This window comes from Nostoc sp. LPT (assembly GCF_017115165.1).
Lineage (GTDB): Bacteria > Cyanobacteriota > Cyanobacteriia > Cyanobacteriales > Nostocaceae > Nostoc.
The window spans coordinates 1-57,671 of sequence record NZ_JABXKF010000044.1; the positions used below are offsets into that span (position 1 = coordinate 1).

Annotated in this window: 45 protein-coding genes and 3 pseudogenes; 20 read left to right on the top strand and 28 right to left on the bottom strand. The window is 42.5% G+C overall.

All coding sequences use genetic code 11. From position 1 onward, the window contains the following. Nucleotides 1–74: 74 nt before the first annotated feature. Nucleotides 75–1,373 (bottom strand): annotated as a pseudogene (locus tag HWQ58_RS09615) (chloride channel protein). Nucleotides 1,374–1,832: 459 nt separating this feature from the next. Continuing rightward, nucleotides 1,833–4,286, bottom strand: coding sequence for an ATP-dependent Clp protease ATP-binding subunit (locus HWQ58_RS09620; RefSeq protein WP_292861132.1), 2,454 nt, complete (start codon nucleotides 4,284–4,286; stop codon nucleotides 1,833–1,835). 306 nt (nucleotides 4,287–4,592) lie between these two features. On the opposite strand from HWQ58_RS09620, the gene HWQ58_RS09625 reads away from it, so the two are divergent. Beyond that, nucleotides 4,593–4,889 (top strand): DUF3288 family protein, encoded by a 297-nt coding sequence (locus HWQ58_RS09625; RefSeq protein WP_292860909.1) that lies wholly within the window; start codon nucleotides 4,593–4,595, stop codon nucleotides 4,887–4,889. 500 nt (nucleotides 4,890–5,389) lie between these two features. Here the strand turns inward: HWQ58_RS09625 and HWQ58_RS09630 are convergent, their stop codons facing one another. Next, nucleotides 5,390–6,247, bottom strand: a complete 858-nt coding sequence (locus HWQ58_RS09630) for a neutral zinc metallopeptidase (protein WP_292860912.1) — start codon at nucleotides 6,245–6,247, stop codon at nucleotides 5,390–5,392. Between the two features lie 731 nt (nucleotides 6,248–6,978). On the opposite strand from HWQ58_RS09630, the gene HWQ58_RS09635 reads away from it, so the two are divergent. Beyond that, nucleotides 6,979–7,941, top strand: a complete 963-nt coding sequence (locus HWQ58_RS09635) for a hypothetical protein (RefSeq protein WP_292860915.1) — start codon at nucleotides 6,979–6,981, stop codon at nucleotides 7,939–7,941. Nucleotides 7,942–8,666: 725 nt separating this feature from the next. On the opposite strand, the gene HWQ58_RS09640 is transcribed toward HWQ58_RS09635, so the two are convergent. Next, entirely contained in the window at nucleotides 8,667–10,181 is a 1,515-nt protein-coding gene (locus HWQ58_RS09640; protein WP_292860918.1) for an MlaD family protein, read from the bottom strand. A 94-nt stretch (nucleotides 10,182–10,275) separates the two neighbouring features. Next, nucleotides 10,276–11,058 carry an ABC transporter ATP-binding protein gene (locus HWQ58_RS09645; protein WP_292860921.1) on the bottom strand — a complete coding sequence of 261 codons (783 nt, stop codon included), beginning with the start codon at nucleotides 11,056–11,058 and terminating at the stop codon, nucleotides 10,276–10,278. A gap of 664 nt (nucleotides 11,059–11,722) precedes the next feature. Between HWQ58_RS09645 and HWQ58_RS09650 the strand changes: the two genes are divergently transcribed. Continuing rightward, on the top strand, nucleotides 11,723–12,760 hold the full coding sequence (locus HWQ58_RS09650) for a low specificity L-threonine aldolase (RefSeq protein ID WP_292860924.1): 1,038 nt from the start codon (nucleotides 11,723–11,725) through the stop codon (nucleotides 12,758–12,760). An 897-nt stretch (nucleotides 12,761–13,657) separates the two neighbouring features. Continuing rightward, a complete protein-coding gene (locus HWQ58_RS09655; protein WP_292860927.1) occupies nucleotides 13,658–15,883 on the top strand; it encodes an ATP-binding protein in 2,226 nt (741 codons plus the stop codon). A gap of 348 nt (nucleotides 15,884–16,231) precedes the next feature. Here HWQ58_RS09655 and HWQ58_RS09660 read toward each other — a convergent pair whose 3' ends face one another. The 7 genes and pseudogenes from HWQ58_RS09660 to HWQ58_RS09690 all read right to left on the bottom strand — a co-directional run bounded on the left by HWQ58_RS09660 (nucleotide 16,232) and on the right by HWQ58_RS09690 (nucleotide 20,470). Further along, on the bottom strand, nucleotides 16,232–17,023 hold the full coding sequence (locus HWQ58_RS09660; RefSeq protein WP_292860931.1) for a ferritin-like domain-containing protein: 792 nt from the start codon (nucleotides 17,021–17,023) through the stop codon (nucleotides 16,232–16,234). Nucleotides 17,024–17,042: 19 nt separating this feature from the next. Further along, nucleotides 17,043–17,765, bottom strand: coding sequence for a ferritin-like domain-containing protein (locus tag HWQ58_RS09665; protein ID WP_292860934.1), 723 nt, complete (start codon nucleotides 17,763–17,765; stop codon nucleotides 17,043–17,045). A gap of 155 nt (nucleotides 17,766–17,920) precedes the next feature. Beyond that, nucleotides 17,921–18,622, bottom strand: a complete 702-nt coding sequence (locus HWQ58_RS09670; RefSeq protein WP_292860937.1) for a hypothetical protein — start codon at nucleotides 18,620–18,622, stop codon at nucleotides 17,921–17,923. 367 nt (nucleotides 18,623–18,989) lie between these two features. Further along, nucleotides 18,990–19,211, bottom strand: coding sequence for a hypothetical protein (locus tag HWQ58_RS09675; RefSeq protein WP_292860939.1), 222 nt, complete (start codon nucleotides 19,209–19,211; stop codon nucleotides 18,990–18,992). Between the two features lie 298 nt (nucleotides 19,212–19,509). Then, nucleotides 19,510–19,629, bottom strand: a pseudogene (locus HWQ58_RS09680) (bS21 family ribosomal protein); the annotation flags it as partial. Nucleotides 19,630–19,741: 112 nt separating this feature from the next. Further along, a complete protein-coding gene (locus HWQ58_RS09685; RefSeq protein WP_292860942.1) occupies nucleotides 19,742–20,158 on the bottom strand; it encodes a thermonuclease family protein in 417 nt (138 codons plus the stop codon). Between the two features lie 66 nt (nucleotides 20,159–20,224). Continuing rightward, nucleotides 20,225–20,470 (bottom strand): hypothetical protein, encoded by a 246-nt coding sequence (locus HWQ58_RS09690; RefSeq protein WP_366837665.1) that lies wholly within the window; start codon nucleotides 20,468–20,470, stop codon nucleotides 20,225–20,227. Between the two features lie 303 nt (nucleotides 20,471–20,773). Between HWQ58_RS09690 and HWQ58_RS09695 the strand changes: the two genes are divergently transcribed. Continuing rightward, nucleotides 20,774–23,197: a DHH family phosphoesterase gene (locus HWQ58_RS09695; RefSeq protein ID WP_292860945.1), complete on the top strand. Its 2,424-nt coding sequence runs from the start codon at nucleotides 20,774–20,776 to the stop codon at nucleotides 23,195–23,197. Nucleotides 23,198–23,352: 155 nt separating this feature from the next. Here the strand turns inward: HWQ58_RS09695 and HWQ58_RS09700 are convergent, their stop codons facing one another. Then, entirely contained in the window at nucleotides 23,353–24,699 is a 1,347-nt protein-coding gene (locus tag HWQ58_RS09700; protein ID WP_292860948.1) for an NAD(P)/FAD-dependent oxidoreductase, read from the bottom strand. Between the two features lie 352 nt (nucleotides 24,700–25,051). Further along, nucleotides 25,052–25,963 (bottom strand): LysR family transcriptional regulator, encoded by a 912-nt coding sequence (locus tag HWQ58_RS09705; protein ID WP_292860951.1) that lies wholly within the window; start codon nucleotides 25,961–25,963, stop codon nucleotides 25,052–25,054. Nucleotides 25,964–26,194: 231 nt separating this feature from the next. Here HWQ58_RS09705 and HWQ58_RS09710 point away from each other — a divergent pair, with 231 nt between their 5' ends. The 6 genes from HWQ58_RS09710 (at nucleotide 26,195) to HWQ58_RS09735 (ending at nucleotide 32,866) form a co-directional block, all read left to right on the top strand. Next, nucleotides 26,195–26,683 (top strand): nuclear transport factor 2 family protein, encoded by a 489-nt coding sequence (locus tag HWQ58_RS09710; protein WP_292860954.1) that lies wholly within the window; start codon nucleotides 26,195–26,197, stop codon nucleotides 26,681–26,683. Nucleotides 26,684–26,939: 256 nt separating this feature from the next. Then, a complete protein-coding gene (locus HWQ58_RS09715) occupies nucleotides 26,940–28,253 on the top strand; it encodes a hypothetical protein (RefSeq protein WP_292860956.1) in 1,314 nt (437 codons plus the stop codon). An 18-nt stretch (nucleotides 28,254–28,271) separates the two neighbouring features. Beyond that, nucleotides 28,272–29,315, top strand: a complete 1,044-nt coding sequence (locus HWQ58_RS09720; RefSeq protein ID WP_292860959.1) for an alpha/beta hydrolase — start codon at nucleotides 28,272–28,274, stop codon at nucleotides 29,313–29,315. Nucleotides 29,316–29,463: 148 nt separating this feature from the next. Then, nucleotides 29,464–30,972, top strand: coding sequence for an aldehyde dehydrogenase family protein (locus HWQ58_RS09725; protein ID WP_292860962.1), 1,509 nt, complete (start codon nucleotides 29,464–29,466; stop codon nucleotides 30,970–30,972). 274 nt (nucleotides 30,973–31,246) lie between these two features. Further along, nucleotides 31,247–32,293, top strand: a complete 1,047-nt coding sequence (locus HWQ58_RS09730; RefSeq protein WP_292860964.1) for an alpha/beta hydrolase — start codon at nucleotides 31,247–31,249, stop codon at nucleotides 32,291–32,293. Nucleotides 32,294–32,398: 105 nt separating this feature from the next. Then, nucleotides 32,399–32,866, top strand: coding sequence for a nuclear transport factor 2 family protein (locus HWQ58_RS09735; RefSeq protein ID WP_292860966.1), 468 nt, complete (start codon nucleotides 32,399–32,401; stop codon nucleotides 32,864–32,866). Between the two features lie 60 nt (nucleotides 32,867–32,926). Here HWQ58_RS09735 and HWQ58_RS09740 read toward each other — a convergent pair whose 3' ends face one another. From HWQ58_RS09740 to HWQ58_RS09770, 7 genes are all read right to left on the bottom strand, one after another. Next, entirely contained in the window at nucleotides 32,927–33,715 is a 789-nt protein-coding gene (locus HWQ58_RS09740) for an SDR family oxidoreductase (protein WP_292860968.1), read from the bottom strand. 19 nt (nucleotides 33,716–33,734) lie between these two features. Further along, the gene (locus tag HWQ58_RS09745) at nucleotides 33,735–34,556 is read right to left on the bottom strand and encodes an NADPH-dependent oxidoreductase (protein ID WP_292860970.1); all 822 of its coding nucleotides are present in this window, start codon (nucleotides 34,554–34,556) and stop codon (nucleotides 33,735–33,737) included. Between the two features lie 113 nt (nucleotides 34,557–34,669). Further along, nucleotides 34,670–35,788 (bottom strand): sulfonate ABC transporter substrate-binding protein, encoded by a 1,119-nt coding sequence (locus tag HWQ58_RS09750; RefSeq protein WP_292860972.1) that lies wholly within the window; start codon nucleotides 35,786–35,788, stop codon nucleotides 34,670–34,672. A 152-nt stretch (nucleotides 35,789–35,940) separates the two neighbouring features. Next, nucleotides 35,941–36,702 (bottom strand): class II aldolase/adducin family protein, encoded by a 762-nt coding sequence (locus HWQ58_RS09755; protein ID WP_292860974.1) that lies wholly within the window; start codon nucleotides 36,700–36,702, stop codon nucleotides 35,941–35,943. Further along, the gene (locus tag HWQ58_RS09760) at nucleotides 36,686–37,357 is read right to left on the bottom strand and encodes a cysteine dioxygenase family protein (RefSeq protein WP_292860976.1); all 672 of its coding nucleotides are present in this window, start codon (nucleotides 37,355–37,357) and stop codon (nucleotides 36,686–36,688) included. The genes HWQ58_RS09755 and HWQ58_RS09760 overlap by 17 nt, the downstream gene beginning before the upstream one ends. A gap of 75 nt (nucleotides 37,358–37,432) precedes the next feature. Next, nucleotides 37,433–37,639 carry an RRXRR domain-containing protein gene (locus HWQ58_RS09765; RefSeq protein ID WP_069068524.1) on the bottom strand — a complete coding sequence of 69 codons (207 nt, stop codon included), beginning with the start codon at nucleotides 37,637–37,639 and terminating at the stop codon, nucleotides 37,433–37,435. A gap of 538 nt (nucleotides 37,640–38,177) precedes the next feature. Then, on the bottom strand, nucleotides 38,178–39,872 hold the full coding sequence (locus HWQ58_RS09770; protein ID WP_292860978.1) for an RluA family pseudouridine synthase: 1,695 nt from the start codon (nucleotides 39,870–39,872) through the stop codon (nucleotides 38,178–38,180). A 305-nt stretch (nucleotides 39,873–40,177) separates the two neighbouring features. Here HWQ58_RS09770 and HWQ58_RS09775 point away from each other — a divergent pair, with 305 nt between their 5' ends. Continuing rightward, complete coding sequence (locus HWQ58_RS09775; protein ID WP_292860980.1) at nucleotides 40,178–40,870, top strand: hypothetical protein; 693 nt, start codon at nucleotides 40,178–40,180, stop codon at nucleotides 40,868–40,870. Nucleotides 40,871–41,073: 203 nt separating this feature from the next. Here the strand turns inward: HWQ58_RS09775 and HWQ58_RS09780 are convergent, their stop codons facing one another. Beyond that, the gene (locus tag HWQ58_RS09780) at nucleotides 41,074–42,363 is read right to left on the bottom strand and encodes a hypothetical protein (RefSeq protein ID WP_292860982.1); all 1,290 of its coding nucleotides are present in this window, start codon (nucleotides 42,361–42,363) and stop codon (nucleotides 41,074–41,076) included. 199 nt (nucleotides 42,364–42,562) lie between these two features. Between HWQ58_RS09780 and HWQ58_RS09785 the strand changes: the two genes are divergently transcribed. Continuing rightward, nucleotides 42,563–43,588, top strand: coding sequence for an AAA family ATPase (locus HWQ58_RS09785; RefSeq protein ID WP_292860984.1), 1,026 nt, complete (start codon nucleotides 42,563–42,565; stop codon nucleotides 43,586–43,588). Nucleotides 43,589–43,683: 95 nt separating this feature from the next. Continuing rightward, nucleotides 43,684–44,250, top strand: a complete 567-nt coding sequence (gene pnuC, locus HWQ58_RS09790) for a nicotinamide riboside transporter PnuC (RefSeq protein ID WP_292861135.1) — start codon at nucleotides 43,684–43,686, stop codon at nucleotides 44,248–44,250. A gap of 928 nt (nucleotides 44,251–45,178) precedes the next feature. On the opposite strand, the gene fdhD is transcribed toward pnuC, so the two are convergent. Further along, complete coding sequence (fdhD, locus tag HWQ58_RS09795) at nucleotides 45,179–46,018, bottom strand: formate dehydrogenase accessory sulfurtransferase FdhD (protein WP_292860987.1); 840 nt, start codon at nucleotides 46,016–46,018, stop codon at nucleotides 45,179–45,181. A 143-nt stretch (nucleotides 46,019–46,161) separates the two neighbouring features. On the opposite strand from fdhD, the gene HWQ58_RS09800 reads away from it, so the two are divergent. Further along, nucleotides 46,162–47,343, top strand: a complete 1,182-nt coding sequence (locus HWQ58_RS09800) for a serine hydrolase domain-containing protein (RefSeq protein WP_292860990.1) — start codon at nucleotides 46,162–46,164, stop codon at nucleotides 47,341–47,343. A gap of 183 nt (nucleotides 47,344–47,526) precedes the next feature. Here the strand turns inward: HWQ58_RS09800 and HWQ58_RS09805 are convergent, their stop codons facing one another. Then, a complete protein-coding gene (locus HWQ58_RS09805; protein WP_292860993.1) occupies nucleotides 47,527–48,228 on the bottom strand; it encodes a Uma2 family endonuclease in 702 nt (233 codons plus the stop codon). A 357-nt stretch (nucleotides 48,229–48,585) separates the two neighbouring features. Here HWQ58_RS09805 and HWQ58_RS09810 point away from each other — a divergent pair, with 357 nt between their 5' ends. After that, nucleotides 48,586–49,035, top strand: a complete 450-nt coding sequence (locus HWQ58_RS09810) for an orange carotenoid protein N-terminal domain-containing protein (protein WP_292860996.1) — start codon at nucleotides 48,586–48,588, stop codon at nucleotides 49,033–49,035. Between the two features lie 185 nt (nucleotides 49,036–49,220). On the opposite strand, the gene HWQ58_RS09815 is transcribed toward HWQ58_RS09810, so the two are convergent. The 4 genes and pseudogenes from HWQ58_RS09815 to HWQ58_RS09830 all read right to left on the bottom strand — a co-directional run. Continuing rightward, nucleotides 49,221–51,443, bottom strand: a complete 2,223-nt coding sequence (locus tag HWQ58_RS09815) for an FdhF/YdeP family oxidoreductase (RefSeq protein WP_292860999.1) — start codon at nucleotides 51,441–51,443, stop codon at nucleotides 49,221–49,223. A 1,004-nt stretch (nucleotides 51,444–52,447) separates the two neighbouring features. After that, nucleotides 52,448–52,753, bottom strand: coding sequence for a hypothetical protein (locus tag HWQ58_RS09820; protein ID WP_292861002.1), 306 nt, complete (start codon nucleotides 52,751–52,753; stop codon nucleotides 52,448–52,450). A 253-nt stretch (nucleotides 52,754–53,006) separates the two neighbouring features. Next, on the bottom strand, nucleotides 53,007–53,237 hold the full coding sequence (locus HWQ58_RS09825) for a hypothetical protein (RefSeq protein ID WP_292861005.1): 231 nt from the start codon (nucleotides 53,235–53,237) through the stop codon (nucleotides 53,007–53,009). Nucleotides 53,238–53,344: 107 nt separating this feature from the next. Further along, nucleotides 53,345–53,644 (bottom strand): annotated as a pseudogene (locus tag HWQ58_RS09830) (nitrogenase); the annotation flags it as partial. 233 nt (nucleotides 53,645–53,877) lie between these two features. Between HWQ58_RS09830 and HWQ58_RS09835 the strand changes: the two are divergent. The 4 genes from HWQ58_RS09835 to HWQ58_RS09850 all read left to right on the top strand — a co-directional run bounded on the left by HWQ58_RS09835 (nucleotide 53,878) and on the right by HWQ58_RS09850 (nucleotide 57,369). After that, on the top strand, nucleotides 53,878–54,006 hold the full coding sequence (locus HWQ58_RS09835) for a hypothetical protein (RefSeq protein ID WP_292861008.1): 129 nt from the start codon (nucleotides 53,878–53,880) through the stop codon (nucleotides 54,004–54,006). Nucleotides 54,007–54,030: 24 nt separating this feature from the next. Continuing rightward, nucleotides 54,031–55,131: a glutamate--cysteine ligase gene (locus HWQ58_RS09840; RefSeq protein WP_292861011.1), complete on the top strand. Its 1,101-nt coding sequence runs from the start codon at nucleotides 54,031–54,033 to the stop codon at nucleotides 55,129–55,131. 1,050 nt (nucleotides 55,132–56,181) lie between these two features. Beyond that, nucleotides 56,182–56,538 carry a hypothetical protein gene (locus HWQ58_RS09845; RefSeq protein ID WP_292861014.1) on the top strand — a complete coding sequence of 119 codons (357 nt, stop codon included), beginning with the start codon at nucleotides 56,182–56,184 and terminating at the stop codon, nucleotides 56,536–56,538. 291 nt (nucleotides 56,539–56,829) lie between these two features. Beyond that, complete coding sequence (locus HWQ58_RS09850) at nucleotides 56,830–57,369, top strand: Dps family protein (protein WP_292861017.1); 540 nt, start codon at nucleotides 56,830–56,832, stop codon at nucleotides 57,367–57,369. Nucleotides 57,370–57,671: the final 302 nt, after the last annotated feature.

Genomic DNA, 57,671 nt, shown 5'->3' on the forward strand with positions numbered 1-57,671 from the left:
ATAATTATCTGTCTCGCCCATCTCTGCTTCCTAAATATTAGACCTGAATCCTTACGATTTTACTAGTAGCTACCTTAGCTGTTTAATTCACTAGCTTCTCTCTGGGATTTGAGTTGAGATGCAATCAGAGGAACTTTAGGGGCAAGAAAAAATCCAATCAAACTGGCAAAAAAGATTGGCGTAAAGGACTCAAGTTTGTCAGTTTTGACAGTAGTAAAGTCGTACTTATCGGTGTGCGCGTTACGGCTGCGTTGACAGCCGCCATTGTACAAATCATCGCAAGGGCAAGATCGAGTCCCGAAATTAAGACTGCTACTGCTTTACCAATGCAAGCACCAGTGAAAAACAGGGGAATAATGAATCCACCGCGCCACCCACCTGTTACCGTAATGCTAATGGCAGCCATTTTCCCAAGAGTTAGAGTTAAGAGAAAACAGCACCAAAGTTAGCTCTCAGGACTGAATCTAACTCTTCATGTCCAAAATAACGCGTCAGGGGTAATAAAACTGCTAAACAGCCAAGTCCAACTCCTGCTAATGTTGTGCGTACATAAATGGGGGCGGGAATTCGGGCAAACAAGTAATCGCAGCCGCGAAAAATGCCCATAAAAATCCATCCTGCCACCGCCCCGATATTCCAAACATAATTGCGATCGCAAAATCATCAATCCTTTCTAAGTGATACTGAGGAAAATGCCAAGTGGGGGCAATTCCCAAATGTGTAATTGCTGCAAACACCAGATAGCTAGCGCAACTCGAAACAATGGCTGGCATTAAAGCTTCGTAATATTCCACAATATGCTCGTGGTGCAAAATCTCCAAAGCGAACATTGCACCGCCAAGAGGTGCGCCAAACAAGGCAGTGAAGCCAGCCGCCATTGCTGCTAAACTCATGGTTCTGAGGTCTTCACCTTGGAGTTTTAGATCGGCAACCCAAGTACCAAAAGAACCTGTTACCTGTACGAGTGGTGCTTCTGGGCCAGCACTACCGCCTGCCGAGATGCTGACAAAAAAAGCAAGAATCATTGAAGGATTTTTGCGAACATCTAGGCGTCCGCCACGAAAATGAATATTATCAACAATCACGGCGATTTCACCGGGATTTCCCAAAAAATGAATCACCAGACCGATAACTAAACCGCTAAGTGGCATCACTATCAGGAGGCTAAAACCCTCAAATCGCTGGAGTCTGTGAGTTAAAAACTCTAAAACATTCCAGTACAACGCTGCAAATAGACCACCAGCAGTCCCCACAACTATCCAGCGGATTGCCCATTGCGAAATCATTAGGGGATTACGCTTTACCAATCCAAAAAGTTGAGCAAATGTCCAGCGTTGAGTTTGATTGGTAGCGGGGGGCTTGTTTGGTAACACTGCTTATTTCCTATTTGTGAAACTGAGAGTACTGAATATTTACGCTTTTTATGGTGATGGCTATTTAGTCATAATCAAAGAACCCCACCCCCAACCCCTCCCCGCTTGCGGGGAGGGGAGCTAAAGCGCAGCTTTTGCGGGGTGGGGTTCCGGTTGTTATGGTTAATTACCCGGACATCATATAAGCTGTTTACGGACGCTCTCGCTTCCGTTATGGATGGAAGAAATAAGTCAAATCCTCTTCCCTTCTGCCTTCTGCCTCCTGCCTTGTTTCTTGAAAGTGGGTATTGACCACTCAAAAGGAATCGCATAAAAAAACCCCTAGCATTTCTACTAGGGGTGCGAAATAATACCATTTCACTTGATGTTTGTCTGAGATGACCCTGTTTGTGCCTCTGCTCTAAGCAAGAGGCTGGAGTGTTTCTCAAATATTACAGTAAAAAGCGATCGGGTATAAAATTAGCCAACATTTGCCAAGAGCAATTCTCGTTTTTCTGATTTTTGTACTCTCACTTGAGAGTCATCATCAACATTGATAAGGGCTGTGTCTCCATCTGTAATTTCACCAGACAGCATTGCTTCGGCGAGAGAATCTTCTAGGAGGCGCATAATTGCCCGACGTAATGGCCTAGCGCCATAGCTGGGGTTATAACCCTCTTGTACCACAAGCTCTTTGAAGCGATCGCTAACTTCTAAGATAATTCCCTTTTCTGTCAAGCGATTAGCAACATCGCGGAGCATAATTTCAGCGATTTGCTTAACTTCATCCTTAGAAAGCTGGGTGAAGACGATAATCTCATCAAGACGGTTAAGGAACTCAGGACGGAAGTAAGCTTTCAATTTCTCATTTACTAAGGTGCGGATGCGGTTATAACTAGCGTCGGCTTGAGTGTCGAAGTCAAAACCTAAACCACTACCACCTTTTTCAATCACCTTGGAACCGATGTTAGAAGTCAAAATGATCAGCGTGTTCTTGAAATCCACTTTCCGACCTTTGGAATCAGTAAGTTGACCGTCATCCAAGAGTTGCAGCAGCATATTGAATACATCGGGGTGCGCTTTTTCGATTTCGTCGAATAGCAACACTGAGTAAGGTTTCCGCCGCACGGCTTCTGTAAGCTGTCCGCCTTCGTCGTATCCTACATAACCCGGAGGCGAACCAATCAGCTTGGCGACGGTGTGGCTTTCCATGTATTCGGACATATCTAAGCGAATCATCGAGTCTTCCGCACCGAAGAAGTAGGCAGCTAGTGCCTTCGCCAATTCTGTTTTACCGACTCCAGTGGGCCCAGAGAAGATAAAGCTAGCAATGGGACGATTGGGATTTTTCAAGCCGACGCGGGCGCGACGGATACCGCGAGCTACAGCCGAGACTGCTTGCTCTTGGCCGATGAGCCGTTGATGCAGAGTGTCTTCTAGGTGTAGGAGCAACTCTGACTCAGATTCAGTGAGCTTATTAACTGGTACGCCAGTCCAAGAGGCAACGATTTGGGCGATGTCTTCTTCGTCAACAACAGTCGAGTTGATAGGTTGCTCATTTGGTGTAAACGTTGCTTGTAATTGTTCTGCGAGTTTTAACTCTTGGTCGCGCAGTTGTGTAGCTTTGTCAAAATCTTGGACTCTGACTGCTGCTTCTTTTTCTTTGGTAACGCCAGCGAGTTCGCGCTTGAGTTCTTTATTCGGAGAACTTTGGGAGTTCCGCAGACGAACGCGAGAACCAGCTTCATCAATCAAGTCTATTGCCTTATCGGGCAAGAAGCGATCGCTAATATAGCGGTCTGATAATTCTGCTGCTGCGACAAGTGCCGCATCCAAAATTGTGACTTTGTGATGTTGTTCATAAGCACCGCGCAAGCCGTAGAGAATTTGTACGGTTTCCTCTACCGATGGTTCCCCAACCTGAATCGGTTGGAAACGACGCTCTAGGGCGGCATCGCGTTCGATGTGCTTACGATATTCATCAAGGGTAGTTGCGCCAATGCACTGGAGTTCACCTCGTGCTAAGGCAGGTTTGAGGATGTTAGCTGCATCCAAGCCACCTTCTGTACCACCAGCGCCAACCAAGGTGTGAATTTCGTCAATTACCAAGATGATATTGCCGACAGTGCGGACTTCTTCCACGACTTTTTTGATGCGTTCTTCAAAATCGCCACGGAAGCGAGTTCCAGCTACCAATGACCCCATATCGAGGCTGATAACTTGCTTGTCCTGTAAGGTTTCGGGAACATCTTGGTTGATAATACGTTGAGCTAGACCTTCTGCGATCGCAGTTTTACCAACTCCTGGTTCTCCAATCAACACTGGGTTATTCTTAGTACGGCGACCGAGAATTTGGATCGCCCGCTCAATTTCCTTTTCACGACCAACTACGGGGTCAAGTCTGCCTTCTTGGGCTAATTTGGTCAAATTTCTGCCAAACTCTTCCATAGTTAGCGGTTGGGTGCGCTTTTGACTACCACTACCAGCAAAAGCTGGTGCATTTTCACCCAAACGGCGAACTATGGCACTGCGGACACTCTTGAAATCAACCCCTAGATTTTGTAGTACTTTGGCGGCGACACCTTCACCAGCCTCGGTCAATCCCAAGAGTAAGTGTTCAGTGTTAATGTAATTCTGTCCCAGACTATGAGCTTCTTTAAACGATTGCTCAAAGAGGCTTTTTACTTTAGGAGTAAAAGGAATTTCTGGTGGTACAAAGCCAGAACCCCTACCAATAATTTTTTCTACCTCGCGACGTGCGTCTTTGAGGGTAACGCCTAATTCGGCCAGCACTTTAGCAGCAACCCCAGTTCCTTCTCCCATCAAACCCAGGAGAATTTGTTCTGTTCCTACAAAGTTGTGTCCCAGGCGACGGGCTTCCTCCTGAGCTAACATAATTACTCTAATGGCTTCGGAAGTGAAGTGTTCAAACATAATGGGTTCTTGCTCCCTCGCTGCTTCGACTTTGGGTGAGATAAAATTCACCCTCATCTAAAGTTTTTTGTATTTTCTTAAGAACAATGTAACTTTATTTAAAGTTAGCTGGCAGTGGTGAGAGCCGTAAGACATCAGGTGTACTTGCCGTCTAGTAGGAGTGCTAAGTGGAGTACGGGAAATTCAAGAGTTGCAAAGTTGACAGTTAAGCTTTCGGTATTTGACAATTTTCTTTTGTCTGTTTTGTTTTCTACTGTCAGCTAAACTTAAAACTCAGGACTTAGCACTCTCAACTCAGGACTGACAATGACTGAAGCAACGGCAGGTAAAGACCAACAACATCCACTTTATAACCGCGATCGCCCCCTTATTGATATTTTACTCGCTCAAGAGGCAACAGACTATAACTTAGCAGAATTGGCTAGACTGCGAATGCGCTATCAAGGGTTTCCAGGGGCGAGAGACATCCAAAAAGACCTAGATAAAGCCTTGCAACAGTGGGGTTTGACTGAAGCCGAGCTTTTTGAGAAAACTCGCAAAATCCACGATTTGGGTGGAATTTACAAAAGCCGTGGCAAGAAAGATGAACAGGATTGGAATTAGTTATGGAAAATAGGGCATTGGGAATTGGGAATTTAGTTATTCTTTTGCATTCCTAACTCCTGACTCAGCCCTAGAATGACGATCGCTAATTCTGCGCTTTTGCCTAATCCAAATGTCACTGTGAGTTGTCCACCATGTTTTTCTTCTATAATTTACTGGGAAGTGGCTAATCCTAAAACAGTATCTTTACTTACTGATTTAGTAATAAATAAATAACCAAATAGTTTTTGGAATACTAAAATAAACCTTGCGATCGCTAGCTCGTTTCCAGAACGAGATGAGTTTAGACAAGTCTTCTTAGTAGTCTAAATCGATTGTGGCGATCGCTTCCTCAATTTCTGCTCCCTGCTCAGGAAAGGTTTGCCAATAAAGCTAGATGGCTGCCAGAGAATCATAAAAATTGAAATACAGCAGATTTCAAGCAAAGTGAGGTACACAAGCGAAGTCTGTTACCCAAGTATAAAGCGTATTTACTCCTGAATTCTGAATTCTGCTGTATGTTAGGAATTTGTCTTAGCAAAAGTATTACATTTCTGAGGATCGCCCGTTTGGATACCTTGTTTAAACCAACGAACCCTTTGGGCTGAACTACCATGTGTAAAAGATTCTGGCACAGTATAGCCTCTAGCTTGTTTTTGCAAGCGGTCATCTCCAATACTGCTAGCTGCGTTCAATGCTTCTTCAATATCACCTGTTTCCAGAATTTGCCGTGAGCGTTGAGCATGATTTGCCCAAACGCCTGCAAAACAGTCTGCTTGTAATTCTAATCGCACAGAAAGCTGATTTGCTTGCGTCTGATTCACTTGGTTCTGCAAACCTCTAACTTGCTGCGAAATTCCAAGTAAATTTTGGACATGATGCCCAATTTCATGAGCAATCACGTATGCTTGAGCAAAATCTCCAGGTGCCTGATATTGAGTCTTCAAATCGCGGTAAAAACTCAAGTCAATATACACCTTTTGATCGCGTGGACAATAAAACGGCCCAACTGCTGAACGTGCAAATCCACAAGCAGACTCCACCGCTCCTGAATAAAGAACTAACTTTGGTTCTACATAAGTTTCTCCGTCTCGCCGAAACAACTCACTCCATGTATCTTCTGTATCAGCCAGTACAACAGATACAAAATCCGCCATTTGATCTTGAGTTTGAGATCCTGTTCTTTGAGGTGACTCAGCTATCGGGCTATCACTTGGTGGGGAATCTTGTTGCCAAAGGGCACTGGGATCACCACCCAATAGTAAAACCAGTAGCGATATGAGTGCCGCTCCTACACCTCCACCCACGACAGGAGCAGAAATCTTCATCCCACGCCGATCTTCAACATTTGTACTCCGACGACCTATTTGCCAACGCATAATTACTGCTTACCAAACTCATAAAAAATACGGCTTGAATTAGGTAGGATGAAATCTACACAAGCCTTTTAGCTATACAAATAAATATTACTTATTTTATATATCGATCTCGTCTGCCTACGGACAAAGCATAAGTAAAGGACAGTCAGCCTTTAGGAAGGTTTTGTTAAACAGGTTGTCCATCAAATCACACAGAATTCCCGGACTCCTTATAGGGAAAACCACAGTAAGAACAGAAGCGAAATTTCAAAGGCGTAATTTGCATTCCATGACCAAGCTGTGAGAATTTAGGATATCAACACAGGGGAATGTCGTTATGTCTGCGTTGGACATAGACATGTAGTTGAGGCTGTCCCATGTCACTCACTAATAATAATTCTGCATCAGTTAGAGGTCTTTCGTCTTGGTGTATTCACTTTTTGCTACTACTAATTATTTATAATAATTATTACACCTGTACTGCTTGCCCTGCTTGGGTGGCAATAAATGCGGTATTCAAAGAAATGTTACGAATACTGCCACCTGCCACATTTAATATCTGTATAAGAATGGCTATTGTTTAGCAAAATGACTTGTACCATTGAGGGTGTTATTGCCTACCTAATGAGGGAGAGAATGTATTTTATTACTAAGGATAGTTTTGAGTTGAACCAACTCGTATTTAATATAACATGTACTGAAGAATCAACTTTCTCAGTGATTAATCTTTCCCCTGCGACCAAGGAGTAATAATGGCTTTAATTCAATATCAACGTGCTGTAGGCGTATTTACTCATCGGATAGATGCAGAGCAGGCAATACATGAGTTGAGAGATTCTGGCTTGGCGATGGAGAAAGTATCTGTAGTTGTACAAAATTCAGATCGTAATCATGAGATTGTCGATAATGAAGTTAAAGAGGGCACTGGTGATAAATCTGATGAAGGTGCAACAGTAGGAGGGCTTTCAGGGGGCGCTGTTGGTGGGTTAACTGGTTTATTAGTGGGTCTTGGGACTTTAGCAATCCCTGGAGTTGGCCCAATAATGCTGGCTGGAGCAGCAGCAACTGCTTTGGTTACAACCCTTGTTGGAGCAAGTATTGGTGCTGCCACTGGGACTTTTGCTGGTGCATTAGTTGGTTGGGGAATGTCGTCAGAGCAAGCTAGAGCATATAACGAGCGAGTAGAGGACGGACACTATTTAATAATCGTGGATTGTACATCTTTTGAAATCGCTAAAGTACAAGAAATACTACAGCGTTGGGGTATTGAAGAGTTTGGCATTTACGAGCATCTCAACAGTGAATATGAAACTACAAATTATCTGACCACAACAACTTCTGCTACTGCCATTCCTAATAAAAGTGGGATGATGTCTAAGTATGGTGTTAGTTGCTTTAATAGCATAGATAATGCTGAAGCGGCAATTAAGGATATGTGTGTCGCAGGTTTTTCATTAAACCAGATTTCCTTAATTTCCAAAGACTTTTCTCAATTGGTTGGGTCAACAGGCATTAATTTAAGTGAACGCTTTGACGCTATGAGGTTAGGAATAGCAGATGAGTGGGCACGCTTTTACAATGAGCAAATAGAGCAAGGCAATTACATACTTATCATTAGTGGCACAGATAATGAGCAAGATATAGCTAGCTCTATTCTGTGTAATTATGGGGTTCAAGAGTGTCAAATTTATGACCCAATGTTAATTCGTTCTTAAAAGCGGGTGCTGTCATTCATGGGAGCAAACTTATTTGAGTTTTGGAAGATACAGCAGAATTCAGAATTCAGGAGTAATATGATGTCCGGGTAATTAACCATAATAACCGGAACCCTACCCTGCAAAAGTTGCGCTTTAGCTCCCCTCCCGAAGAGCGGGGAGGGGTTGGGGGTGGGGTTCTTTTATTATGGGTGATTTGGCGGACATGATATAAAACATAATACAGTCCAGAATGAGCAACAAAACCCAGATGTAAAGACGTGATAAATCGCGTCTTGAAAGACCAATTATCTACACCAATAACCCTTAAGCCAAGGGTATTGGAGTAAAACACGCTTTATATCTCAATACGCTTGGGTTAAGCATTTTTTCTCTTCTCTGTGTTTCGCGCCAGTTGCTTCTCCCAAGGGGAGACGCTGCGCGAACAAGTCGGGGAACCGCAAGGGCGCACTGGCTTCTCTGCGCCTCTGCAGTTCGTTAAAAAAGTTGACTTTGACAAAGAGTTTTAGCCTTAACCCAAGCGTATTGCTTTATATCTGGGTAACAGACTTAGCTTGTGTAGCTCACTTTCCTTAAAATCTGCTGTATCAATAAGCAATAGCTTTTGCAGCCTGAAAACCTTACTGTACAAAGAATCGACACCAGTCAACAAAATAATGCGGTTTTCAAGGTTATGGCGATTGGTGTCGATGAGCTTCAACACATTTATCTGACAGTAAAATATCTTACTTAAAATTCTCAACAGTTCGGCTTCGCTCAGGGTCAGCAGTGAGCGAAGCCGAAGGGTCAACCTGTATTGCCTCTTTCTCCGTCTTTAGTTGCTCCCGTTGCTTGCTATACTCTCGCAGCTGCTTCAAAAGGTTTTCTTGGGATGAGTTCGGGATAGACAGACTGGGACTTGGTTGAAGATCGGTGTCGGTACTTGCAAAATTAGCCGCTGAGGGATTAATTTCGTAGACTGGTAGCGACTTGTCATTAAACATCGCCTGTTGGGTTGGTGCTGGGGTAGGAATTAGATTCTTTGGTTTGCTCACAGCAGCTTTTACCGAATCTAGAGTAGTAGCAACCTGCACTTGTTGCTGCATCTGTTGTGTAGAAGATACTAAACCACTTAAACCATTCACCAATTGCCGCAGATTTTTACGGAAATTAGGATCGCCTGTCAATTCATCTAAATCAGATGTAATTTTTTGGGTATTTTCAAAGGTTACTCGTGCTGAATCTAAAGTTTGTTGCAGCAAGACCGCATTCTTGGGATCGTTTAGGGTTTTAGAAGCATCACGTAAATTAGCTGAGGCTTGGGCTGCATTTGCTGAAAGCGTTTCTAAATTGTTGAGTAATTCTCCTTGAGTCAATCGATTCACAGATGGTGATAAGCTACTGACTGTAACCTGCAATTGGTTGCTGGTTTCGGTGATATTGTTCAACGCACCAACCAGCGTCGAACGATTTGTTGTCAACAGATTATCCAGGTTGTTCAGCAATCGATTTGCTTGAGTTGCAGTTGCACCGAATTTATTTACTGTTTGATTGGCGGATGCATTAAGTTGGTTTGTCGCCCGTTGCACTGAATTAGCCGTAGCAGAAAAGGTATTAAGTTGTAGTCGTAAGCTTTTGGTCAAACCTTGTAAATCCTGACTTAACTCAGTAAAACTGGATGCTGCGCCTGTGGTAGTTTCTAGAACCCTATTGACATTTCGATAAAATTTTGGATTATTGTATGCACCGGCTAACTCAGTTGAACTGCGAATTAGTGCATCAACACTGATGCCAACCTGACCTTTTAAGCGAGAGCCATTACAGACGATGAGACTGGTATCACAACTTTTTTCTAGGGGTTTAGCAAGCACAACCCCAGCAGGTAAGGTTGTTTTTGGTGTAATGTCGATAATACTTTCGCTAATTAACCCGCTTTGATTAGCTTCCACCACTACATCGCGAGGGATAATTAGGTCAGTTTGGGGAATTTCAATCTCTACATCAATGGCATTTGCCCCTGGTCGAAGCTGGGAAATAGTTCCTACCTTAACGCCACGATAGCGAACTGCTGCTCCCTTTTGCATTCCGCCAGCGTTAGCAAATTCTACAATAATTTTGTATGAACGGCCAGCAGCGGTGAATCTATTTAACCACAGAAAGAGTAATCCAAATACCCCTAGTCCTAGCAGGAGTAATAACCCCACAGAACCTTCTCTAAATGTTCGCCCAGACGCGAAGCGACTTGTCATAAGACCTCGCATTTTTTTGCCTCCACCAACAACCAACAACCAATTAGGAGTTAAAAGTTAGGAGTTAGTAGTTAAATTTAACTTTTTACTCCTCACTTTTAAGTTTCTAGCCGGCGACTTTAATCGGGCCTTGAACACTTCCACTGATAAATTGTCTGATCAAGGGATCTTCTGTGTTGTATATTTCACTAACTGTACCTTGCCACTGCACTTTACCTTCATAGAGAAATATAAGTCTATCAGATGTACGGCGGATAGTGCTGTCCTGGTGGGTAACAACGGCATAAGTACTACAAACTCCATGTAAACATTGCAAGTGGCGGATTAAATCTTCGATTACTGTCGAGGCAATGGGATCGAGTCCGGCTGTTGGTTCGTCGTATAGTAGAACTTCTGGCCCTTCACTGGGAGTGTCGGGGTTAGACATAATCGCACGGGCAAAACTCACCCGTTTGCGCATTCCCCCGGAAAGTTCGGCTGGGTAAAGTTCGCCTATTTCTGGCAAACCTACCATCTCCAATTTTTCTTTTACCAAATCTCGGATGCGCGATCGCGGCAGCTTTGAATTTTGATAAAGTAAAAATCCCACATTCTCCTCCACTGTCAGCGAATCAAATAGCGCCGCCTGCTGAAACACCATACCAATGCCAACCTGCTGGCGGCCATCTTCAATCAAACCCTCTCGCCGCACTCCTTGCACATAAATTTCTCCTTCATCGGGACTAAGTAACCCCGCTATTACTCGTAAGATAGTTGATTTCCCAGTCCCTGATGGCCCAATAATCCCCAGTGATTCTCCCCGGTAAATAGTTAAGTCTATATTATCTAGAACTTTATGGTTACCAAAGGACTTAGAAACACCTTTCAGTTCAATCAATGGTTCAGTCATTAGTTATTAGTCATTGGTCATTGGTCATTGGTCATTAGTCAGTAGAAAATAAACAAATGACTACTGAGAACTAACAAAGGACAAATATGCCAAATAGTGATTTCATAGTTATTGGTAGGACATTGTATAGTGTATTATAAGTACATAATTAGCATTCTGATTAGTAAACTTTATTTTTTAGCATAATATTTAGTTATTGGCGATGTTTATCGTCTCAAAATACCCTCAACACAAGGCTGACGAAGACACCGTAGTAATTAAACATCTCAGTGATGTGAAAATAAGATTCCAGTTTTCTGTAGACATAAGTAAACTCATTTATATAGTATTACTATAGTACTTAAGGTTATAACTACTTCAGAGAAAAGTTACAGCAAAAAAAGCTCATTAAGTAGGTTAATACAAGATATAAAAATCAGATTTAATTTATGAAGCTCGAAAGGTTCTAACTTCTGGCTTTTTATAGTAGGTCAAACACATATTTTTCCTCAATTATTAAGTATGGCAATAAAAAATTATTTTGATCCCATCCAAAGTTATTGGAATTAGCATAATTATTAGATAAGGGGAGAGGATAATAGTATTATTTTTCAATTTGATAATTAGCAAATTCACAAATTATTTATTATTGTAACAATAACTGTTAAAAATCAAAATCTAAATTATGAGTAGCCAGTTAGAACAGTTTGCAAGTGATAATTCCTCTGGTATTTGTCCTGAAGCACTGGAATATATAATTAGGGCAAATCAAGGTAGTGTTCCAGCTTATGGAAATGATGAATGGACTCAAAAAGCAACAGATTATTTTCGTGAACTCTTTGAAATTGATTGTGAAGTATTTTTTACCTTTAATGGTACGGCCGCAAATTCTTTATCGTTAGCTGCTCTTTGTCAGTCATATCACAGCGTCATTTGCCATGAGACATCTCACATAGAAACAGATGAATGTGGCGCACCTGAATTTGCATCTAATGGCTCTAAACTGCTACTTGCTCACGGTAAAAATGGCAAATTAACATCAGATGCTATAGAGGCAATTGTTACTAAACGCACTGATATTCATTATCCTAAACCTAAAGTTATTAGCATTACACAATCAACTGAATTAGGAACTTTATATTCTATTGAAGAACTTTTAAATATTAAAGAAGTTGCAAACAAATATAACTTAAAGATTCACATGGATGGCGCTCGTTTTGCAAATGCAGTTGCCGCTATGAATAAAAGCCCCGCTGAAATTACTTGGAAAACTGGAGTGGATGTATTGTGCTTTTGTGGTACTAAGAATGGAATGGCATTAGGTGAAGCCATTCTTTTCTTCAACAAAGCGCTAGCAGAGGATTTTGATTATCGATGCAAGCAAGCAGGCCAGCTAGCTTCAAAAATGCGGTTTATTTCTGCTCCCTGGTTGGGTTTATTAGAAACTGGTGCTTGGCTAAAAAATGCCAGACACGCTAATCAATGTGCTGAATACTTAGAAAATCAACTATTAAACATAGAAGGAGTTGACTTGATGTTTCCTAGAGAAGCCAACGCCGTATTTGTAAAATTATCTGAAGAAGTCATTCACAGCTTAAAAGCAAAGAACTGGCAGTTTTATACATTTATTGGTGTGGGAGGAGTACGTTTTATGTGTTCTTGGAACACTACTCAATCAAGGATTGATGAATTAGTTGGTGATATTAAAAACGCAAAAAAGTAAGCGAATTAGCCTACTTATATCATTTTTGCATAAGTTAGTTATGATTCCCATAGTCATTGCACCCTACCATTAAATCTGACTTTTCACGGGATGTGGAAAAGTCAGATCAAATGTTGTTTTGGAATTAGAGAAAAATTCGTAACCGTAAGCGCGTTTGCGATCGCAGGACAAGCACAAATTTTTTTTCCACCAGTCCAACAAATAGCTTGTCACTTTTAGCACCGAATTTCAATTACTGTATTGTATATACTGTACTTTGTCCATAATCCTTTATGAGCAAGCTTTTTGAGACTTAATGGCAAAAGTCAGGTCTAAGAGAAAAAGGTAAGAAATCTATAAAGTGTAAAGTATTGTTGCACAAGCGTTTCTTTTAGGTACGACCTTGCAACACTTTTGCGGGGTTGTACCAGTCGCAATTGGGAGAGCCAAACCAATGCTACAAAGAAGGTTATCTAATACTGGTTCGTTAGTAAATAGCCCTCTTTTATCACTTTCAGGAGAGAATAATCTGGAAGGCTTACAACATAAGATTTTTACCAAAAATATTGATTTCAGCCATTCTGTTAGAAAATAAACGCTCAAATGCGCGTTCTATCTACAGTTCAAAATTTGGCTCTTATTTTTCTTTTCTCAGAGTGACAGAAGAGGGATAGGTAGGCACAATTAAACCAAACTGTATAAACTTATATAAAACACCATAAACGCTTTGAATATAAGCTCTTAAGCGATTTATATCTATTAATATATTTGTATTTTTTTTTAGCGTCCACCTACTTATTAAGCCTTTAAGCTTGGATATAAAATTTATAAATTTTCTCAAAATAGATTTTATAAATCAACAATATCCTTCATACTTTAAAGCAGTAATCCTACGTAAAATTTAAGGAAGGGATGCCAATGACATCTCTATTACAGCGACTAAGTGCAGAACGAAATCGCAGATTTGTAGGGCGTGGGCGGGAAGTGGAGCTATTTATTGATGCGATCGCATCAACAGAATTACCTTTTCACATTTTGCACGTCTTTGGCCCTGGTGGTGTGGGCAAGACAACCCTTATGCAGCAGTTTTTACGGTTTTGTGAACGGTCAAAAATATCAACTATCTACGTAGAAGGACGTAATATAGAAGCTGTACCAGAATCTTTTGTTAGCACGTTGCGTTCCTTGATGGGATTGAATGAATCAGATTCTCCTTTAGATGTGCTAGCCCAAAGACAAGAACGTAATGTAATTTTAATTGATACCTATGAAGCTATTACCCAGCTAGATGAATGGTTGCGAGAAGTATTCTTACCCCATTTGTCTGTTAATACCTTAATTGTAATTGCTGGACGCAATCCCCCCTCATCTGGTTGGTGTAGCGATCCAGGTTGGCAAGCTTTGATGCACACCTTGCCCCTACGCAATCTTACCCCAGAAGAAAGTCAAACTTATCTCACCACACGAGATATTCCCACCACACAACACCAGGCGATTCTAGATTTGACCCACGGACATCCTCTAGCATTATCTTTGGTTGCTGAGGTGTTTGCTCAGGGAAAAGAAATCTCTTTTCAAGCAGAATCTGCTCCCAATATTGTTAAAACACTGTTGTCAAGATTCATAAAAGAAGTGCCAACGCCCGCACACCGTATGGCTTTAGAAGCTTGTGCGGTGATCCGGCTGACTACCGAAGCCGCACTAAATCAAATATTGGCTGTGCCTCAAAATATTTTGGCTGGTGAGGCTCACTCTTTAGGGGAAATACTTGATGTTCACGATTTATTTGAGTGGTTGCGCGAATTGTCGTTTATCGAATCAGGGCAATTGGGTTTATTTCCTCACGATTTAGCACGCGAAGTTTTAATTGCTGACTTGCGTTGGCGTAATTCAGAATTCTACACGGAATTACACCACCGAGCGCGTCGATATTATACTAAACGACTAGGACAAACCCAAGGGCAAGAAAAGCATCGAGTGCTACTTGATTATATTTTTTTGCATCGGGATAACTCGGCAATTCGATCCTGTTTCACTTGGGGTGAGCAAAGTAGTTTATTGACAGACTCACTACGGGAAACTGACAAAACCGCACTGCTGGGGATGGTGGCAGAATATGAAGGCGAAGAATCAGCAAAAATAGCAGCTCGCTGGTTGAAGCGCCAACCGCAGAATGTAGTAGTATTTCGTGACTTGCACTCCGAACCTGCGGGATTTGCAATGATGGTGGCATTGCAGACAGCAACTGTTGAAGATTTGAGTGCAGATCCGGGCGCTTTGGCATCTTGGCAATATCTCCAAACCCATGCACCATTACGCCCTAGTGAAGGTGCAACTATTTTCCGCTTCTGGATGGCGCGGGACACCTATCAAGCTGTTTCCCCCACCCAAAGTCTAATTTTCATTAATTTTGTGCAGTATTTTCAGAAAACACCGGGGTTAGCATACACTTTCCTACCTTGTGCCCAAGCAGATAGTTGGACAGCAATGTTGAACTACTTCGACTTAACACGACTTTCTGAAACTGATTTTACAGTTGAGGGAAGACAATATGGTGTTTATGGGCATGACTGGCGAATTGTCTCACCTGCCGCATGGCAGGAAATTTTGGCCCGAAAAGAGGTTACAACTGCCGGAGAATCTGTAGATAATACTCTAGTCGGTGAACCTCTGTTAGTTCTTAGTCAACCAGAATTTGTGGAGGCGGTGCAGAATGCGTTACGTAACTTTAGTTGTCCCGATGTATTACAGAATAATCCATTAGTGCGATCGCGAAGCGTACAAGAAGTGTTCTCGCGCTTAGTGTCAGAACAAGTTGCCACAAAAGCAAGTATGAGCAAGAGTCCAAAGGAGACGCAACTCTCCGAGCAGCCGGACTCTGGGCACCTACGCGATGCCTGCGGTGGGCAAAGTCAACGTGTTAACGTTTTACAAAATCTGGTGAAACAAGCAGTTGAATCCTTACAATCATCCCCGCGTGATGAAAAACTCTACCGCGCTGTTTATCGAACTTATTTAAATCCCGCCCCCACGCAAGAACAAGCAGCTGAGTTACTAGATTTGCCTTTCAGTACCTATCGCCGTCATCTGAAAGCTGGGATGACGAGAGTTACAGATATTTTATGGCAAAGAGAAATTAGCTAATGAGCGAAAATTACGAGTGCAGAGTGCGAAAAAACGAATGATTAATCTTGTTTATATTACTTGTTAGGATTGGAGCAAAAATTGTAAGGAAAGCGTATTAATTACGCGAACCAATACTGCGTAGGTTTTGCCTAAAAAATAAAAATGTGTAGGTTGGGTTAAGGAGCGAAACCCAACCTACAAATATTCTTAACCGAGCAGTATTGTTACACTTTCCTTAGCACGCAGAAAAAAAAGATAGCCACCAGATCCCCAAACCATAGTAGTATCAACGACAAAGCGTTCTTGGGTAAATACTGATGGCTATGCCTCAATTAAATCACAATCAATAAATGCGCGCAATTGCATTTACTTCTCAGTTAATATAGGACCCACTAGCGCTAACACTTCATCCTTTGTAGCAAAGCCATCGAAAGCTTCACTAGCGAACGGAATTGGACTACCAAGACGATTCTCGTTGTAGATTACTTCACTTACATTCCTAATCCACGGTCGTACGTCTACACCGTAAAAAGTCTGCCGCAGGTATCGTATTCCAGCAGCATGTCGGGCTTCTATACTGTGGATTTCTAGAGCGGCGGCTAGCACCGTTTTGCCAGATGGACCGGCAGCAAGCAAGTTTTGTACCTGTCCCTTATAAGCTGCTACTCCTGTGTCTTCAACGAACTGTAGGGCAAGTAAAAAGTCTTCCGGTTTAGCAAATGGGTTGCGTTGAAGTATGGCATCGTAGTTGGGATTAGCTGGGATAGTAATTCCATCTGGATTACCTCCTAAAGATTTCAGTACAGCTGATAGATCAGTAACGTGTTGAGTTTCATCCTTTCCATAAGAGATGAGAGCGTTTTTGGCTACCTTTGGGAGACTGCTCAATCCGCCATTTTGGGTTGCAGTAATTGCACGGCGATAAAAATCAGCTTCCAGTTTTTCCAACGTTAGGGCATATTCAACAACTTCTTTAGGGTTCAGCACTGTCCCATGAGCATAGGCTGGTATTGCTGGAATTAACAACAGAGACAGAAAGGTAATTAGAGGCAGGATAAGAACTATACCCCAAACTCTTGCTACCAGACAGCGGAATAGTCCACTGGAAGTACTGAGGTTTGCAACTATTTGTGTCGCCAAATCTAAAAGGGTTTTCATCTTCGAGTAACTCCTTAAGTTAGGCGACGAGAGCGCCATTGATTGGGTTGTTCAATATATTCAAAGAGCCAACAATCGCCACAATCTGTTTAGGCGTGTATAACTCATCGTAAGCATTTCCCTTGACTGGATTTAGTGCGGGAACTAAGTTAGCATCATTCACTGCACGCTCTATATCTAACTCAGTGGTGGGTCGCTTTAGGAGAGCACGTACACCTGCTGTATGACGTGCTTCTACAGACACAATAGAACCAGCGGCAAGCAAGTATGTGGGGTTTTTCAGGCTGGTTCCCGCACCATTGTAAGCATGAACACCCGTGTCTTCCAAGGACACAGCTGTATTCAAGATGGTGTTGCGATCTTTGAGAACAGCATTTAACCCAGCTTGATTAAAGCTGAGGTCTTTCGTTTGAAATTTCGCATTTGCACCAAGCACCTGGCGGAGAAAAGTTACGTGCGAGGCTTCATGAGAGCCTATGGCTTGGAGATAGTCAAACTCTTTTTTGTCTTTAATTTTGCCAGATCTAAGAGCAAATAAATAGAATGCTGCTTCCAGCTCTTCCAATAATAGAGCAAAGTTAAGGATGCCAACATCATTAGCAGCAAATGTCAGAGTTTTGGTTGAGCTAATAGTGTGTGCCGTTAGCTTGTTAGGTAATATCGTTAGGGCTGCTGCACCAAAACTACAAAAACCCCATTTTAATAAGGCACGTCGCGAGGTGGAAGATAACTTCCTATTCATGTTGTTGTCTCCTAAAAAAGTCAGTTTTTATTTACCTACTCGCTAGTAGTTAAGGATAATTACACACATTTCTATTAATTACTGGGCCTATCCGTAGCAGGGCAGAAATGAACACCCAAGCGAGATTGACGCCTAGTTTATTATTAGAAACACTGTTAACTTACGCTTTCTTGCTTTTTTTTCTTTCTCAATAGAGCGGCTGTAGATAAAAAACCCGACGTTAATATACCCAACCCAAAAGAGGATTCAGGGACTGCTGCAATACTAGTTTGAACTCCGGTGAGGGTAATTGTATAACTCCCACCGTTCAATCTCAGACCGTCAAATTCGCTAAGTGGAGATCCGCCACCTGCACCAGTTGGACTGTAAACTCCCACTCCATCAAAGGAGACTTCAGGGAAACGCGGGAAAATATCCCCCCCAGCACTAACAGGATAGTAATCAAAACCAGAAATGGCTAAGTAATAGATTCCTGATTGGTTAGGGGAAAAACCACCTATTGGCAGAGTTGCCTGTGTTGAATTAGAGCTTTCGTTGTCGTTAGCAAAAATGCCTTTGCCGCTTGAGTCGAACAAATACAACTGCGGGTCTGCAAGGGTGCCTGGATTAATTGCTGTCGTAGCCGAGAATAGCTTTCCCTCAGTTAGAAAGATTTGGAATATGTCAGCATCGGGAGTTGCTTGAGAAATTTTCCCAGAGATTGACTCCAACGGTAGTAATCCCGATGGAATGATTTGGGCTGTACTCAAACTCTCGCCTGCATCTCCAATTTCCGTTAACGTGACAGCCTGTGCTTGATTTGATGTCAGTACAGCAATCAGTACTGAGATTGCCGTCCCCCATACAAATTTGTTCACTACATATAAATTAGTTTCAGTATTTAAGTCTAAAGGGTTACTTACGTACCTCAGCATCGCGCTTGTGAAGCTTACTGTCCAGTCCAAAAAGTAGTTATTTATTGCTCATTTATTGCTCATTTATTGCTCATTTATTGCTAAAATTCCCTAGCCGAGGGAGCAATCCCCCAAAGTTAGATCGGGCTTTAATTCTCAGTTAGATAGCTATATTCTCAATAAACACAGCTATTTCGCTGCAATGCCTGCCTCAGGCTATACCTACGCACTATTAAATAGGTGATTTATACCCCTAATTTTTAGCACCTCACAAAATCAGGACTCTCAAACACAAACAAATCTGTGAGATCCGCAGCAGTCAGCTTAGTGGCTAGAAAAGTTGTGTCTTGGTGGTCTGAAGCCAAAGCTTTAAAAGTTGCATAGTTAGGACTACGAGCAAAATAGCGACAAATGCCACTAGGGGACGAAAAAAATGAGTAGCTTGAGTCCAATATAGCGATCGCTTGATGGAAAGAATTACCATATTTTGGACTGCTTTATCTACGAGTAATCTGCCTTTAGTTGGTATATAAAGAGGTGATACTCCGAGCATTTATTTTCATAGTTGCCCTTTTTGAGGTGTTTAGCCTCTACTGTTGGTGTGGAAATAGGAAGTTGATTTGGATTTCAAAAAAGACTGAGGCTATTACCGAAGCGCTTCACAGCTTATTTGCTCTTACTACTCATTTTCCAGACCAAAACTTGCTCATTCCTTGCTCACCCTTGTCTATATTGATTTTCAGCTAAGGAATAAAAATTACATTCTGACTTTTTGATTACTTGTGCTGATTTCCATCAATAAAACCCTCATAAAATCTCTGAGTCCATTGATTAATATCTATGTCAATCATCTAGTGCGGAAATGTCTTTTTACCCTGCCTGTGCTTGGCAATTTCTTTACGCTTGTGTTTTTCAATAGGCGTTTCAAAGTGACGATGCTTTCTCGTCTCTGGAAAAATCCCAGCCGAAGAACGTGGAGTAATTAGGTTTTTAACGTTTCAACCACCTTATCCACGAGTTCCATTGGATCAATTGGCTTGGTAATAAAAAGTTGAAAACTTGCTTTTAAAATATGCTGTTCATTTACAATTTTGAATGTTGCCACAAACCCAAATGTTTATTTTTAGCATTAGCTTCTGCAATTAAAAATTGGGTTTTGCTTTCAGAGCAATTTTGTAAAGATTCTTGGTCAACAACGGCATTATCTGACTCTACCAAAAGGAGATTTACTGACCGATTATCTGCAAACACTTCACCCGCTGGACGACCATTTTTAACTTGTTCTGTGCTTCTAATCACGACAGGAGTTTGAGGTGGTAATAGCTGTTTTAGCCTTTGTGTTGCTGCTAAACCATAGCGCTTATCAGTTGCCTCTGGTGCGTTAATACAGGTTAACTTGACTGTAGTTGTTTGTCCTGCATTATCTTTAACCAAAATTGTGTTCCCGTCTACAACACCAACTACTGTACCTAGTACCAAAACTATTTTAAGTAATTCCATTACTTTGTATGTAATATTTTATGCAAAAACATAATTTTATTTCAATACTTAGGTTACTAGTGTGATTTAGCTCACAATTTGCAAGCACAAGTAAAAGTAATAATTTGGGTGTTTTTGAGCATCTTTTACTGCTAATGATTGACCCATTTTGATAACAGTACCAGTTAGGAAACCATGTAGTGAATAAATATGTTCGCCTTCGCCCATTTCGAGACTACTGGCTAAAACAGTTTCAAACCCCTCTTGGCAAAAGGTAACAACTGTCCAATCAACTCCAATAAGTTCGCTGACTCCGCAAGCAATATTGTGCAAATAGTTACCCAGTTCGCCAGTTCAAAGAAGATAAACGTGCTATTATTTACCGCTCACGCTGCCAAGTTTGCTTGTGCGACAACATTTTCTCATCACTGGTTTTGCTCATAGATGCCTATTGGATGGGTACAGGGAATAGGGAATAAAAAATAAGGAATCCTATAGTACGATGAAATTTAAGTCGTATGATTTTAGTGACTTGACTTTTTGGAGATATTTTTAATTCTGTATTAGCCATCTTTAATGCTTTAACACAGCCTTGTATTTTAATAGTTTTCACTCCTAACTTCTAACTTTATTTATATGCCAGAACAACAGTGGACTATAACAGTAACTGAACAACCACCAAAGTGGTTTATCCAAGCAGTAAAACAGTATACACCTGTATCAAATGGACTGTATGCAGCGCAGTTGTTGTGGCAACGAGGCATTAAAGATCGTCAACAATTAACAGCTTTTATCAACTATAAAGCTTATCAACCAGCAAGTCCCTTTGAGTTTGGGCAAGAAATGCATCTGGCGATCGCACGCTTGCGACAAGCATATAATACTAAAGAAAAAATCGCCATTTGGGGAGATTTCGACGCTGATGGGATTACCGCTACATCGGTACTTTGGGATGGATTGGGGCAGTTTTTCGCTCCAAATACCCAGTTAATTTACTATATTCCCAATCGCCTGAAAGAATCCCACGGACTTAATAATCAAGGCATTGATAATTTAGCAAAACAAGGTTACAAATTAATAGTTACTTGCGATACAGGTAGCACAAACATTGAGGAAATTATCTATGCTAAACAGTTAGGCATAGATGTAATAGTTACAGACCATCACACCTTACCAGCCGAACGTGCACCCGTTGCAGCGATTATCAATCCCCGTTATTTACCAAAGGAACATCAGCTATTTAATCTTTCTGGGGTGGCGGTAGCTTATAAGTTGGTAGAAGCACTATATCAAAGCCTGCCCAATGTTGCCAAATATCCCATAGAAGATTTATTAGATTTAGTTGCAGTCGGATTAATTGCTGACTTAGTGCAGTTAAGTGGAGATTGTCGCTACTTGGCACAGATGGGAATTCAACGACTGCAAGAAGATTTTAAACAGCCAGCAGCAGCGCGACGGCGGCCAGGTGTAGGAAGATTATTAGAATTGTGCCAGAAAAGTGGCGATCGCCCCACAGATATTTCTTTTGGTTTGGGCCCAAGAATTAACGCCGTTAGTCGCATCCAAGGTGATGCCTGTTTCTGCGTGGAATTATTAACTAGTCGGGATGTCAAACGTTGTAACGAACTCGCCGAAGTTACAGAACTCGCCAACGCTCGCCGCAAATCTTTACAAAAAGATGTGCAAGCACAAGTGGCACAAAAACTTACTCAATTAGACTTATCAACCACCAGCGTCATTGTCCTAGAAGATGCCCAATGGCCTGCGGGTGTATTGGGCTTAGTCGCCGGACAGGTAGCACAAGAAACTGGTCGCCCGACGATTTTGTTGAGTACAGAGGGACTGGGGACTGGAGACTGGGGACTGGGGACTGAGGAGGAATTTTCCCAATCCCCAATCCCTAATCCCCAATCCCTAGCTCGTGGTTCTGCTCGTTCGGTGAATTCTGTCGATTTATACCAATTGGTGAAAGACCAAGCACATTTGTTACACCGCTTTGGGGGACATCCCTTTGCAGCGGGTTTGAGTTTGTTGGTAGAGAACATTCCTTTATTTACAGCGGCGATTAATCAGCAGTTGCGGCAATCTTTAGGTAGTACAACTCTAACGCCAACTGTACAAGCAGACTTGACGGTAACAGTTGCAGACTTAGGGAAAGAGTTATTTTTGGAACTGAAACTGCTAGAACCTTGTGGAATGGGTAATCCTGTTCCGAAATTACTAATTCAAAACTGCTGGTTTGAAAATTCTTGGCATCGCAATCAGCAGGATTGGCAAGGGAAAAAGGTACAGTACATTAAAACTGAGTTTGATATTCGGGATGATTCCACCAGAAGTGCTTTTCCTGGGTTATGGTGGGGACACTATAAAGATGAATTGCCCATAGGAAGGTGTGATTGTATAGCAGAATTAGACTACAACACCTTTAAAAAACGTTATGAAATCAGATTAATTGCCGTGCGTTCTTCTGTTAACTCAGCACTCAACACTCAGCAGTGGCTTAACGCCCCGCTATCGCTAACACCCTTCATCCTAGACTTACGGAATCAGGAACACTCAGCACCCAGCACTCAGCCTTCAGCACTAATTATTGAAGATTGTCCCACAAATTGGGATGATTTACGTATATGGTTGCGGCGATGTTTGGCGACAAGCCGCTCTAAGTCTGGGCTTGACAATCAGCAACAATTAGCGATCGCTTGGTCTAAACCCAACCACCAACCACCCAATCAAATTTGGCTGACTCTTGTCGGAATTGCCAAATATCTCAGTCGCACAAATCAACTAGTTACCCGTGGACAACTTTTAGAGAAAATCGGCATCAGCGACCAAACCTTACTTGTCGGAATCAAAGCTTTAAAATACTTAGGGTTCACAGTTAAACGACAAGACCGTTCTTTACAAATTACCTGGCATCCAAGCGATAGTGCCGAAAACCTTGCTGATGAAGCAGTTGCAAGATTTTTAGCTGCTGTCCGAGAAGAACAATTTCAGCAACAGTATTTTGCGGAAGTTCCTTTATCTACGATTGTGGCGATCGCCAGCTACGACAGTAAATAATTTACAGGGTTTATGGCGTTCGCTACACCCGCAAAATAGGGATTTTCAACCAAGTCCCATCTTGTGTAGTGCGATCGCGATCGCACTAAATTACAGCAGTTTGCAAGTATAGGAATTACCTAGCTTGTGAGTCCTATCAGGTGCGATCCCTGAAGTTACAGAGGTGTCCCAGAAGGCTGTTGCACTCTATTGTTAACAGTTTTTCCTTCTACAAAACCTTCTCGACCTGTAATCAATCTAGAACGACGATTACGAGTGATATAATTCCATCCCCACTGAATTGCTACTACTACTTTAGTGTCAAACTCGATTAAGAAGTAGATGTGAATTAGTAGCCAAAAGGCCCAAGCAATGAAACCTTTGAGTTTGATTATGCCTAAATCTACAACAGCTAAATTTTGCCCAATCATCGCCAAAGTACCCACGTCATTGTAACGAAATTGTGGCAAAGTCTCACCTTGAAGCCTGCGTTTAATCAGTTTAGCTACATACTCTCCTTGTTGTTTGGCTACAGGTGCAACACCAGGTAAGGGTTTACCATTTTGATGGGAAAAGTTACCTAAATCTCCCACTACAAAAATGTTTTTATAATCCTTAATAGACAAGTCCGGTTCTACAATCACCCGTCCGTCGCGATCGCACTCTACACCTGTACTTTTTGCTAGGGCTTTCCCCATAGGCGAACCTTGAACACCGGCTGCCCACAAGATAGTTTTTGAGGTAATTTCTGTCAATTCATCGCCTTGCTTGAAAGTAACGATGTTACCTTCAATATTTGTCACTCTAGTGTTAGTGTAGACAGCCACACCCAACTTTTGCAAAGATTCTGCTCCTACTTTCGATAACTCTGGCGCAATGTGTGGGAGGATGCGATCGCCCCCTTGCAATAGTAAAATTCTCGCTTCTGAGGTGTTGATGCTGCGGAAGTCTTCTGTGAGAGTTTGGTATGCCAATTCCGCGATCGCCCCCGATAATTCAACACCGGTAGGCCCACCCCCCACAATCACAAAAGTCAACAAAGCACGGCGTTTTTCGGGATCGGTTTCTTTTTCTGCCGCTTCAAATGCCGAAAATATCTGGCGACGCATTTCTATGGCATCTTCAACAGTTTTCAAACCAGGAGCAAATTCTTTCCAGTTATCCTTACCAAAATAGGAATGGTTAGCACCTGTGGCGACAATTAATGTGTCATAAGGTATTACTTCATCACCCAGAATAACTTCTTGTGCTTTTGGATCGATATCATTTACCTCTCCCAACAACACTTTTGTATTCTTGCTTTTGCTGAATACAGATCGCAATGGTGCCGAAATATCAGCAGGTGATAGCGTACCTGTGGCAACTTGATATAAAAGCGGCTGAAATAGGTGAAAGTTACGTTTATCAATGAGAGTAACATTTACATTTGCTTTCTTCAAAGCTTTTGCTGTATACAGTCCACCAAAGCCGCCACCAACGACAACAACCCGATGTGGTACATTCTTTTCAAGTGAGACTACCATAATCAATATTTCCTTGTGTTAAGAAGTTGTAACTATTCTTAACAAAGATGTAACAGCATTATGATAATGATTGCTGTCTCTTTAGAACAATTGAAAAAATGATGAAAGTAATCAAAGTTAGTTTTTATCGAGGAAGGCAGGAGGCAGGAGCAAAACGTGAAACCGCTGTCAGGGCGGTTGTGTAGGGGTTGCATGGTGATGGGGTGTAAGGGAAGTAGTTGATTTGTGAGTATTATTATTTAGTTCTTAATTCTTTTCCTTACACTTTCTCATCCATATACCTTATGTATTTGGCGAAAACAAGCGTGCCATTCGCCGCTAAACCCTCTTTCACATTCGGGATGCTCTGATCTCAAACGTTGTTTTCCAGCTCGGTGATGCCAGAAAAATGTTCAGCTAGAAAATCTACGAAAGTACTTATTTTGAGTGATAGGTATCGCTGATTCGTATAGACAGCATAAAGAGATGAGGTTGCCAACGTGTAGTCCAGCTTCAGCACCTCCAATCGTTGGCTGGTAAGATCATCTTCAATCAACCACTTTGGCAAAACCGCCAACCCCATACCGGCTAGGGTTGCCTGATACAGCATGGTAGTATTGTTGGAGCGGATCGAGACTGGCAGTTTGACTGTCTCCCGCCCGTTAGAATCCTCAAAGAGTATCTCATCGGCAAACTGCGAGTAGTAATAACTGATGCTTAGATGCTTCGACAGTTCGGTGGGAGTTTTTGGGTATCCATTTCTTTGCAAATAGTCAGTTGAGCCAACCAACATGAGTTGAATTGGGCAAATGCGTCGCGTGAGCAGTGAAGAACCGGGTTCCTCAGGCGTGACACGTAATGCCAAGTCAAATCCTTCTTTCACCAAGTCCACCAACCGATCATTCAAATTCATATCTAGCAAAACGTCTGGATAGCGAGAGCGGTACTTCGCCAAGGCTTTAGTGAATAACGGGTTAGCAAACCAAACTGGGGCGCTGATCTTGAGTATGCCACGCGCGACGACGGCTGATTGCCTCACCGCTGCCTCTACCATTTCCAATTTATCAAGCATTTCCCGGCATTGCTCATAATAGACCCTTCCTGCCTCGGTTAGGCTTAAGTGTCGGCTGGTTCGATTTAACAAACGTGCGCCAAGGTTTCGTTCCAAGTGCATCACATGCTTGCTGGTCATGGCTGTGGATAAGTTGAGCCGCTCGGCGGCTGCCACAAAACTTCCCGATTCCACCACCTGAAGCAATACTTTCATGCTCGTTAAGGTGTCCATCGTAGTTCTAAAGTTTACTAAGAAGAAACATCGCATCAACAAAATGATACTTGTACAACGATGAGAAATGAATGTAATTTGATGAAGACGGCAGCATCAACTAGCTAGGCAAGTAAATAGCGATGACTGAAGAATTTATGCATTGGACGTTTCAGGAGTCTTAACAACAAATCTAGAACACTATCAACTCGTCGACTGCCCGCAAGAATTTCAACGTAGAGGAGAATTTCAATGTCTCAGAACAACGAGCTCACAGCGATCGACCGCTTTACCATCTTCGAGCAGTTGAACATGCATCAGCGATGTATCGACAAGGGTTGGGGGCGCGAGCAGGTCGACCTCTACAACCGCCTTTACTGGCCGGAGGCCAAATTCCACGTCTACGATCTACGTACTTCAACCTTCGAGGGTTTTGAGGGCATGAAGCAGATGTTCGACTACGCGCACAGCGTCTTCCCGATGGACAAGTGGTTCCACTCTCTGGGCGCGTTTGAAATTTCCGGATCGGGTGACAGGGCCGAAGCGCACTGGCGATGGTTCGTGTACTGGAAGGCTGAACACGTCGGAATCGTTTCAACTGGCACCTACGACGACATCTTTGAACGTCGCGATGGCGTCTGGAAGTGTCTGGAGCGTACTTCCAAGAGCGATCCCAACTGGCCGGTAGACTTGTTCCAGCCCTTCCTCGATCAGGCAGACATCACCTTCAAAGCGTCCTGATAGTCAGACTTTTGTAGGTTATACCAATTTGAAAAAAGAATGCGACAAATACATACGGACATACCTTTGTTCTGTCTAGCTTTCTGAATGAATTTTGAATTTTGAATTTTGAATTGGTATTAGGTGGAGCTTCGCGAAACCCAACGTCCTTGGAAACGTTGGGTTGAACCATAAAACTCAACCTACTCAAGCCTCAACACCAAGTAAACCGTTGTGTTGTGAGTGAGGTAAATCCAACCACTGATGGGAGTCGTTTATGGCACATAGCACAGTTGGCACTCATGTAGTCGTTGAGGACGCAGCTTCTCTGGCTGAAGCGGTTCAACGTACACATGTTGTAATCGAGGTGGCTGGTCGCCTTCATGACTTAGAGAAATTTACACTTCTTGAAGGCTCAAGTTTGGTGGGTACAACTTCTGACGCAGAATTGGTCTTCAAGCCAGATTCAGACGGGGTAGCGCTCACGGCAAATAACACCCTCCAGAACCTAACCCTCCGATCAGATCCGAGCCGATTAACGCTCAGTCTGGAACCGGCAACGACTACCCTTGGACAACTCAAGTTGCAGCATCTCGTCGTCTACGGTCGACTGCACTTGGAATCCAGTATTGTGATGACCGCTGACCTTGTGCTCACTGACGTTCAAGTGTATGACGGCGACAGCACCTCAGCGCTGCATCGTCCAGTCGGTTACGGCGTAGAGGTCGTTCCGGGTTCCCTAACGATCTACAACCGCTGTACCGATCCCCAAAGTCACTGGACACTGCGTGCCGAAAACCTCTCAGGGGGAACGCGAGATGTGCCGTTGAGGGGTAGCGGCATCTTTATTTTTGGCGGCATGACTGTTCCCGCAAACGCCGATCCTCAAAGTGGACCAGCGCCCAGTTCTCCTGGTGGCATGATTGACCTGAAATTATTGACCACAGGCGAAATCCATACTAATGGCAATATCCCGGCTGGTACTGGCAATCTTATCTCAGGCGGGGTGTTCGTTGGCTCAGGCGTGAAGGCTCAACAAGTGATCAATAACGGTCCTGTAACAACTTACGGGACAAATGACATGGTGTTGGATAACTGGGGCAATGTCCGTCTTTGGCTTGCTCGGCAGTCCATCATATCTCATGGAACCAGTGGAATCGGATTCGTGAATTTCAGAGATTTGCAGACTCTGATTGTGCAAGGCGACCTGGCGACCTATGGCGAAGGGGCGCGGGGGTTCAATCTATACGACGGAACCTTGGCTTATGCAGAATTCAAAAGCATTACCACTCATGGCAATGGCTCGATCGGGATACAGACCAGTAAACCATTTGGCAATATCCTCGTGCTTGGGGATGTGATCACAAAAGGTGGTAGGGGTAACAGTTTGGTGCGTGGCGTGGTCGTACAGCTTGACGCGCACGTCCTGAGTCTCAAACCGGGCACAAGTGGAAAAGAGATCATTGTACTGGGTCGAGTCGAGGCTCAAAGAGAGGAAATTACCTCATTGGATTTCGCTGCTCCAGCCAGCACAGTTGAATTCATTACGATCAGTGGTCAGCAGTATGTCGATGGATCGTCAACAGAGTAGGAATAATTTTGGAGAATCATGAAAAGCGATCAAGAGACTTACACGATCAACAGACCTCGCTGGCAGCGTCTGTGCGTCACGATCCTTCTTGCTATAGCGTTCACGGTTTCGCTCCCCTACATCGCACAAGCGCAGGAGCAAGTAAGAAACCCTACCGCCAATACGTCCGACTCGACACTGGTGAAGTCCCTATCCGGATTTGAGAACGGTTATGCAACGGTTAATGGAGTAAGACTGCATTACGTCAGCGGCGGTGAGGGCGCACCGCTTGTGCTGCTGCCAGGTCACCCGGAAACCTGGTGGGGGTATCACAAGGTGATGCTGGCTTTGGCAAAAAGCTTTCGTGTGATCGTCGTGGACATCCGCGGCATGGGCAGCTCCGAAAAGTCAGCTGGTGGTTACGACAAGAAGACAATGGCTCGAGATATCTACGAGCTGATCCGTCAACTTGGATACGAGAAAGTCAATATTGCTGGACACGATATCGGCGCGATGGTCGCGTTCAGTTTTGCGGCTAATCATCCGGAAGCGACCGCGAAACTTGCCTTGCTGGACGTCGCGCATCCTGACGATTCCTTCTATGACATCAAAATGCTGCCTGAGGAGGGGAAGTTTGGAAAAACGGTCGATGCTGCGCATCCGGTTTATCTATGGTGGTTTGCTTTTCATCAAGTAGAAGGGTTGCCTGAAAAACTCCTCGCAGGAGATGGCATGAGACTCTATATAAACTGGCTCTTCAACTATCTGCTAAACGACCCGACAAAGATAGATTCACGAGATTTAGCCGTTTACGGGAATGCCTATTCAAATCCAGAAGCAATCCGCGCTGGTCATGCGTGGTACAAAGCCTTTCCGCGCGACATTAGCGACGCTAAGACGTATAAGAAGCTCGAGATGCCAGTCTTGGGGCTCGGTGCCGAGTTCCAAGGCTATCAGTTCTTGCGAGTAGTCGAACCCAAGGCGACTAATTTTCAATTGGTCAAGATAGAAAATAGCGGCCACTTCATCTTAATCGAGCAACCTGATGTCATATCGCGGTTGCTGATCAACTTCTTCAAGTAAAGTATTAACCGAAACGAAACAATCGGGTCTAACAAAAGCTTGCAGGTGACGGTTTACAGCCGTGCCTGAAGCGAAACGTTGGGCTTTAGCACCAAAAGGGATTCGGTGATCGAGAAAAAAGTCAGGAGTAACAACAATATCAGCAACGATGGACAAGAAAGGCTCAACAATGAGCATTGATCTGCGGATGCCAGTGCTGAACTGGATCAATGGTGAGTGGGTTGATTCAGCGCAGCATACCGATAGCATAAACCCAGCTACAGGTGAGGTTATTGGTACTTACGCGGATGGCGGACGTGAAGAGGCGGTTCAAGCGACTAATGCTGCAGTGCAGGCGTTCCGAGAATTAGACTGGAAGGAAAATCGGGCACTTCGTGCGCGAGTGCTGAATCAAATTGCCGATCGCTTTGAAGCCCAAAGAGATGAACTGATCGCGATTCTCTCGCTTGAAAACGGCAAAGTCCATGACGAAGCAGCGTTTGAAGTCGATATGATTCCCAGCAAATTTCGATACTGGGCATCGGTTGTGCTGACGGATTATGGACGGGCGATGGAAGTCCAACCCGGACACCTTTCGATTGTGACTCGATCTCCAATCGGAGTTGCTGGAATCGTCGCACCGTTTAACTCGCCGCTTGTCCTGACTGTGCGATCTCTGGCACCTGCTCTTGCTGCTGGTGTTACAACTGTTATTAAATTGCCGGGTAATACAGCACAGATCAACTATCTGTTTAGTAAAACCCTCGCTGAAGCTGCCGATTTACCGAAGGGCGTGATTAATGTCTTTAGTGAAAGCAGAGGCAGAGGCGGATCATCTTTTCTGATGGAGTCAAAGGATGTTCGAGTGATTAGCTTTACTGGAAGCACGAAGACAGGGAAGGCAATTTCCGCAACAGGGGCAGCGACGCTCAAGCTGTTTCAGACCGAACTTGGAGGTAAGACGCCGATGATTATCTTCGAGGATGCCGATCTGGAGGCGGCTGCACCAAAGGTTGAGAAGGCACTTACGACCTTTGCAGGTCAGTTCTGCATGACAGGTTCCCGGCTGTTGGTGCAGCGTGCTGTTGCCGATCGCTTTCGCACGCTGATCACCCAGCGACTGGAAAACGTTAAGACAGGACCTGCGTCCGATCCGTCCAGTGATATGGGACCTCTGATTGATAAGCCGAACGTCGCTCGTGTTGACAAGATGGTGGAGGAGGCGATCGCCGCGGGCGCTAAGGTGCTTGTACGCGGCGGCCCAATTGTTGAAGGTCCACTCGCCAGCGGTGCCTTTTACCGTCCGACTCTGCTGGAAGTGACCGATCCGAAAATGACGATTGTTCAGGAAGAGGTCTTCGGTTCAGTCCTGACGATGCAAATCTTCGATACTGAGGCAGAAGCGGTGCAGCTGGCAAACGATAGCGAGTATGGCTTGGCTGCGAGCATTTGGACTCGCGATGTTGACCGCCCATTGCGCGTCGCCCGCGAGATAGATGCAGGCACGATCTGGATCAACGATTGGGCGATCGTTTGGGACGAGTTTGAAGAAGGCGGATTCAAGCGCAGCGGCAACGGCAGGCTGAATGGTCTGGCGGCGATGGATGAATTCCTGGAGTACAAACATATCGCTTTCAACTCAGGAGTGATCCCTGGTGTTAGCGTTTCTGCCCAATAATTCAGCTTGGATCTAAATCTTGAGTCCTTCTTAAATAAGCCTCACAACCATCAAACCCGACTATCAAGTTCGCATAAGCAGCCTTATAGGAACACGTATGTCTAGTACACCTGTAAAAATCGTTCAAGCCCTTCTCAAAGACCCCACCAACCCTGAGGTCGTCAACCAGCTCGTCTCCCCTGACGCTGTCTACGTATCGCTCAACTACGATGATCCCGACTTGAAAAGCTCATACCTTGGGCAGACACCCATAGGAACCAAGTGAAGACTAATTATGAACGGAATTAATAAACGCCTGAGTTTGATTTTGTCTGCCGTGTTACTTGCTCTTGCTCCACTCAGTGCAGTAGCTCAAGAAGTCAGTCCACCATCGATAGATACACCAGCTGCCATATCCAAGCTGGCCCTCACCAGGGTAAAAGAGCAGCGTCGCGGGCAATATGCCTATCCAGCCGGGTTTAAGAGTGACTACGTAGAGAGTAACGGTATCAAGCTGCACTACGTCAGCGCCGGATCGGGCAGTCCCATCGTGTTTGTCCACGGTTTTGGTTCGACCTGGAAAATGTGGGAACCCGCCCTGAAAGCATTTGCTGGCACGCACCAGGTCATTGCCATTGATTTGCCCGGACTTGGGCAATCGGAAGCCTCCCAGACTGGGTATAGCGCACAGGCTCTCTCCAGCTATCTGTTGACAGCCATCAAGAAATTGACGAGAGAGCCTATCATATATGTTTCCCATGATCTGAGCAATACAGCCTCCTATCCAATGGTCGCCAACAACCAGGATTACATCAAAAAAGTCGTATTCATGGATTCGCCAATTCCGGACAAGGCGATGTGGACCTATCCGGGCTACACCCCGAAAGGTCCTGGCCTTGGTTGGCATTTCGGCTTTTTTAGCTACGGGGATATCGCCGAAAAATTGATATCGAACGACCCTAAACTGTTTATGGCTTACTTTATACAAAGCTATGCTGGGAAAAAGGATATTTTCACTGATGCGTTACTCGACGAACTAATTGAGCCTTACTCAAGGATCGAAAATTTGCACGCTGCTTTTAGCGGCTACTACAGATTTCACTCTGAATCCATCAAACAGAACGAAGCGCTGCTATCCGCTAATAAGCTGATTAGAATTCCATCCATGTCGATCAGCGGCGGCAAGGGCGTAGGAGACGTATTGCCCAAGCAAATGGCGGCACGTTTCGTGGAAGATAAAAAGAAATTCAGGGCCGTGATCTTGCCGGAATCTGGTCATTGGCTGATGGAAGAATCCGGCCCTGAGGTGATTGCTCTTCTAGCTGAATTCATCAAAGATTGAATGCGTCTTCCCCGCGAATCGCGGGACCCGAAGAGTTCTTCCGAGGCACTGACTTGCCGCAGAATCACTACTAGAAACTAACTGTAACTGAAAACGAACACACCCATGTCAAACATCAACGTTGAAATCGTTCAAGCCCTTCTCAAAGACCCCACCAACCCTGAGGTCGTCAACCGACTCGTCTCCCCTGACGCCATCTACGTATCACTCACCTATGATAATCCCGACCTAAAAAAGCTTATGCCTTGGGCAGGCACGCATAAAAATGGTCCGGCCAGCGTCCTCGAAGTTTTCCAGGAACTCAATACCTTTTGGAACATCGAGGAGTTCGATATTCAGCAGATATTTGGCGAAGGTGAGAACGTCGCTGTCTTTGGCAGCTTCACCGTCCATTCGGTGAAACTCGATAAAACGTTCATCTCTCCCTTCTCTGTCTTGGCGAAAGTGAAGAATGGCTTAGTCACCTACATGCAGTACATGGAGGACACCTTTGGTACAGGTTCGACCTTCCGATCGGGTGGTACTTGGACATTCCAGGGCAACCCAGACGGCAGCGAAGTATCAGTGCCGTAGCAAGGTGTCCCAGGTGAAAGCTCAGTATCGCCGCTCATTGGTTTTTATCAATCAAGCCGCTCAAAATGTGCTTTGAATGATTCCGCCATCTACTTGCAGCATGACTCCATTCACAAATGAGGCTGCTGGTGAACTCAGAAATACCGCAACATTGGCAAACTCTTCTGGTGTCCCGATACGACCCAAAGGAACAGTCCCATTGATTCTAGCAATTTCTGCTTCTTTGGTTTCACCACTTTTACTAATGCGGGCATTGAGCAATTCTTCTACCCGTTCTGTATATGTCCAGCCTGGTAGAATGCTGTTGACGCGAATTTTATCGCTACCCAGTTCTTTGCTGAGAGTTTTCGTTAAACCAATCACTGCTAATCGAATGGAATTAGATAAAACCAGATTTTTGGCTGGTTGTTTAGTTGAAGTTGAGGTAATGGTCAGAATTGCTGGTGCGGTAGATTGGCGTAAGTGAGGTAAAGCGTACTTTACCAGACGTACCGCACTCAGCAAAGTCAAGTTGATCGAAGTTTCCCAAGTTGCCAAATCAATATCGTCAAAAGTGCCAGCAGGTGGGCCTCCGGCGTTGGTAACGAGAACATCTAACCCGCCGAATTTTTCGACTGTGGCGTTAATTACCCGTTCAATATCTTCTTGACTGGTAACGTCTGCACGCAGAGATAGCACTTCTGTACCTGTTTCGCTGGCAATCTCCGCAGCAGTTTTGTCAATTAATTCACTGCGGGCGCAGATGGCAACTTTTGCACCCTCACGGGCAAATTGCCTCGCTGTAGCTTTGCCCAAACCTTTACTAGCAGCTGTCACTAAGGCGACTTTGCCACGGAGTTGCAAATCCATAATCTTGATTCTTCTTAATTTACAGTAACTTGAAGCCAAGGTTATTGAGAGCTTCACGCAAGCGATCGCGTCCTCTCAATGATTCTACAGTTGCGATGCGCTGGGCTGAGTGTTCTGACCAATCGCCAGCAATATTCATCTTTTGTTCAGTATAGAATTCTTTGATGATGTCATTGTAGTGAGCGATCGCTTCTTCTTGTTCTGCCAATTTATAGGTTTCACGATGCAGTATCGCTGACTGGGGCAACCTTGGCTTAATCGCCGCTTCGACTTCTGGATTCGGATAACCCACACACAGCCCAAATACAGCATACACAGAGGAAGGCAAATTCAATATCTCTGCTACCTCTTGGGGGCGGTTCCTGATTCCACCAATATATACTGTTCCTAAACCGAGTGACTCGGCTGCAACTGTGGCGTTTTGTGCTGCCAATGTTGCATCGATTGTTGCCATCACAAACATTTCCAAATATTCCAGGGCATCATGAGATATGCCGCGACTGTCAGCAACGTGACTTAGACGCGCCAAATCTGCTAACCAAACTAAGAATAAAGGAACCTGCTTAATATGTTCTTGGTTTCCTGCTAGCTTGGATAACTCCTCTTTGCGCTGTTGATCTTCGACTGCTACCACACTCCAAGTTTGCAAATTAGAGGAAGTAGATGCAGATTGGGCGGCTGCAATTAGCAATTCCAGAGTTCCCGGTGGTAAAGGAGCGGATAGATAAGACCGGATTGAACGGTGAGATAATAGTGCTGTTAGCGAATCATTCCATTCAATTTCCGGGTTGAAGGGAATTTCACCGTAGCGCGATCGCAGTAATTCTGTAGGATTAGTCATAATCAATTCCAAGATTTACATTTCAAAAATTGACAGTTATTTTATTACTAACACCAATTTCATTGGTAGGGACATACATCTGTATCTCCCTACACCCAATTCATTGCACCAATTTAAGTTTTTGGTGAAAATGCAGCGTATTCTTCTTTTGTCAACACTGCATCCTTCACATTTATCTGTTTGGGAATTAGCTTCAATTTGTAATATGTATCCGCAACACCTTGTTGTAGATTTATTAAATTATCATCAATTGGCACAAGACCAAAAGTCCGTCTATTAGTTGCTTTTTTCATCGTCTCTAAATCAATTCCTAACACAGGTGCGAGAGTTTTTGCTACTTCTTCTCGATTCTGTTTAGACCATTCTTCGAGATTTTGAATTTCCTCCAGTATCGCCTTGACAGTTTGGGGATTCTCACTGACAAATTTGCGAGTCATCAAATAATATCCTCCCTGTTTATTAATTCCTGTGCCATCAATCAGGACTCTGGCTTTAGTTGCCTCCTGAGCCGCTGCATAAAATGGGTCCCAAATCACCCAGGCATCTACACTCCCTTTTACAAATGCAGCGCGGGCATCAGCCGGAGCTAAATATTTCGGTTCAATATCAGTATATTTTAATCCCGCTTTTTCTAAAGCTTGGACTAACAATAAGTGAGCGCTAGACCCTTTTTGAAAGGCAACTCTTTTGCCCTTCAGGTCAGCAACTTTTTGAATTTGTGAATTTTGAGGAACAAGAATTGCTGAACTAGCTGGAGTAGCCGCAGTACCAACAACATAAGTTAGTGATGTCCCTGCTGCTTGGGCAAATATTGGCGGTGATTCTCCCACAGGGCCGATGTCAATACTACCCACATTCATGGCTTCTAGTAGTTGGGGTCCCGCTTGAAATTCAGTCCATTTTACAGTTATACCTTCTGGTGCTAAACGCTTTTCTAAAACACCTTTAGTTCTAAGTAAAATGGTCGATTTTTGATAACCAAATCTGACTACTGTTGCTTTACTGTCAGCAGAATTACCAACAGATGTGGCACTGGGATTAGGTGCATTAACAGTCGGTGTCGATGAACAAGCAGCAAATAGCAAGCTCAGACAAAGACCTGTAACAAAAGCCCCCACTATGGGTAAAGGAGGAGAAAAGAATAATTTATGTTGGTTGTTAAAGGGGATATTCCTGAATTTTATCAACGATATCCACTTGGCGATGAAACGGCCAAAGATTTGATTAATCATCAAAATGATTCTTGTGAACTATATTAATACTATAAACTTATAGGTTTACCGGAGTATATAAATAAATTTAGGTTCAATTGACATCAAAATAGCGGGAAGTGGGTTAACTTGAGACTTCCTCGCCTATTATGCTAATGCCAAAAAACACAGCACTAATTTAGCAAATCAGGTTCTTCGCGCACAATCCGATCGTAAAGGGGCTGGAAACTGAACCACCCACTTACATGTGACCCCACTTGAGTTTGTGTTAAACGGGCTGTTTCGTGTTTGATCGTAGTGGGTCTACCCGCAGCTTCTGCCAACAGTTGGCCTTGGCACGATCGCTCTAAGCTAATGTACCAAAAGGCAGCTTCATCTACCGTATGTCCCACAGTTAAAATGCTGTGGTTACGCAGAATTACGGCTTTATTTGACCCTAAGGCTTGCGCCAGTCGCAGACCTTCAGAGGTTTCTAAAACCACCCCTGTGAAATCGTCAAATAGCGCATGGTCTTCGTAAAAAGCACAGGAATCTTGAGTCAAGGGGTCAAGGAGACGACCCAAACTTGACCAAGCTTTACCATACAGTGAATGGGCGTGAGCCGCGGCGATGACATCAGGTCGAGCTTCATGAATCTGAGAATGGATGGCGAAAGCAGCTTGATTTATCTCAGCATCGCCTTTAACGACCTCACCTTCTGTGTTAACTAAAACCAGGTCAGAAACTCGGATATGACCAAAGTATGTCCCGAATGGATTGACCCAGAAATGGTCTGTAAACTCAGGATCGCGAGCCGTAATATGGCCTGCGATTCCCTCGCTGAACCCAAACTTACCAAACAGGCGAAAGGCGGCGGCGAGACGTTGCTTGCGGTGGAGGCGTTCGTCTTCAACTCGCTCGAATACAGGGGGCTGTGGTCTAATGTAACTGGACATATTCTTTTTCTTCTTCTTTACAGGGAGCGTTGGAATATCCAGAGCGAAAAGATTTGACGCTGTGAGATTCTGGGATGAACTGGTGGCGCAAAATACAACCAGTATCATTACCCAGGATATGGATGGATACAGATGCACTCTGGGATGTGGTTTTGACGGCGTGGATATCACCATCCGGGGGTAAGAGGCAGTAGATATCCCCTGGTTGAAGCGATCGCACTTCAGTTACTTGTAATTGTGCGTGTCCTTCGGCATCACCGCTATCTACACGGCGATAGAGTGTTTCTTCTTGATTACCTTTGTATAAACCAATCAATCCCCAGGCTAAATGGTCGTGGACGGGAGTTGTGGAACCTGGGGGAATCACCAAACTGAATACTGACAGGGAACGGTCTTTGGCACGATAAAGCAGCCATTGACCAATACCACCACCCATCCGGCTTTCAGGATTGACTTGGGCAAACTTTTGGGGTAGCCATTGCTGTTGGGCAAGGAGTTCTTGAAAATAGGGTTCTAGTCTAGCGAGAGTTTGTGTGCGATCGTCAACAGTGCTAGCGCTAATTTCCCGCACTGTTGCTACAAAGGATCGTAGTTCCTGGCTCTCAATAAACCATTGGTCTTCTGGTAACGGTTCTAAAATAGTGTGGTTCGTCATCTATATTCCTCTGTTTAGGAGGCGACTAAGATTAACTAATTACTAGTTCGTAATTCGTAATTCGTAATTAAGAATTCAATTACGATTTATTTTAATACCAGGATGAATTTTAAAGCCAAGTTGCTCAAGTTTTAGATGAGAAAGGGACTCCTTCAGAATGATAGTAAAAGGATATCGCTGAAATACGGTAGCTTTACCTTGTGACAATAGTAGCCTAGCATGGCTGATGCGTACTGGATATAACGGTTGTTGGTTGGCATCGAGAATGAATACTTTAGTCATGTAATTTTGAATTTTAGATTTGCGATCGTCAGATTGGGTAGTGGGGATTGGGAGAATTCCCTGACTGAGCTAGGGAACAAAAAAATCATTCTTCTCTGCCTCCTGCTCCCGTTCGGCTACGCTCACGGCAAACCTGCCCCTCTGCCCCTACTTAGCCGTGGGGCAAATAGTCTTATTAAAGATAAGAATGAGAGTCTAGATACCAACTCCAGCACTCTCGCCTTTACTGCTATTTAGGAATTTCCAAGGAATAAATCATCCAATTGTGTCGGGTGTCTCACAATCATTTGTAGTTGAATATTTTTATTGGGAAGTTTCTTAACTGTGATGTTAGCTCCCTTAAGTACGGTAAGTTGGTCGAATAACCGTTGAATTTCTACAAGCAGAAATTATCACATCCAAATTTAAAAAGCAAGTCGATTGTCATAGTTATCGGTGGGAGCAACGTGAATATGGCATGATGACCCCGATCGCATACCTGCATCAAAAGAAGGGACGTTCTTAAGAACGTCCTCGTAGTAAAATTCACAAACAATTGTCAAAAGGGCGTATTTACTTGTAAATGCAAGGTTTTTTCTAACTGCGGATGCTCGAAGCGAAGTTCTCTGGCGTGCAGATGTAAACGACTGGTAGCTGCACGGCATCCATAAAGGTGATCGCCTAAAATAATTATCCCAAGTCCTTGCGCATCAGCTGCATGAACCCTTAACTGATGAGTGCGTCCTGTTAGTGGCGTAAATTCTACGCGGGTATAGTCTCCTTCTATGGCTATAACCTGGAAGTGTGTCAAGCTAGGTTTACCATAGTGCCAATCAACTTTTTGATCGGGGCGATTTTCAGGATCTCCCCACAGTGGCAAATCAATTTTTCCTTGCTCAACTGTCAAAACACCGGAAAGTATGGCTTCATAAACTTTGTGAACCTGGCGTTGCTGAAACTGTTGGCTGAGTTGCCGATGAGTTTGGCGATCGCGCGCCAACAACAAAATCCCAGAAGTTTCCTGATCTAAGCGATGCACAGATAGAAGTTCCATACTATCAGGTAATAGATGGCGTAAGCGACTCAAGACACTATCTTGGCGATCGCGATAACGACCGGGTACTGAAAGTAATCCAGCAGGTTTGTTTACAGCAATCAGCCATTCATCTTCATAAATAATCGGTAAAGTGACCTCTCCCCAAACTCTTCCCCGATCAGGGAAGGGGCTTCTTACTCCCTTTTCCCTAGCTGGCAAGGGAGGTTTCAAGCCTGAGAGCAAAAACCCCATCAATGGCTGACATCGCTCGGCACACGCTCCATAAAATTTTCCCGGAATTTTATCCTGATTTACGGAAGACACACCCCACCAAAATTCTGCCATTGCTAGGGGTTTGAGATTATGTGTTGCCGCATAATGAAGCAGCTTTGGGGCACAACAGTCTCCTGTACCAGTGGGCGAACCTCCTGGCATCAATTCTTGCAATGATTGCGATCGCCCGGAAAAATTAGTCAGGCTGTAGCTAGCGTGCATTTTAGCTTGCAATTCACAAGAAAGTGCTTTACGCTGTCGTTTCAGTTCGCTAATTCGCGTATCTGTCGCTGTAATTAACTGCTGGAGGGGCTGTAATACGGCATTTTGCTGGCGTTTAAGTTGTCGTCGCTCAATTCCCTGCTGACGACTCTCTTCGTCGAGTTGTTCAAGGGCAATCGTGAGTGCTTCGGGAGAGAGTGTATTGCAGATTTGCTGACGTTTTTCCTGTCGTTGATGTTTGCAATAGCGATGGCGATCGCTCATTGCTTGCAACTGCTGCTCAAAGTCATTAAACAGGATTTCATACTGCTGGCGTTCGGTCAGTTGCTTCAAGGTAATAATTTCTTGCTTAATCGCATCCAACTCAGCCAAAGTACGGGCTTCCTCGAAAGCAACTTCGTCTCGTCCAGGAATTGGCGGCACCCAGCCCTCAACCACACTGCAACCATTTAAAAGACCGGAAAAGGCTTTTAGTACCCGTTGCTCGCCATTAGGCAGTTCAACCAATAGTATTCCATACATCTTCCCTTCACGAGAATAACAGTCATTGTTGGCAAGATATTGCATTAGTCCGTGGGTGATCGCTTCGGACATTGAAGTGCGGGGTAATTTTAGGCAATCGCCACTTTGGGGACAACGACCTTCGTACCAATAACTACAAGATGAGTCGCCGTTCGCAAAATCGCAGTCGATGAAATCTGAAAGTGCGTGCAGAACTACCATAAACTATATGACGTTGCTAAGTGAAAATAGAAATTTGCCTCATACACAGACGCACCGGAAAGTCTGAGCAAAACAGAGGCGCAGAGAATAAGAATTTGGAATATTTGATTTTTGAATTTCATATCCAAATTTAGCAACGTTATATATAATACAAAATTTTATTATTTTCCTCATCTGAAATTACCTGACACATGATTGGTTAAGCCCTTAAAATGTAAACCTTTATCAGTACTTATACAGTGTAGTTTTAGTATTATATATGCTATTTATTGAATTACTGAGAGGTTTTAAATGGAATTTATACTATGGACTTAGTAATTGTTGGAATCAAGTACAATAAGTGGAAAAACACTGTTTGGAAAGGTCAAATCATACCTATAGAGATTGACAGATCAGAGGCTCATGGATATCAGGGGCGCTATACTGTAAAAATTTATGGAAAAATTTTAGGCTTATTTCCAAAAAATCAAGAGAAACTACCTATTGGAACCAAAATATTTGCAATACTTCATACCTATCAAAATCATGTAAAAGCAACGCTTGTTGACAAACCTATTAATTGGATATTTCCATTCTCTGAAGGTTCACAAGATTGTTTTTCAAGTGAGTTTTTATCAAAGTTTGATGACATGATTTTAGGTATAGATTTCTATAGATTTCAGGAAGAAAGTTCACCAATTAAATTCCATGAATGGTTACTTAGAATGGGATTAGATGAAAATAGTGTAGATGAAAAAGTAGTTGGACAATATCTTTGTTTTCAAGCTTGGCTAGCAGACCAAGCTCAGTCTTTCGAGGATAAATATGATGATGAAGAAGTAGAGAAATACAAAGAATATTGTAGACAAGAAAAGGAGCTTTTAGAAGCAGAACAAAGTTTAATGATATGGGAATTTCAACAAGAAGAAATACGAAGAAATTATGGTGAAAATGCTTCAATGGATGAATATGGTGTTATTTTTAATGATGACGGAGAATATATTGGAATGTATTATTAAACTTTATTGCCTTATATCTGGTGTTGAGTAAGTTCGATCACCTTAATCTGTATTGTTTTGCGGCGTTTCCGAATTAATACATGAACTATTATTTCTAACTTTGCGTTTATGCGTTAGTTCTTTATATTCTTATTCATTAACGCCTATTTGAGTGATCGCAGCCAAAGATTCAACATCTAATGCACCAGATGACTCTCTAAGATTTATTTAGGAGGAATCGAAGCATCGTTTTCCGGTGAATTGTCTGGTAAGGTGGATAGAGATTCTGGATCTTTTATCATACCATGCTGCTCTTGCCCTCTCAGTCCAAGATATGTTGCGGCACTGATTCCTTGTAGCGCCAGAAGTGTATCATCAAATTCTGGCATTGCTAGATTTTTAATCACCTCCCAAACAAAAAATAGTCCGATGGCAACTGTCCAAATAAATGTTTGGAAGCGATGAAAATTGACTCCATTAATATCTGATAATATATCGGTGAAAAACCCTTCTGAAACGCCTTGACTACCTTTTCTATTTTTCTCATTACCCTGCCCATCAATTAATGAAGTACCAAATGCAGTTACAGAGTTAATTCCTAATAAAACTAGTGATTGTCCAGTTAAAATATTGGTGTAATCTCCTGTTATGCCGTAGATAATCAGGTAAGCAGAAAAAATGAGAAATGTCCAGAAAGCAAGTTGAGATATTGATAAGCTGAAGGGATTTCTATACTCTTCATTTGAACCAAGAAAAAACTTAGCAATTCCCGAACGAGCTTCCTTTTCAGGTAGAAACTCTTTTGTAACCAACATTTCCTGACCATTGATTACTTCTTTTTTAGAGTAAATTCCTTCTATTCCAGGGCTACGTAGACTGTCTCGACCATATCTGATAAATATCAAGATAATAGCTATAACTAGAAACAGACACAGCCAAAATCGCCATGATAATAGAACAATTTTTAATTGAGGAGGCGAGAGAGGATCGCTCACCAGAATCGCAACTTTACTGGGACAGCCTACCCCAACTATCGTATCAATACTATATTTGGGCCTGCCACCAAGTAGCGAATTCCATGCAGTTTCAGATACATCAGTACGTTCAAGCTGAAAAGCTAACCAATCATTATTAAGAGTTTTCTTTTGATCTTCACCCTCCTCCATGACGCTGACAGGTTCTCCGTGGACATTCTCTAGCTGATAGCCATTCAGGTACAACACTAATTGGCGAGGATCGAATGAATTGCCTTTAGGCGTTGCACTTGTGGCTGCTGCTGACAATCCTTTAACTTTTACCCTGATGCGATCGCCCATCTTAACTTGGCTGCGATCATTATCAGCAATGACTCGTTCCGTTCTGAGAGTTGCAGGAACATAACAAGCGCGAGACGATGCAAAATTCACAGAAGGGATACCAGAATTATCTTGAGCGATCGCAGAAAAGTTGATAGAAACAACCACAGAAAACACCAATAGAAAAATAGCAGTAAATCTTTTAGTCTTTCTATACATTGCTCAGTATTACCAAGTAAACTATGTCGTAGTTTACTCCTACTTGAGCCATTTGGAATATTAAAAAACTTGTCTAGAATGAAAAACAATACCTTTGCAAAAAAGAGAGAGGCAATGGCTGCAACAGGCTTTATCCTTTTGGCTAATTGTAAAGTGGCAGTCATGGGGCAACAATAGGTATCTATGGAAAGTCAAAATTATGACTGGTAAATGCGGACTCACACTAGGTAAATACGCGCCTCTCCATAAAGGGCATCAATTGGTGATTGAAACAGCCTTAGCAGAGATGGATGAAGTGCTGGTGATGATTTATGAGTGTCCAGAGGTGACTGCTATTCCTTTAACAGTTAGAGCGAATTGGCTGCGGCAAATTTATCCACAAATCCAGGTGATTGAAGCGTGGGATGGCCCAACTGAGGTTGGTGATACTCCTGAGATTAAGCAAAAGCACGAAGATTACATCCTGAAACAATTAAAATCAAAAAAAGTTACCCACTTTTACTGTAGTGAATTTTACGGTGAACACGTAAGTCAGGCATTGGGGGCAGTTAATCGGCTCGTGGATTGCGATCGCCAAACTTTTCCAATTTCTGGAACGCAAGTAAGAAGAGACGCTTACGCATTTCGGGAGTATTTACATCCTGATGTGTACCGCGATCTGATCGCTAATATTGTTTTTATGGGCGCTCCTTCAACTGGTAAAACCACGATTGCATCACAATTAGCTAAAGAGTTTAACACTGTATGGATGCCTGAGTATGGACGCGAGTATTGGGAAAAATATCAAATTAATAGACAACTTTCGCTCTCCCAACTTGTGGAAATTGCCAAAGGGCATTTAGAACGTGAAGAAGCCTTCTTATTGCAAGCAAACCAGTATTTATTTACAGATACCAATGCATTAACAACCTATCAATTCTCGTTGTATTACCACAAAACTGTTGCTCCAGAGTTAGCAGAACTTGCCCATCAAGCCATGTCGCGCTATGATTTGGTGTTTCTTTGCGATTCAGATATACCTTATGATGATACCTGGGATCGCTCTGGAGAAGCAAACCGTAACATATTTCAAAAACAGATTCAGAGCGACTTAATTATTAGAAAAATTCCATTTTTTCACTTGAATGGCGACCTTAATACACGCGTTAGTATTGTTAAAAGAGTATTGTCTCGCTACTACAAATATGGCAACCTGGGAAAGTTATTTTACCATGAAGTTATTTAATAAAATGCATTAAAATGATTGAATTTTGGAGTGTAAATACTATCGCCTTTAATCTTATGGGATACCCCATGAGTTATGTATAATTCTTAGGAACGATTTTTTCTCTATGGTCGGTGTGGCTAATTTCTCAGAAGAAAATCCTGACTTGGCCTGTTGGGATAGTCAGCGTCTTGCTATACATGGCGCTTTTCTATCAAATCCGCTTGTATTCGGACATGTTAGAACAAATCTACTATTTAGTTATTAGTGTGTATGGTTGGTGGCGATGGATTACACCTGAACGTGATACTGGTAAAGTTTTGCAGGTTCGGTATAGTTCCCCAAGTAAAATTGTTTTGATTGCAGCAATTACAATAGCAGTTTCATTTGCAACAGGAGCTTTGATGAGTCAAATTCACCATTTACTCCCTGCAATATTTTTAGAGAAAGCTTCTTTTCCTTATTTAGATGCACTCACAACAATTATGAGTTTTACTGCTATGTGGCTGATGGTGCAAAAAAGGATTGAAAGCTGGTATTACTGGATTATTGTTGATGTTATTGGTATTTGGTTGTACTACGTTAAAGAAGTTAAATTTATTGCTTTTCTTTATGTAATTTTTTTGTTCATCGCAATTAACGGCTCAATATCTTGGCTCAAGACAGCTAAAATACAGGACTGAGAACCCCTGTATATATTTTCTGTTTCGTAGTGCCGTGGCACAGTGAAAATAGTGCATTAGATGTAGGTTGGGTTGAGCAACGAAACCCAACATTGATCTGAGTGTTGGGTTGAGCAACGAAACCCAACCTTGTATTTTAGAAAGAGTAGTAGACCGTCCCAACCTTGGTCATAATAGACCGCTTTGTAGCACGGGTCACTACAATATCAGGCGATGGCGTAGCCCAGAACAGGCATCGCACTTTTTATCTCAATGTCTGAGCCGTCCCCCCTTACCAAGGCAACGGTGTACACACAAGTCAAATTACCCCCCTTAATCCCCCCTTATAAAAGGGGGAAAAAAGATATCTAGTTCCCTCTCCTTTCCAAGGGGAGGGTTAGGGTGGGGTAAAACCCTGGTTAATCAGCTATTTCAGACTTGTGTGTAAACCGTAGCTTACCAAGGAGGGACTACAGGGGGGTTAAAACGATCTCAAATTCTCACGAATGATTTAGGACTGCTATATAAGCAACAGATACCTCGAAGTCATGTTGAAGTACTTGAAAGTCGTGTTGAGGTACTTCAAAATCGTATTGAAGTACTTGAAAGTCGTGTTGAGGTACTCCAAAATCGTATTGAAGTACTTGAAAGTCGTGTTGAGGTACTCCAAAATCGTATTGAAGTACTTGAAAGTCGTGTTGAGGTACTCCAAAATCGTATTGAAGTACTTGAAAATCGTGTTGAGGTACTCCAAAATCGTATTGAAGTACTTGAAAATCGTGTTGAGGTACTCCAAAATCGTATTGAAGTACTCCGAAGTCGTGTTGGAGTACTTCAAACTTTGTCGCACCGCGATCAAGTACACAGGTGCGATCGCTTGACTTTTAAAACAGTCGCTACAAACTTTTTTGCAACAATTTAGCCTTGCCACACCACTACGAAAGTGTTCTTAAGCAGCGTTTATTCTTTGCAAACCAGTGTAAATATTGAATCGTTCTCCACGCAGGAATCCAATTAAGGTAATCCCGAATTCCTTGGCGACAGATACCGCCAAACTACTGGGAGCGGAAACAGAACAGACAATGGGAACTCCAGCAGTTGTAGACTTTTGCAAAATCTCAAAACTTGAGCGTCCGCTAACTAGAACAATACAATTATTTAAAGGTAATTCATCACTGAGCAAAGCTGTACCAATCAATTTATCCAAAGCATTGTGTCGCCCAACATCCTCCCACAGGTTTAACAGTTGTCCTTGAGCATCAAAGATAGCCGCAGCGTGCAAACCTCCTGTAGCAGTGAAGATACCTTGAGCAGCCCGGAGTTTATCTGGTAGGCTGTATACGATCTCAGGTTTTACCGTTGGGCCAGAGGAAATTACTGGACATCCCCGCAGACGCAAAGCCTCAAGGCTAGCTTTACCACACACTCCACAGGCGCTACTTGTATAGAAATGACGCTCCAAAGGCTGTAAGTCTGGAATCAACCCATCCCGCAGTTCCACATTTACAATATTATGGCGCTGCTCACCATCTACTAATTCATCTACGCAGTAGCTGATACGTCGAATATCTTCCCTGCTATTAACGACTCCTTCGCTGTAGAGGAAACCAGCAGCTAGTTCAAAATCTGCCCCTGGCGTCCGCATTGTTACAGCTACCGTCTTCTGGAAAGGAACAAGACGAATTTCCAAAGGTTCTTCGGTGGTAAGTTGGTCTAAACGAGGCCGTATTTGACCTTTTTCCACTACCCAAACAGTGGCTTTGGTCTTACTTTTAGTTGGCATTCTCATATTTGTGAAAGTTGGTGAATTGAAATTTTGATACTAATCTGGAAACAAAGTAATGCTATTTATATGTCAGATGTCAGGTTGATGCTTACCAATTACTTTGTGCAGTTGAGCTAGATCAGCTATGTTTTTGTTTAGGAAGTAAAATGAACCTAAAACTTTTGGCTTTCAGCAAAATTTTATTTGCAATAGTCTTTGTGATTTCCCTTGGTTTTACAGGATATTTAGTGGCTAATAACATTAGTCAGAGAGTAATTGAAAAATCTGTTGCTAAACAAGTGATATCTACCTCCACCGTAGGAAAAAGTTCTCAACTACAGAAGCTTTTAAATGAGATAATTGTAGAACAGAAAATACCCGGTGCAGTAATGTATATTACTACACCTAAAGGTTCTTGGCTGGGAGCATCTGGTGTTAGTAACTTGTCAACTAAAACCCGGATGAAACCCACAGATGGCTTTTCTATTGCCAGTATGAGTAAAACTTTTATGGCGGTGGTTGTGCTGAAATTAGTGGAACAAGGGAAGATAGAATTAGACCGGGCGATCGCAACCTACTTACCAAGAGACATCACTCCTCATATTGTCAACAGCGATAAAATTACAGTTCAGCAACTGCTCAACCACACCAGTGGTGTTGCTGAATACCTAAATACAAAAGAGTTTATTCAAGCTACGGCGAAAAGAAGTCGCTCACAGCCTTGGACAGCCAGAGAAGCTATTCAGTATATGTACCGAGAGCAACCGCAGGCAAATCCTGGAGAAAAATTTATTTATACTGATTGCAACTACATTCTTTTGGAACTGATTGTTGAAAATATTACTAGGGGAACTCTCGCCCAAGCAATCCGCAGTCAGATTTTAAAACCATTAGGATTAAAACATACCTTTACGGAATTGCGCGAACCGACAATTGGAGAAGTCGCTACAGGGTATGGCGATCGCAATAAGGATGGTAAGCTAGATAGCTACGCCACAGTCAATGATGGCAATGGTTTAGGAGATGGTGGATTAGTTTCAACAGCAGAAGATTTAGCCAAGTTCGCTAAAGCGCTATTCGTCAAAAAAACTTTACTTTCCTCCAAGACGATGAAAGAAATGTTGAAATTTAAAGATAATGGCGCAGGTTATAGCTATGGGTTGGGTGTAGAACGATTTTCATCTCCTTTAGCAAAAGCAATTGGGCATAGTGGTACAGCTTATGGCTTCGTAACATTGCTTGCATATTTACCCAATGAAAAAACTACTATAGTAGTGCTGCTAAACAATCAGAATGTTGATATTAAATCAGTAGCTAGGACAGGTCTAGAGGTTGTCGAGAATAAATGATCCTAATTTTTCATTATGCTTATATGGCTGGCATTTTAATAATTCAAAATTCACGCATTAAAGACATTTTCAGACTCTTATTTAAACCCCGACTGTAGCAAGATCCTGCAGGGTAACTGCTCAAAGGCGGAGTAGCTCCAACTTCGCGCTACGTATAGACGTAGAAGTTTTAAACCCTTTAATTTACGAGAAATTTTCTGGGTCAATATTCAGTTCTCGCAATTTGGCTGCTAGGCGTTCAGCGCGTTGTCGTTCTTGTTCAGCGCGTTGTCGTTCTTGTTCAGCTGCTTCTTCGGGTGTAGGAATTAGATTTCCTTCCGCAGTGAAATAGCGTAATTTATGTTCATAAACACCCAAGTACAAATTTAATTGCTGACTCCACAACAATCCTTGTGGGTTGGGTTCTATAGGTTGATACGTACCACCCACCAAAATAAACCCAGCAAATTCTAGATTCTTGGGGTCAAACCAGAAGTATTCAGGAGTGCGAAAGATATCTTGATAAATTTGCTTTTTTAAGCCCTTGTCGGTCGCTGCGGTTGACTTTGAAAGCAGTTCTATAATCAAATTCGGATATTTACCGTCTTCTTCCCAAACAACCCAACTATCACGGGGTTTGCGTTCAGTATTTAAAACGACAAAGAAATCTGGCCCCCGAAAGTCTTCGGATTTACGCTGGCGTGGACTGTAATGAATGCTAAGATTCCCCGCAGCAAAGTAGTCATTAAAGCGATTGTAGTCTCGCCACCACCAATCAAGACATTTTATCAATAGCAGCATTTGCTGCAAATGTAGGTATGTTTCCAATGGTGGTTCGTTACTTTCTAAATCCCCTGGTGGAAATATAACATCTTCTGGGGTTTCAAAATCTTTGGCGACAGACATGGCTGCAAGTTTTGGAGTGATATTAACTTGAACGTCGCAGTCAAAAAGCGTTAAAATTAGGTTTGCTTTTCTAAGCGTACTATTGCATTATAATCAGGAACCTCTTCAAGCGATCGCTTACTGTCACAGACGTTACTTAAAGTTTTAGCTTTTATTTTTGCTTTCCTATACATCGAAACAAGCATTTTTGTAACTAGCAACTTAAGTTATCTATATCTATCTTATGTAGTGATCCTATCCCTACCCTAAGTAGGGTTATCCATCTCCATTTGTTCGTTAACTTATGTAAAGGTACTGAAATTAAATTTTCACAGTAACTGACGAAATCAGAAACCCTTAACTTAATTGGAGTTTTTTATGACTTACACAGCTGATGAAGCAACAAAACCGGCTTTAGAAAGTTTTAAACAGTTTGATGTAGATACTCAGCTAGCCCTACTTTGGTTCGGTTACTTGGATCTTAAAGAGCAGCTACAACCTGCACCTCCTGAAAGGATAGAAGTTCCCGCCAAAGCAGTGTTTGACAAATTCCTGAACTTGTCTAAAGAAGAACAACTGCAAGGGCAACGCGACATTATTAATGGCGCAGCTAACGAGATCAGCCAAGCCTATAATGCTCTAAGTACCAATTCCAGATTAGACGTTTGGCTGATGCTGGCACAAGGAATGGAGAATGGAACCATCATTCAAGTACCATCCGACTATCAACTACCTGGTGAAACGGATGAATTTGTCGCATCGATCAAAAAGCTAGAGTTTGAGCAGCGGATTAATTTCATGCTGACTGTGGTGCAAGAAATGGGTTAGTCAAGTCCAAGGACTTTCAATGGCTTTCTAGAATTGGGGATAACTGAAAGTAGCAAATTAAGCTAGACCTGGCTTCTTTTGCTCTCCTTTAATAGTGGTTAACTCAGAACTACCGCAGAGATGCTCATCTTTGCGGTAGTCTTAATGCAAGTAATTTTGTTAAAACTGGGAAAATGAGACTTGATTCAGATTTTTTCCAACCGCACGATCGCATTATAATCAGGTACACCTTCAAGCGATCGCTTACTTTTATCGAGTAGCACATTCCCTTCTGGCCAGTGTACTTGCAAGTTTCCTGACTGAATTGGCGCAATGTAGACTTGACATAACAACTCGCCTAAATCATTCTTAAGAATGACGCGATCGCGATCTTTTAAACCCAACTGTGCAGCATCAGCAGCATTCATTAGCACCGCCTCTCGCATCGCCCCAGTAATTGCATCCTTGCGTTCCTGCACCATACTATTAAATTGTTTGCCTCGGCGCGTTGCTAATAAAAAATAACCTTCTGGTAATTCTCTTTGGCGTGGCAATAATACGCCAAAGTGTGCTTTCCCATCCGCTGTCGGGAAGTTCCAACCAAAGCACAAATGCGAGCCACCATATTGAAATTGATCGCCAGCTTGCTGTAAGTGTTGAATACCAGCATATTGCGGGACAACTTGAGCAATTTCCTGACGGATAGCAGCGGTGTCAGCAAAAGCTAGTTTATCTGCCAAATCTGGTTTTACCCGCCTTGCCAATTCTAAAAATACTTCCCACTCAGGCCGCGCTTCTCCAATCCGCGGCCCCGGAATTTCTGGACTGAAAATTACCCGGCGTTCGGTGTTAGTTTCTGTGACTCCTCCTGAGATTTCGTAACGAGTCGTCGCAGGTAACAGCACCACAGTATCAGCAGGTTCCACTAACATTTGGCTAGAGAGAACAATATCTATATGTACCCGTAGCGGTATTGTCTTCAGCGCCGCTTCTACATAATCTGGTTCTGGCAGTACTTCTAAAAAATTCCCACCCACAGAAAACAACACATCTAATTGTCCCTGATATGCGGCGTTAATCATTTCTGGAGCAATTAAACCTTTACTTGTCGGCACTTCAAAGCCCCAATGTTGACTCAATTGGGCAGCATTTTCTGAGGTGATGGGTTTACCACCAGGAAATACTGTGGCGTAACATCCCATCTCTGCACCACCCTGCACGCCAGAGTGACCGCGAATTGGCATTAAACCGCAGCCTTCCCGACCGACAAAACCTTTGGTGAGAGCTAGATTAATGATACTTCGCACATTATCTTCACCGCATTCATGCTGGGTAATACCCATACTCCAAACAAATACGGCTTTATTAGCTTCTTTGACCATTTTGGCAAAGGCGTACATTGACTCGCGGGATGTTCCAGAAAGCCGTTCTAATTCTTCCCAAGATTGATTTTCTAAAGATGTTTTGAGTTCGGCAAAGCCATCTGTATATAAATCTATAAATGACTGGTCTACCCAATTGTTAGCAATTATATGTTTAATAGTGCCATTCAAAAATGCGATATCCCCGCCCATATTAATTAAGAAGAAGTCTTCGGCAAACTTTGTACCGAAAACGGCACTTTCTACAATTGAGGGCACCCAGTAGCGCTCCATTCCTGGTTCGCGGTAAGTATTAATAACTACAATTTTAGTGCCAGCTTTCTTGGCGTAATGGAGATATTTAACAGTAACAGGCTGATTATTGGCAACGTTGGAGCCAATGAAGACTAATAAATCAGTACCAATCCAGTCTTTATAAGAACAGGTGGTAGCCCCAGCACCCAGAGAAGCTTTCAGTCCCGCCGTACTGGGAGAATGGCAAATGCGGGCAGCGTTATCAATATTATTGCTTCCCATTGCCCGCACAGCTTTTTGGGTAGCATAATAAGTTTCGTTGACAGTACCGCGACTGGTAACATAGAAACTGAGACGGTCTGGTGTGGTAGCGCGGATGCGATCGCTAATTACCCCTAAAACTTCATCCCAGCTGGCACGGCGAAAGCCTTTTTCCCCTCGTTGACGAATCATCGGATAAGGAAGTCGCCCCAAGTCTCGTAATTGGGCACTTTTTTGATTTTGCAACTGCGAAACATCCTCCAATAGCACAGCGTCAAAAGCTGGCATCGTATTCATCCGCAACAACCGCAACCGGACATTGCAAAGATGAATACCATCTAAAGTCCAATCCTTCATCCCGGTTGTTCCGAGAGCACAACCATCGCAGACACCTTTATTTAGGATATTCCACGTGTATGGTAGTTTGTCACGAGATAACCAAATTGCCCGAAATACTTCCCAATAGTTGTTAGGATACTGTTCGCCAATGCCAAAAGGCTTCCAACTTGCCCAGTTTGAAGGTGTCCAGTGCTTTTTGGGTTTAGGTAACATGATGCAATGTATGTAAGTGGCTGGATTCTTCAAGGCTAGCGTTTTAAGTAGCATTTAAGTAGCAGGCGGTTAAAAATTTAGACATAGAAGGTAAAAACTGAGAAGATTAATTTCTTGTATCTTAACGACAACTTGAACGTTTATAAGTACAACTTCAGCCGTAATGAAAAGGAGTCAGAAATTAGAATTCAGGAGCAAAGCCGGAGACGTTTCCGTTGCTCCGGTCAGAATACCCCATGTCTGAAGTCAGGGGTTTCAAGCAAGGAATACTTTTCTTTTCTTCCACGACTGAAGTCGGGGGCTTTAGACCACGATTCATCCACCAATCGCACAGAATTCAATTTCTTTTTCTGGCGACTGACGCATGTATTCTTCTTCGGTAACAACAACTTAAGCGTTACTAATCCAACTAGGAACGTTATTAACTACAGAAGAAGCATCTTTAACAACAGCTTAAGCTGTAGCAACAACGACTTAAGTGTTAGTTATAACACCTGGAACATTGATAACTATTGTTTAAGCCTTAGTCACAACAACTTAAGCATTACTTATCAAACTAGGAACATTACTAACTACAGCTTCTTCTGTAGTTAATACGAGAGGAAGCTGTAGTTGTAGTAGCGCGGCAAGCTTAAAATATTGGGTTGAGTAATCATAGAATAGTTTTGGACTTTCTAGGTTTTGTGAACCCAACGTTTTAAGGATGACGTGCTAGTAGGTTGGGTTGAGGAACGAAACCCAACATTCCTGCCTCTGTTGGGTAACACTTAAGTTCAACCCAACCTACTAGCGCGGCAAGCTTAAAATATTGGGTTGAGTAATCATAGAATAGTTTTGGACTTTCTAGGTTTTGTGAACCCAACGTTTTAAGGATGACGTGCTACTACAGTTAAGATTTCCGTACCCTTTTTATGATGAACTGTACTAAGTGCGCCAGTTTAAGTTCAAATAAAAATCCCTGCCACAGATGACAGGGATACCAGTTTTTAGCTATAGCTTGTCTCTTAGCTAACAAAATCTTTGTGGGCAGTGACAAGCATCTGAGCTTGCCTTAAAACATTTCCGAATAAATAAAAAGGAATCTGCCAAGCTGCAACGGTAACTTCTTTGACTATATCTTGTACACTAATTGCAATTAATTCATGCTCTGGCGGCTCTCCCTCAACAGTACCAGACCAAGTAAAAGCTAATAAGAAATCATCGTCTCCAGGCAAGGATGCAATCAAACATTCTTCTGGTGTTGGTTCGCAAATAATTCCATAATCATTTGCAAGTTCTACTAATCTTTGAAAGTTGTTTCTGTTTGTCATTTGTCTTTTGGGTGTAATTGAATCTCAGTTTTAGAAAAAATCATATTTTGAACTCCACAACTCAACTTAGTTGCTTCATATCATAAATTACGAATTATTAAGGAGTTATTGGAGTTAGATCGGGCTTAAGTCCAAAATATTAACGCGATCGCCTGGTTATATCAGCAACAATTGTTACTGTTTTAGAAAAAGCTAGACTACCTACTTTTTCGGTTTACCCTACTTAAATACTTGAGTAAATGTCAGCCCTAATTTATCTGGAGGTATTAAGCGAATTATCAGTGTTTTTACCTGTTAGGCAAGAGCTACTACGGGTAGAACCACCAGCACTTGCGGGAGGTTCTACCCGCTGTGGTGGCTTAAATGTTTGACTAACTTGCCAAGTTTTGTTGGAATGGTACGACTGAGCTTGTACCTGTGCTGTTAAACCAGAAAGCAAATACAAAGGTAAGGAAAAGGGTACAAAATATAGAGATGGTTTCATCCATTTCATATTGATAATGCCTGAGTTCTAGATTAGTCAGGTGAATAAATCAAGTATTCCCAAAAACAGAATCAGATTTTTCACTCAACTACAAAACTATAATGTTGCAGAACCTCATCTTCGCTGGGAGAATAAGTACCATCTGCGATCGCTACCATCACCGCTGTCCTTAAGAAATTTTCTGCGGCTGGTGTACCTTTACCCAAGGCTGCGGCTAATTCCTCTGGGGTAATTATCTCTAGAGAGTCGCATTTAATCTTAGGAGCTAATTCATTTTTGGTGATGCTGGCAATTAATTCCTGTTCTTGATCGTCAAAATTACCATCAGCCCAAGCAATAGTAAGCAGTCCACGCAACCAAGCGGCAATCTGTTCGCTGCTGTAGGGGGATTGAACGGTACTTGTCATAAACTCTATGTCTCAAGCTTTCCTCAGTCATTACTACGCTACCCTAACCAGTGACTATGAAAATAGTGAAAGCAGCACAGAAAAATAAATCAGAGAAGTTTTCAAATCGCAATAGTCGGTCTTAAGGTAAAATCCATTTGTAACATTGTTGAGAATTTTTCTACTTAAAGTGAATTCGATTGGAGTATATCAAGGATCATAAGGTTCAAGACTGTAATTTGCCCTACAGAATAATGGAGTTTTCTAAGTATGCGAACCTGCCAGCTAAATATCGCCGACGCTTTTCTCTAATGAATCGTTTACTGATGTTACTTGCTTCTCTATGGGATTGCGATCGCTTGGCATTAGTGAAATTAGTTTAGCTCTAAAAAATTAAGGTATACATAATGTTTTTATTTGGCATTGAGCATGAAGTCGCTTTTCTAAACAAAGAAGGAAAGTTTGCTGATTTTTCCCACACAAAATTTGCTGATTTCAATCAAATTATTGAAAAGCTACCCACATACCAGAGTGACTATCCTCAACTGCGGGTCGGGGACGCTGGTATCAAACAGAAGAGATGGTACATTGAGGGATTTGAAAGGTTCGTGGATTCTGACAAGCCAATTGACTGTCTACCTAAAGGCATCGAAATTAGAACAACCATACACTCTAATATTGAAGCTGTTATTAGCGAATTATCAGAAAGTTTTCGCTCACTATGCGAGGTGGCTGCTAACTTTGGTTTCTCACCAAGTTTAATTAGTTTTAATCCTTACAAAACTGTTTTTGAGCCTCAGCCTCCATTAAATGATTATGAAGTAAGACGAAGACAAGCTTCTCCTGAAAAACAAACTGCCCATATTCCCATGCTGACTTATGGACCAGATTTAAATATTTCAGTGTCAAATTTGTCTACTGAACGTGTGATTGATATTGGCAGAAAGTTGACTTATTACAGTCCCTATATTGTCCCTTTTAGTTATAGTTCCCCTTTTTATAACGGAAGTTTATGGGATGGGCTATCGGTACGAACCTTTATCAGAACCGGAAAAAGGCCAGCAGCCTTAGTTTTTGTTCAAAAACAAGAACAACTAATTGATAGCATACCTTCCTTAACAAAAATTGCCCGCATTCCGGCTGAAGTGGGACGCATCGAATTTAAGGCTTGTGATAGTTGTGATGATTTTTTAATCTATGCGGCTTTGCTGATATTATTGAAAGGTTTGGTGTTAGATGAAACCTTACTGGGTAGAGCAACTGTACCCGATGCAGCGTTACACCAACTTTCTGCAAAAGAAGCGTTTGAAAACGAAGATATTTTTGAGAATGTGACAAAAGTCTTGCAAGCAGCCGAAGTTGCTTTAGAACATGACCCAGATGTTCATTATTTAACGCCGTTAAAAGTGCTGCTGGCAAAGCGAAAAACAAGATCCCATGAATTAATAGAAATGTTCCATCGGGTAAGTTCAATAGAAAAGGTAATAAGGAAGACTTATCAAGTTTAAAAATGAGAGGATTTTTACAGATTTATATGCCCTAAGAAAGAATTAGACTGCTTTATTCAGGTTGTCTGCAATTGGTAAAAGTTGCCTTAAGTGCAGTGGCAATTTGTACAAAAACTCTTATAGTGGTTCCAATACTTTTCGGGTTTCGGGTGAAAGTGGGAATGGGATTGCGGTTTGAATTTACCTTTACCCCAAGCCCAGTAACCTTTTCCCAGACCAAAAGAGAGATTATTGGGTTTATCCGAAAAGTATTGACTTATGCACTGTACAAATTAATCATGGTATGCTTTACGAAAATAGGTCTTTTCGGCTTAGATTAATGATTATTTTGATGGTAAATATATCTGCGCTGTAGGGGTTTAGCAATGCTGATTGGTGTAAATTAAGCAAAAAGTCAGCATAAAAAAATGTAATCTAGGAACATCTGATTTGATGTTCTTAGTGATACATCATTAGTAGAAAACGATTTTCTACTGAATTTGACGACATATAAACTGCATGACGAAAAATTGCCTCAAAAGCCACAGAGTCAACAGGCTACTTTGTGCCCCTATGATGGGATGTTTTTTTAACTGGAAGTCCCTAAGCAGTAAACGCCAGATCCGGCAAAAGTCTTTCTACTGATTGGATAAAGTTGAGATAACTGAACATAAATAGTAGAGCCATTAACCTGCCAAAACTAGATTAAGTCGATATACCTAGAGACTGATTTTATTGCAACTAAAGATGCAGCAAACTTCATTCTGGAGATTGATGCAGACCTGAGCTTTTTCAAAGTAAAAGTGTAAACAGGGAACCTAAAATAAAGGATTTCAATTATGAAATCTAATGATTTTGTGAAATAATGAAGGTGGTATTTGCTTATTATCCCTTAATAATCCGATGCAGAAATACAAAAAAGTTTCTTCGTCAGGTTCGTTTTTAAAGAACTTCTAGATTGAAGCGGAGCTTGCCAGTTTTATTATTGCTTAAATTTCCTAAGTAAAGGTATATGCTTCGCTCTTCCAGTGAAAGTTCTGCGTTGTTAAAAGCTGTTATCGAGGATTTCAAATGAAGATGATTGCTTCCGTTTTATCTATTTTCCGTCCAGTACGTTTTTTAGTAGTGGCTTTTACTTGTGCGCTAGTCTTATTCTCTAACGCTTTTCCTGCTTTTGCAATCGATAGCTACCAAAGTAATCCTACCGAAGGTACTACACAACTGCTTGACATTCAGCGCAAAACTGACGAAGCTGCTACAGAACCACCAGAAGGATTGAAAAAGACTCAAAAGGAGACTAGCCAAGGACTCAATGAGGTTCAGGGAGCGGCCGATATTGACAAGCAAAAGAATCCTGAAAATTCTCAGGGTGCAAAATCTGTGGAAGAAAATATAAAGAATGTGTTGGACAAAGTTACAGGTAAGTAACAAAGTTAATACCTTGGTAATTTTTTGTTAGTAATGGGCGATCGCGTTTACGCGATCGCCCATTACTACTTATTATATTAATATTTCTATCTATTTTTTTAGCTGATAAAAAACAAGAAATGTAGCTAATTGCTAAATTCTCTATCGACTGAATGGTACTACCTATTAAGGCATAGGTATAACTATGTAATGTAATAATTAATCTAAACTTATAATATTTCCTTTGGTTGATGTGGATTCTGTGGAAAATTTGGCAAATTAATAGATAACTTTGCTTAGGGATGGAAAACAATGCGTGCGATAAACATTGGTTTGACGGACGAACAGCGTCAAGGTGTAATTAATCTGTTAAATCAAGATTTGGCAGATGCCTATTTACTGCTGGTGAAAACCAAAAAGTACCACTGGGATGTCGTTGGCCCTCAGTTCCGCTCTTTGCACCAGCTTTGGGAAGAACACTACCAAAAGCTGACTCTAAATATTGATGCTTTGGCAGAGCGGGTTCGTGCTTTGGGTGGTTATCCAGTTGGCTCATTGGAGGGATTTCTCAAGCTTGCTACCCTCAAGGAACATGCTGGTAGTGTGCCCACAGCAACAGGGATGGTAGCTAATTTAGTGGACGATCACGAGCAGGTTATTCGTAATTTGAGAGACCATCTGGATCAGTCTGGTGAAAAGTTCCACGATCAAGGAACTGCTGACTTTTTAACTGGACTGTTGGAACAGCATGAAGAGATAGCTTGGATGCTGCGTTCATTTATTGAAGGCGAGGCACTAGATGCAGATGGTAGACAGCCAGCAGAAGGGGCTAAGACTCCCGTAGGTGTATAGCTCATACTCATAACATCTGAGTCAAGGATAGCTGAGGGAGGATTAATTCTTCCCTCAATTGATGTGAAAGAATTAATCTGCCTGCATCCAATACAGTTCAGTTAAGCCTAGAACTCAACTTCTACGTAGTAGCACGTCATCCTTAAAACGTTGGGTTCACAAAACCTAGAAAGTCCAAAACTATTCTATGATTACTCAACCCAATATTTTAAGCTTGCCGCGCTAGTAGGTTGGGTTGAGGAACAAAACCCAACACTTCCGTGAACTTTGTTGGGTTTTACTTTGTACCCTTGCAAGAAAGC

Excerpts from the sequence above, each read along its gene's own strand:
- HWQ58_RS09620 (WP_292861132.1), bottom strand. The coding sequence starts at position 4,286 with ATGTTTGAACACTTCACTTCCGAAGCCATTAGAGTAATTATGTTAGCT.
- HWQ58_RS09625 (WP_292860909.1), top strand. The coding sequence starts at position 4,593 with ATGACTGAAGCAACGGCAGGTAAAGACCAACAACATCCACTTTATAAC.
- HWQ58_RS09630 (WP_292860912.1), bottom strand. The coding sequence starts at position 6,247 with ATGCGTTGGCAAATAGGTCGTCGGAGTACAAATGTTGAAGATCGGCGT.
- HWQ58_RS09635 (WP_292860915.1), top strand. The coding sequence starts at position 6,979 with ATGGCTTTAATTCAATATCAACGTGCTGTAGGCGTATTTACTCATCGG.
- HWQ58_RS09640 (WP_292860918.1), bottom strand. The coding sequence starts at position 10,181 with ATGCGAGGTCTTATGACAAGTCGCTTCGCGTCTGGGCGAACATTTAGA.
- HWQ58_RS09645 (WP_292860921.1), bottom strand. The coding sequence starts at position 11,058 with ATGACTGAACCATTGATTGAACTGAAAGGTGTTTCTAAGTCCTTTGGT.
- HWQ58_RS09650 (WP_292860924.1), top strand. The coding sequence starts at position 11,723 with ATGAGTAGCCAGTTAGAACAGTTTGCAAGTGATAATTCCTCTGGTATT.
- HWQ58_RS09655 (WP_292860927.1), top strand. The coding sequence starts at position 13,658 with ATGACATCTCTATTACAGCGACTAAGTGCAGAACGAAATCGCAGATTT.
- HWQ58_RS09660 (WP_292860931.1), bottom strand. The coding sequence starts at position 17,023 with ATGAAAACCCTTTTAGATTTGGCGACACAAATAGTTGCAAACCTCAGT.
- HWQ58_RS09665 (WP_292860934.1), bottom strand. The coding sequence starts at position 17,765 with ATGAATAGGAAGTTATCTTCCACCTCGCGACGTGCCTTATTAAAATGG.
- HWQ58_RS09675 (WP_292860939.1), bottom strand. The coding sequence starts at position 19,211 with ATGCTCGGAGTATCACCTCTTTATATACCAACTAAAGGCAGATTACTC.
- HWQ58_RS09685 (WP_292860942.1), bottom strand. The coding sequence starts at position 20,158 with ATGGAATTACTTAAAATAGTTTTGGTACTAGGTACAGTAGTTGGTGTT.
- HWQ58_RS09695 (WP_292860945.1), top strand. The coding sequence starts at position 20,774 with ATGCCAGAACAACAGTGGACTATAACAGTAACTGAACAACCACCAAAG.
- HWQ58_RS09700 (WP_292860948.1), bottom strand. The coding sequence starts at position 24,699 with ATGGTAGTCTCACTTGAAAAGAATGTACCACATCGGGTTGTTGTCGTT.
- HWQ58_RS09705 (WP_292860951.1), bottom strand. The coding sequence starts at position 25,963 with ATGGACACCTTAACGAGCATGAAAGTATTGCTTCAGGTGGTGGAATCG.
- HWQ58_RS09710 (WP_292860954.1), top strand. The coding sequence starts at position 26,195 with ATGTCTCAGAACAACGAGCTCACAGCGATCGACCGCTTTACCATCTTC.
- HWQ58_RS09715 (WP_292860956.1), top strand. The coding sequence starts at position 26,940 with ATGGCACATAGCACAGTTGGCACTCATGTAGTCGTTGAGGACGCAGCT.
- HWQ58_RS09720 (WP_292860959.1), top strand. The coding sequence starts at position 28,272 with ATGAAAAGCGATCAAGAGACTTACACGATCAACAGACCTCGCTGGCAG.
- HWQ58_RS09725 (WP_292860962.1), top strand. The coding sequence starts at position 29,464 with ATGGACAAGAAAGGCTCAACAATGAGCATTGATCTGCGGATGCCAGTG.
- HWQ58_RS09730 (WP_292860964.1), top strand. The coding sequence starts at position 31,247 with ATGAACGGAATTAATAAACGCCTGAGTTTGATTTTGTCTGCCGTGTTA.
- HWQ58_RS09735 (WP_292860966.1), top strand. The coding sequence starts at position 32,399 with ATGTCAAACATCAACGTTGAAATCGTTCAAGCCCTTCTCAAAGACCCC.
- HWQ58_RS09740 (WP_292860968.1), bottom strand. The coding sequence starts at position 33,715 with ATGGATTTGCAACTCCGTGGCAAAGTCGCCTTAGTGACAGCTGCTAGT.
- HWQ58_RS09745 (WP_292860970.1), bottom strand. The coding sequence starts at position 34,556 with ATGACTAATCCTACAGAATTACTGCGATCGCGCTACGGTGAAATTCCC.
- HWQ58_RS09750 (WP_292860972.1), bottom strand. The coding sequence starts at position 35,788 with ATGATTAATCAAATCTTTGGCCGTTTCATCGCCAAGTGGATATCGTTG.
- HWQ58_RS09755 (WP_292860974.1), bottom strand. The coding sequence starts at position 36,702 with ATGTCCAGTTACATTAGACCACAGCCCCCTGTATTCGAGCGAGTTGAA.
- HWQ58_RS09760 (WP_292860976.1), bottom strand. The coding sequence starts at position 37,357 with ATGACGAACCACACTATTTTAGAACCGTTACCAGAAGACCAATGGTTT.
- HWQ58_RS09765 (WP_069068524.1), bottom strand. The coding sequence starts at position 37,639 with ATGACTAAAGTATTCATTCTCGATGCCAACCAACAACCGTTATATCCA.
- HWQ58_RS09770 (WP_292860978.1), bottom strand. The coding sequence starts at position 39,872 with ATGGTAGTTCTGCACGCACTTTCAGATTTCATCGACTGCGATTTTGCG.
- HWQ58_RS09775 (WP_292860980.1), top strand. The coding sequence starts at position 40,178 with ATGGACTTAGTAATTGTTGGAATCAAGTACAATAAGTGGAAAAACACT.
- HWQ58_RS09780 (WP_292860982.1), bottom strand. The coding sequence starts at position 42,363 with ATGTATAGAAAGACTAAAAGATTTACTGCTATTTTTCTATTGGTGTTT.
- HWQ58_RS09785 (WP_292860984.1), top strand. The coding sequence starts at position 42,563 with ATGACTGGTAAATGCGGACTCACACTAGGTAAATACGCGCCTCTCCAT.
- fdhD (WP_292860987.1), bottom strand. The coding sequence starts at position 46,018 with ATGAGAATGCCAACTAAAAGTAAGACCAAAGCCACTGTTTGGGTAGTG.
- HWQ58_RS09800 (WP_292860990.1), top strand. The coding sequence starts at position 46,162 with ATGAACCTAAAACTTTTGGCTTTCAGCAAAATTTTATTTGCAATAGTC.
- HWQ58_RS09805 (WP_292860993.1), bottom strand. The coding sequence starts at position 48,228 with ATGTCTGTCGCCAAAGATTTTGAAACCCCAGAAGATGTTATATTTCCA.
- HWQ58_RS09810 (WP_292860996.1), top strand. The coding sequence starts at position 48,586 with ATGACTTACACAGCTGATGAAGCAACAAAACCGGCTTTAGAAAGTTTT.
- HWQ58_RS09815 (WP_292860999.1), bottom strand. The coding sequence starts at position 51,443 with ATGTTACCTAAACCCAAAAAGCACTGGACACCTTCAAACTGGGCAAGT.
- HWQ58_RS09820 (WP_292861002.1), bottom strand. The coding sequence starts at position 52,753 with ATGACAAACAGAAACAACTTTCAAAGATTAGTAGAACTTGCAAATGAT.
- HWQ58_RS09825 (WP_292861005.1), bottom strand. The coding sequence starts at position 53,237 with ATGAAACCATCTCTATATTTTGTACCCTTTTCCTTACCTTTGTATTTG.
- HWQ58_RS09835 (WP_292861008.1), top strand. The coding sequence starts at position 53,878 with ATGGAGTTTTCTAAGTATGCGAACCTGCCAGCTAAATATCGCCGACGC.
- HWQ58_RS09840 (WP_292861011.1), top strand. The coding sequence starts at position 54,031 with ATGTTTTTATTTGGCATTGAGCATGAAGTCGCTTTTCTAAACAAAGAA.
- HWQ58_RS09845 (WP_292861014.1), top strand. The coding sequence starts at position 56,182 with ATGAAGATGATTGCTTCCGTTTTATCTATTTTCCGTCCAGTACGTTTT.
- HWQ58_RS09850 (WP_292861017.1), top strand. The coding sequence starts at position 56,830 with ATGCGTGCGATAAACATTGGTTTGACGGACGAACAGCGTCAAGGTGTA.